The 48,932-nt window shown below is 70.2% G+C and carries 41 protein-coding genes; 29 read left to right on the plus strand and 12 right to left on the minus strand.

The window, feature by feature from the left end:
* The 9 genes from H0523_RS21335 to H0523_RS21375 all read left to right on the plus strand — a co-directional run.
* On the plus strand, nt 1-839 hold an 839-nt coding region (locus H0523_RS21335), incomplete at its 5' end, for an alpha/beta hydrolase (protein ID WP_180180138.1).
* Nucleotides 840-1,008: 169 nt separating this feature from the next.
* Nucleotides 1,009-2,529, plus strand: coding sequence for an amidohydrolase family protein (locus tag H0523_RS21340; protein WP_054430485.1), 1,521 nt, complete (start codon nt 1,009-1,011; stop codon nt 2,527-2,529).
* 84 nt (nt 2,530-2,613) lie between these two features.
* The gene (locus tag H0523_RS21345; protein WP_054430486.1) at nt 2,614-3,708 is read left to right on the plus strand and encodes an ABC transporter substrate-binding protein; all 1,095 of its coding nucleotides are present in this window, start codon (nt 2,614-2,616) and stop codon (nt 3,706-3,708) included.
* Between the two features lie 12 nt (nt 3,709-3,720).
* Nucleotides 3,721-4,557 (plus strand): ABC transporter permease, encoded by an 837-nt coding sequence (locus H0523_RS21350; protein WP_231689834.1) that lies wholly within the window; start codon nt 3,721-3,723, stop codon nt 4,555-4,557.
* The gene (locus H0523_RS21355) at nt 4,554-5,378 is read left to right on the plus strand and encodes an ABC transporter permease (protein ID WP_197286479.1); all 825 of its coding nucleotides are present in this window, start codon (nt 4,554-4,556) and stop codon (nt 5,376-5,378) included. The genes H0523_RS21350 and H0523_RS21355 overlap by 4 nt, the downstream gene beginning before the upstream one ends.
* A gap of 18 nt (nt 5,379-5,396) precedes the next feature.
* A complete protein-coding gene (locus tag H0523_RS21360; protein ID WP_054430487.1) occupies nt 5,397-6,263 on the plus strand; it encodes an ABC transporter ATP-binding protein in 867 nt (288 codons plus the stop codon).
* A gap of 67 nt (nt 6,264-6,330) precedes the next feature.
* Nucleotides 6,331-7,707, plus strand: a complete 1,377-nt coding sequence (locus tag H0523_RS21365; RefSeq protein ID WP_054430488.1) for an LLM class flavin-dependent oxidoreductase — start codon at nt 6,331-6,333, stop codon at nt 7,705-7,707.
* Between the two features lie 145 nt (nt 7,708-7,852).
* Entirely contained in the window at nt 7,853-8,566 is a 714-nt protein-coding gene (locus H0523_RS21370; protein WP_054430676.1) for a glutamine amidotransferase, read from the plus strand.
* On the plus strand, nt 8,560-10,020 hold the full coding sequence (locus H0523_RS21375) for a hypothetical protein (RefSeq protein WP_082404433.1): 1,461 nt from the start codon (nt 8,560-8,562) through the stop codon (nt 10,018-10,020). The genes H0523_RS21370 and H0523_RS21375 overlap by 7 nt, the downstream gene beginning before the upstream one ends.
* A 37-nt stretch (nt 10,021-10,057) precedes the next feature.
* Here the strand turns inward: H0523_RS21375 and copD are convergent, their stop codons facing one another.
* From copD to H0523_RS21390, 3 genes are all read right to left on the minus strand, one after another.
* Nucleotides 10,058-10,945 (minus strand): copper homeostasis membrane protein CopD, encoded by an 888-nt coding sequence (copD, locus tag H0523_RS21380; RefSeq protein WP_054430489.1) that lies wholly within the window; start codon nt 10,943-10,945, stop codon nt 10,058-10,060.
* A 1-nt stretch (nt 10,946) separates the two neighbouring features.
* The gene (gene copC, locus H0523_RS21385) at nt 10,947-11,303 is read right to left on the minus strand and encodes a copper homeostasis periplasmic binding protein CopC (protein ID WP_054430490.1); all 357 of its coding nucleotides are present in this window, start codon (nt 11,301-11,303) and stop codon (nt 10,947-10,949) included.
* 190 nt (nt 11,304-11,493) lie between these two features.
* On the minus strand, nt 11,494-11,949 hold the full coding sequence (locus tag H0523_RS21390) for a hypothetical protein (protein ID WP_156350031.1): 456 nt from the start codon (nt 11,947-11,949) through the stop codon (nt 11,494-11,496).
* 148 nt (nt 11,950-12,097) lie between these two features.
* Between H0523_RS21390 and H0523_RS21395 the strand changes: the two genes are divergently transcribed.
* Complete coding sequence (locus H0523_RS21395; RefSeq protein WP_054430492.1) at nt 12,098-12,760, plus strand: ProQ/FinO family protein; 663 nt, start codon at nt 12,098-12,100, stop codon at nt 12,758-12,760.
* Nucleotides 12,761-12,852: 92 nt separating this feature from the next.
* Here the strand turns inward: H0523_RS21395 and H0523_RS21400 are convergent, their stop codons facing one another.
* On the minus strand, nt 12,853-13,830 hold the full coding sequence (locus H0523_RS21400) for a Bug family tripartite tricarboxylate transporter substrate binding protein (protein ID WP_054430493.1): 978 nt from the start codon (nt 13,828-13,830) through the stop codon (nt 12,853-12,855).
* A gap of 128 nt (nt 13,831-13,958) precedes the next feature.
* Nucleotides 13,959-15,533 carry a galactarate dehydratase gene (gene garD, locus H0523_RS21405; RefSeq protein ID WP_054430494.1) on the minus strand — a complete coding sequence of 525 codons (1,575 nt, stop codon included), beginning with the start codon at nt 15,531-15,533 and terminating at the stop codon, nt 13,959-13,961.
* A gap of 247 nt (nt 15,534-15,780) precedes the next feature.
* Here garD and kdgD point away from each other — a divergent pair, with 247 nt between their 5' ends.
* From kdgD to H0523_RS21420, 3 genes are all read left to right on the plus strand, one after another.
* Nucleotides 15,781-16,695 (plus strand): 5-dehydro-4-deoxyglucarate dehydratase, encoded by a 915-nt coding sequence (gene kdgD, locus H0523_RS21410; RefSeq protein ID WP_054430495.1) that lies wholly within the window; start codon nt 15,781-15,783, stop codon nt 16,693-16,695.
* 61 nt (nt 16,696-16,756) lie between these two features.
* Entirely contained in the window at nt 16,757-18,337 is a 1,581-nt protein-coding gene (locus H0523_RS21415) for an aldehyde dehydrogenase (NADP(+)) (RefSeq protein WP_054430496.1), read from the plus strand.
* Nucleotides 18,338-18,518: 181 nt separating this feature from the next.
* Nucleotides 18,519-20,852: a TonB-dependent receptor gene (locus H0523_RS21420; RefSeq protein WP_054430497.1), complete on the plus strand. Its 2,334-nt coding sequence runs from the start codon at nt 18,519-18,521 to the stop codon at nt 20,850-20,852.
* On the opposite strand, the gene H0523_RS21425 is transcribed toward H0523_RS21420, so the two are convergent.
* Together H0523_RS21425 and H0523_RS21430 are read right to left on the minus strand one after the other, a co-directional pair.
* The gene (locus H0523_RS21425; protein ID WP_231691887.1) at nt 20,830-22,182 is read right to left on the minus strand and encodes a sensor histidine kinase; all 1,353 of its coding nucleotides are present in this window, start codon (nt 22,180-22,182) and stop codon (nt 20,830-20,832) included. The genes H0523_RS21420 and H0523_RS21425 overlap by 23 nt on opposite strands.
* Nucleotides 22,142-22,825: a response regulator transcription factor gene (locus tag H0523_RS21430; protein WP_054430499.1), complete on the minus strand. Its 684-nt coding sequence runs from the start codon at nt 22,823-22,825 to the stop codon at nt 22,142-22,144. Before H0523_RS21430 ends, H0523_RS21425 begins: the two co-directional genes overlap by 41 nt.
* 214 nt (nt 22,826-23,039) lie before the next feature.
* On the opposite strand from H0523_RS21430, the gene H0523_RS21435 reads away from it, so the two are divergent.
* The 4 genes from H0523_RS21435 to H0523_RS21450 are packed head-to-tail and all read left to right on the plus strand — an operon-like array spanning nt 23,040 to nt 26,574.
* Nucleotides 23,040-24,161: an ABC transporter substrate-binding protein gene (locus tag H0523_RS21435; protein WP_054430500.1), complete on the plus strand. Its 1,122-nt coding sequence runs from the start codon at nt 23,040-23,042 to the stop codon at nt 24,159-24,161.
* A gap of 20 nt (nt 24,162-24,181) precedes the next feature.
* Nucleotides 24,182-25,258: a FecCD family ABC transporter permease gene (locus H0523_RS21440; protein WP_054430501.1), complete on the plus strand. Its 1,077-nt coding sequence runs from the start codon at nt 24,182-24,184 to the stop codon at nt 25,256-25,258.
* A gap of 31 nt (nt 25,259-25,289) precedes the next feature.
* Nucleotides 25,290-25,745, plus strand: coding sequence for an azurin (gene azu, locus H0523_RS21445; RefSeq protein ID WP_054430502.1), 456 nt, complete (start codon nt 25,290-25,292; stop codon nt 25,743-25,745).
* A gap of 4 nt (nt 25,746-25,749) precedes the next feature.
* Nucleotides 25,750-26,574, plus strand: coding sequence for an ABC transporter ATP-binding protein (locus H0523_RS21450; RefSeq protein WP_054430503.1), 825 nt, complete (start codon nt 25,750-25,752; stop codon nt 26,572-26,574).
* Here H0523_RS21450 and ilvA read toward each other — a convergent pair.
* Both ilvA and H0523_RS21460 read right to left on the minus strand, forming a co-directional pair.
* On the minus strand, nt 26,571-28,157 hold the full coding sequence (gene ilvA, locus H0523_RS21455) for a threonine ammonia-lyase, biosynthetic (protein WP_082380311.1): 1,587 nt from the start codon (nt 28,155-28,157) through the stop codon (nt 26,571-26,573). The genes H0523_RS21450 and ilvA overlap by 4 nt on opposite strands.
* Nucleotides 28,158-28,435: 278 nt before the next feature.
* Nucleotides 28,436-29,962: a winged helix-turn-helix domain-containing protein gene (locus H0523_RS21460; RefSeq protein ID WP_054430504.1), complete on the minus strand. Its 1,527-nt coding sequence runs from the start codon at nt 29,960-29,962 to the stop codon at nt 28,436-28,438.
* A 442-nt stretch (nt 29,963-30,404) separates the two neighbouring features.
* Between H0523_RS21460 and H0523_RS21465 the strand changes: the two genes are divergently transcribed.
* Nucleotides 30,405-32,633, plus strand: coding sequence for an NADP-dependent isocitrate dehydrogenase (locus H0523_RS21465; protein WP_054430505.1), 2,229 nt, complete (start codon nt 30,405-30,407; stop codon nt 32,631-32,633).
* Nucleotides 32,634-32,734: 101 nt separating this feature from the next.
* On the opposite strand, the gene H0523_RS21470 is transcribed toward H0523_RS21465, so the two are convergent.
* The 3 genes from H0523_RS21470 to H0523_RS21480 all read right to left on the minus strand — a co-directional run bounded on the left by H0523_RS21470 (nt 32,735) and on the right by H0523_RS21480 (nt 34,922).
* Complete coding sequence (locus H0523_RS21470; protein ID WP_054430506.1) at nt 32,735-33,376, minus strand: VTT domain-containing protein; 642 nt, start codon at nt 33,374-33,376, stop codon at nt 32,735-32,737.
* A gap of 140 nt (nt 33,377-33,516) precedes the next feature.
* The gene (locus H0523_RS21475; RefSeq protein ID WP_054430507.1) at nt 33,517-34,317 is read right to left on the minus strand and encodes an ABC transporter permease; all 801 of its coding nucleotides are present in this window, start codon (nt 34,315-34,317) and stop codon (nt 33,517-33,519) included.
* Nucleotides 34,308-34,922, minus strand: coding sequence for an ABC transporter ATP-binding protein (locus H0523_RS21480; protein ID WP_231689832.1), 615 nt, complete (start codon nt 34,920-34,922; stop codon nt 34,308-34,310). The genes H0523_RS21475 and H0523_RS21480 overlap by 10 nt, the downstream gene beginning before the upstream one ends.
* Before the next feature lie 365 nt (nt 34,923-35,287).
* On the opposite strand from H0523_RS21480, the gene H0523_RS21485 reads away from it, so the two are divergent.
* From H0523_RS21485 to H0523_RS21535, 11 genes are all read left to right on the plus strand, one after another.
* On the plus strand, nt 35,288-36,688 hold the full coding sequence (locus tag H0523_RS21485; protein WP_054430508.1) for a lysine N(6)-hydroxylase/L-ornithine N(5)-oxygenase family protein: 1,401 nt from the start codon (nt 35,288-35,290) through the stop codon (nt 36,686-36,688).
* A gap of 24 nt (nt 36,689-36,712) precedes the next feature.
* Nucleotides 36,713-37,318, plus strand: a complete 606-nt coding sequence (locus H0523_RS21490; protein WP_054430509.1) for a GNAT family N-acetyltransferase — start codon at nt 36,713-36,715, stop codon at nt 37,316-37,318.
* Nucleotides 37,315-39,168 (plus strand): IucA/IucC family protein, encoded by a 1,854-nt coding sequence (locus H0523_RS21495; RefSeq protein WP_054430510.1) that lies wholly within the window; start codon nt 37,315-37,317, stop codon nt 39,166-39,168. Before H0523_RS21490 ends, H0523_RS21495 begins: the two co-directional genes overlap by 4 nt.
* Nucleotides 39,123-39,914 (plus strand): siderophore ferric iron reductase, encoded by a 792-nt coding sequence (locus tag H0523_RS21500; RefSeq protein ID WP_054430511.1) that lies wholly within the window; start codon nt 39,123-39,125, stop codon nt 39,912-39,914. The genes H0523_RS21495 and H0523_RS21500 overlap by 46 nt, the downstream gene beginning before the upstream one ends.
* A gap of 41 nt (nt 39,915-39,955) precedes the next feature.
* Nucleotides 39,956-41,122 (plus strand): aromatic ring-hydroxylating oxygenase subunit alpha, encoded by a 1,167-nt coding sequence (locus H0523_RS21505; protein ID WP_054430512.1) that lies wholly within the window; start codon nt 39,956-39,958, stop codon nt 41,120-41,122.
* 154 nt (nt 41,123-41,276) lie between these two features.
* Nucleotides 41,277-42,245 (plus strand): helix-turn-helix transcriptional regulator, encoded by a 969-nt coding sequence (locus H0523_RS21510; RefSeq protein ID WP_369815789.1) that lies wholly within the window; start codon nt 41,277-41,279, stop codon nt 42,243-42,245.
* A gap of 130 nt (nt 42,246-42,375) precedes the next feature.
* Nucleotides 42,376-43,605 carry a multidrug effflux MFS transporter gene (locus H0523_RS21515; protein WP_054430514.1) on the plus strand — a complete coding sequence of 410 codons (1,230 nt, stop codon included), beginning with the start codon at nt 42,376-42,378 and terminating at the stop codon, nt 43,603-43,605.
* 104 nt (nt 43,606-43,709) lie between these two features.
* Nucleotides 43,710-45,929, plus strand: a complete 2,220-nt coding sequence (fauA, locus tag H0523_RS21520; protein WP_054430515.1) for a TonB-dependent alcaligin siderophore receptor FauA — start codon at nt 43,710-43,712, stop codon at nt 45,927-45,929.
* 43 nt (nt 45,930-45,972) lie between these two features.
* Complete coding sequence (locus tag H0523_RS21525) at nt 45,973-47,067, plus strand: iron-siderophore ABC transporter substrate-binding protein (protein ID WP_054430516.1); 1,095 nt, start codon at nt 45,973-45,975, stop codon at nt 47,065-47,067.
* Nucleotides 47,067-48,098 carry a FecCD family ABC transporter permease gene (locus H0523_RS21530; protein WP_054460599.1) on the plus strand — a complete coding sequence of 344 codons (1,032 nt, stop codon included), beginning with the start codon at nt 47,067-47,069 and terminating at the stop codon, nt 48,096-48,098. The genes H0523_RS21525 and H0523_RS21530 overlap by 1 nt, the downstream gene beginning before the upstream one ends.
* Nucleotides 48,095-48,932, plus strand: an 838-nt coding sequence (locus H0523_RS21535) for an iron chelate uptake ABC transporter family permease subunit (RefSeq protein ID WP_180180139.1), incomplete at its 3' end; no start/stop codon positions are given. The genes H0523_RS21530 and H0523_RS21535, both read left to right, overlap by 4 nt.

The following is a 48,932-nucleotide window of genomic DNA, read 5'->3' on the forward strand; positions in this document are numbered from 1 at the left end:
CGCGGCAGCCCGAGGCTCCCGCCGCCCAGGCCGCCCGCGCCACCCTGCCCGGCACCGCGCAGTTCGACCTGCAGGCGCCCGGCCGGCCCGACCAGCCCTACCGCATCCAGGTGGCCGAACCGCGCGGCAAGCCTCCCGCCAACGGCCTGCATCCCGTCATCTACCTGCTGGACGGCAATGCGGTATTCGGCGCCTACTACGACGCGACCCGCCTGCAGCAGGACCTGGCCGGCAGCGCCATCGTGGTGGCGGTGGGCTACCCGACCGACCTGCCGTTCGACTTCCTGCGGCGCTCGTACGATTTCTCGCCGCCAGAGCCGCCAGGCAAGCCGCTGCCGCGCGTCAACGGCTATCCGCCGCCCCTGGGCGGCGAGCAGGCGCTGCTGGCGTTCCTGGAGCACACCCTGCTGCCCGAGATCGCCCGCCGCTATCCGGTGGATCCGCGCCGCCGGATACTGGTCGGTCATTCGTTCGGCGGCATGTACGCGTTGAACGTGCTGTACACGCGGCCCGACCTGTTCACCCAGATCGTGTCGATCAGTCCGTCGCTGTGGTGGCAGGACCACTACCTGCTGGAGCGCGAAAGCGCCTTCATGCGCCAGACGCAGGCCGGCAAGCACGACCTGCGCCGCAGCCGGCTGCTGCTGATGGCCGGCGGCGCCGAGAGTCCGCAAACGGTGCACGAGGCCCGCTCGCTGGCGCGGCGGCTGGACCAATCGCTGGCGCCCCAGGGCCTGGCCACTGTCTATGTGGAGCTGCCCGAGGAAACGCACATGTCGGTGCCGGTGGCGGCCGCCACCCACGTGCTGCGCCACGTGCTGACGGCGCGCCAGCAATGAGCGCGCGGACGCGGCGCGCGACGCCCGCCGCGTCCGCCGGTTATTTGGTCATGACGCACAACTAAACAACCAATCCTTCGTTGGGCGCCGCGCGGCGCTCCCGTAATGTTTGCCAGGCAAGCAGGGACTTCCCCTGCGCCTCGCGATACGACCCACGGAGAGCGCCAGCATGAACCAGCCTTTGCACCCGAGCCACGCGTCACGGTCCGCCGCCGTCAAGGCGACCCTGGACTACCCGGTGATCGACACCGACGTGCACGTCAACGATTACGCGCCGGTCCTGGAGGACTACGTCCAGCACTACGGCGGCGGCAAGCTGGTGGATGCGCTGCGCAAGGCGCTGGGCTCGCGCTTCGCCACCAAGAGCGGCGGCAAGGACTGGTACCAGCAGACGCCGGCCGAGCGCCAGGACAACCGCACCCTGCGCTCGCCCTGGTGGGCGCGGGTCACGCGCAACACGCTGGACCTGGCCACCTATACCCTGCCCGAGCTGCTCAACGAGCGCCTGGCCGAGCAAGGCGCGGACTACTCCGTGCTGTTCCCCAACGACGTGCTGGCGCCGCTGGCCGCGGGCGACGAGTTCCGCCAGCCGCTGCACCGCGCCATCAACCACTTCCATGCCGACCAGTACCGCAAATACAGCGACCGCCTGACGCCGGTGGCCGGCATCCCGCTGAACACCCCGCAGGAAGGCATCGAGGAGCTTGAGTTCGCGGTCAAGACCCTGGGGCTGAAGGTCATCAACATCGCCGGCGGCGTGAAGCGGCCGATCAAGGCGATCGCGCGCAAGTATCCCGCCGCCGACTATCCCGAGATCGCCAAGCACGCCAGTTATATCGATTTCTATGGCATCGACAGCGAGTACGACTACGACCCGTTCTGGGCCAAGGTGGTCGAGCTGGGCGTGCCGGTCACCACGCACTACGGCAGCCAGGGCTGGACCGGCCGCCATTCCATCAGCAACTACATGTTCAACCACATCGGCCACTTCGCCGATGGCTCGCAGGCCTTCGCCAAGGCGCTGTTCTTCGGCGGCGTCACGCGGCGCTTCCCGAACCTGCGCGTGGCGCTGCTGGAAGGCGGCGCCGACTGGGGCTCGCACGTCTACACCCACCTGGTGGACCGCTGGGAAAAGCGCAACCGCGCGGCGGTGCAGAACTACAACCCGGCCAACGCCGACGTGGCGCTGCTGCACGAGCTGTTCCAGCGCTACGGCGCCGATTTCATCCGCGGCCGCGACATCGACCCGCGACAGCTGCTGCGCGACAGCCTCGGCATCTCGGCCCTGCCGCACAGCCGCGACCCGCATCCGGACGAACTGGACGACTTCGCCGCCGCCGGCATCGAGTCGGTCGAGGACATCCGCAAGCGCTGGGTCGACAGCTTCTACTTCGGCTCGGAATCCGACGACCGCACCGTGGCGGCAGCGTTCAACGACAAGGTCAATCCGCTCGGCGTGAAGATCAACGCCATCTGGTCCTCGGACATCGGCCACTGGGACGTGCCCGACCTGACCGCGCCGCTGGCCGAAAGCTGGGACCTGGTCGAACAGGGCGTGATCAGCGCGCAGGACTTCAAGGCGCTGGTGTTCGGCAACCCCTACCGCTTCTACACCGAGGCCAATCCGGCCTTTTTCCAGGGCACCGCCATCGAGCGCAAGCTCGCCGCGCCGGCCCGCGCGGCCGCCTGATCCTGCCCGTGCGTGGTTTGCCTGCCAGCGGGCCGGCGTGATGCCGGCCCGCTGCCCGATTCCTTCCTGAACGAGCCTTTTTCCATGAAGTCATTGATGATCCTGAGTAAACGCGTTGCCGCGCTGGGCCTGGTGGCCCTGGCGGCGTGGGGCGGCAGCGCCCGGGCCGCCGACGTCATCCGCGTCGGCGTGGCCACCGCCGGCGGCGGCGACCCGATCACCTGGGGCGGCTCGCCGGGCGGCGTGGTGCGCGTCAACCAGTGGCTGGAGCAGGCCTTCGCCGCCGACGGCGTCAAGGTCGAGTGGCTGTTCTTCAAGGGCGCCGGGCCGGCCGTCAACGAGGCGCTGTCGAACAAGCAGATCGACTTCGCCTACCAGGGCGACCTGCCGCAGGTGGTGGGCCGCGCCAACGGCCTGAAGACCAAGCTGCTGCTGGTCAGCGGCGCGCGCAACAACCTGTACCTGGTGGCGCCGCCGAATTCCCCGCTCAAGTCCATCGAGGACCTGAAGGACCGCAAGGTGTCGATCTTCCGCGGCACCAACGGCCACCTGGTGGCGATCAACGTGCTGGCCGCGCATGGCCTGGCCGAGCGCGACATCAAGGGCGTCAACCTGGATGCCGGCAGCGCCCAGGCGGCGCTGGTGTCCAACGGCGTGGACGCGGCCTTCGGCGGCTACGAATGGTTCAAGGTTCGCGACCAGGGCCTGGCCAAGGTCATCTACAGCACCCAGGGCCAGGACCCCGCCTACACCCGCCAGGCCTCGCTGCTGGTGCGCGAGGACTTCGAGCGCGAAAACCCCGCCCAGGTGCAGAAGGTGGTGGACGTGTTCGTGCGCGCCGCGCAGTGGTCGTCCGACGAGAAGAACCGCGACGCCCTCTTCAAGATCTGGGAAAAGAGCGGCGTGCCCTACGCCTCGTGGGCGGCCGAGTTCGACAAGCAGGACCTGGCCGCGCGCAACTCGCCGCTGATCGACGACTTCATCATCGCCCGCTACAAGGCGGTGGTGGCCGACGCCGCCAAGCTCAAGCTGATCCGCCGCGAGGTCTCGCTGGACGGCTGGTTCGATCCGCGCTACCTGCAGAATGCGCTCAAGGCCCAGGGGCTGGAGCGCTACTGGACCGCGTTCGACGCCGCCGGCAAGCCGGTGGCCGGCCCGGCCCAGGCCGCCGCGCGCTGACGGGACCGCGCCATGGCCTCTCTTTCCCATCACGCCCTGCCGCGCCTGGCCCCGGCGCCGGCCTGGGCGCGCCAGGCGGCCTGGACCGCCGCGCCCTGGCTGCTGCCGCTGGCCTTGCTGACGCTGTGGCAGACCGGCGCCAGTCAGGGCTGGATCTCGCCGCAGGTGCTGCCGCCGCCCGCCTTCGTCTGGGACACCCTGCGCGACCTGGCCACCAGCGGCGACCTGTGGCTGAACACCCGCGCCAGCCTGCAGCGGGTGCTGGTCGGCTTCGCGCTGGGCAGCCTGCTGGGGCTGCTGCTGGGCACGGCGATGGGCCTGTCTCGCCGGCTCGAGGCCTACGTGCTGCCGACCTTCAACGCGCTGGTGCAGATCCCGGTGCTGGCCTGGCTGCCGTTCGTGCTGCTGATCGTCGGCATCGGCGAACCGCTCAAGTACATCCTGATCGCCAAGGCGGCGCTGGTGCCGGTCACACTCAACACCTTGCAGGGCTTTCGCCAGGCCAGCCCGGCGCTGCGCGAAGTGGCGCGGGTCTATGGCTACAGCCGGCGCCAGGAGGTGCTGGAGGTGGTGGTGCCGCTGGCCCTGCCGACGCTCTTCACCGGCCTGCGGCTGGGCTTCACCAAGGCCTGGCTGTCGCTGGTGGTGGTCGAACTGGTGGCCTCCAGCGAGGGCCTGGGCTACCTGATCGTCTACGGCCGCCAGTTGTTCCAGCTGGACCTGGTGATGGCCGCGGTGATCGTGGTGGGCGCCATCGGCTACGCCATCGACCGGCTGCTGGACTGGGCCGAGACCCGCCTGATCCACGGCCGCCGCGGCGCCGCCACGGCCCCGCAGGTGCAACCATGAGCGCGCCGACGCCTGTCTCGCGCGACGCGGCCGAGCTGGCGCTGTCGCAACCGCTGGCCGTGCGCGGCGGCGGCCGCTGGCGCGGCCTGGTGCTGCCGGTGGCGGCGATCGCGCTGTGGTGGCTGCTGGCCCGCGCCGATCTGGTGAACTCGGCCCTGCTGGTGTCGCCCGGCAAGGTGCTGGCCACCGCCGCCGACCAGATCGTCGGCGGCAAGCTGTGGCGCGCGCTGGGCGCCAGCCTGGGCCGCGAGCTGACCGGGTTCGCCATCGGCACGCTGTCCGGCCTGCTGCTGGGGGTGCTGCTGGGCCTGTCGCCGGTGTTCAACCGGCTGGTGGGGCCCAGCTTCAACACCTTCAAGCAGATCTCGCTGTTCGCCTGGATCCCGCTGATCTCGGTGTGGTTCGGGCTGGGCGACACCGCCAAGGTGGTGTTCCTGTCGCTGGCGGCGCTGGTGCCGGTGGTGGTCAACACCTGCGACGGCGTGCGCAACGCGCCGCCCAAGCTGCTGGAGGTGGCGCGGGTCTACGGCTACAGCCGTTGGCAGACCTTCGCCCAGGTGGTGCTGCCGGCCGCCGCGCCCGCCATCTTCACCGGCGTCTACCTGGCGCTGATCTATTCCTGGCTGGCCACCATCGGCGCCGAATACCTGCTGGTGGCGGGCGTCGGCATCGGCAACCTGCTGATCGAGGGCAGCGAACATTTCCAGATGGACCTGGTGATCTTCGGCATGTTCGTGGTCGGGGTGATCGGCTGGCTCATGAATGCCCTGGCCCGCGTGGCCGAACGGCGGCTCGCGCGCTTGCGCGGCCAGGACCAATAACCGCAGGAAAACTCAGGCATGACTCAACCTACTTCGTTGGACCTGTCACTGCAGGCGGTCGGCAAGCGCTATCCCAGCGCCCAGGCCGAGGGCGGCGTGCTGCAGGTGCTCACGGGCGTGGACCTGGACATCCCCGCCGGCCAGTTCGTTTCCATCGTCGGCGCCAGCGGCTGCGGCAAATCCACCCTGCTGCGCCTGATCCTGGGGCTGGACGACGCTTACGAGGGCGCTATCACGCTGGGCGGCGAGCCAGTGCGCGGCACCGGGCCGGAACGCGGCATCGTGTTCCAGGACCACCGCCTGTTCCCGTGGCTGACGGTGGCGCAGAACATCGCCGTGGGGCTGCGCAACGCCGCCATCTCCAGCGCCGATAAGCGCGACCGGGTGGCCGAACACATCGCCCTGGTGGGGCTGGAGGGCTTCGAGCAGTCGTATCCGCACCAGATCTCGGGCGGCATGGCGCAGCGCGTGGCGATCGCGCGCGGCCTGGTCAACCGGCCGCGCGTGCTGCTGCTGGACGAGCCCTTCGGCGCGCTCGACGCGCTGACCCGGGCGCGGCTGCAGACCGAGCTGCAGCGCATCTGGCAGAAGGAGCGCATCACCATGATCCTGGTGACGCACGACGTCGAGGAAGCGGTCTACCTGGGAGACCGGGTGGTCATCATGCAGCCGCGCCCGGGGCGCATCCGCCGCATCGTCGACGTGCCGTTGCCGCACGCCCGCAACCGCAGCGACCCGCGCTTCATCAGGCTGCGCGACGACGTGCTGTCCGACTTCCTGGAGCCGGACGGCGCGCCCGCCGACGACAGCCCGCCGCTGGGCGCCGACGCCCGCGGCGGCGTGCCGGCGCTGCCGTCGCTGGCCTCGCTGCGGATGGCCTGGTGACCGTCATGTTCCGCTTCCCGGCGGCGCGCGCCGCGTTGCCGCCCCACCTATTGCTGGAGTCATTGCCATGACCCGTTCCACGCGCCAGATCAAGCTCGGCGCCTTCCTGATGCAGACCGGCCACCACATCGCCGCCTGGCGTCATCCCGAGGCCCAGGCCGACGCGCCGGTCAACTTCCGCCACTACGCCGAATTGGCGCGGCGCGCCGAGGCCGCCAAGTTCGATGCCATCTTCCTGGCCGACTCGGTCGGCGTGCGCAACACCGACCTGGCGTCGCTGTCGCGCACCGCCCGCAGCGACCACTTCGAGCCGCTGACGCTGCTGTCGGCGCTGGCCGCCGTGACCGAGAAGATCGGCCTGATCGCCACCGTCTCCACCACCTACAACGAGCCCTACCACGTGGCGCGCAAGTTCGCCTCGCTCGACCACATCAGCGGCGGCCGCTCGGGCTGGAACCTGGTGACCTCCAGCGGCCAGGGCGAGGCGCAGAACTTCAACCTGGACGAGCATGTCGAACACGCCCGCCGCTACGCACGCGCCGCCGAGTTCCACGACGTGGTGCTGGGGCTGTGGGACAGCTGGGAAGACGACGCCTTCCTGCGCGACAAGCCCAGCGGCCAGTACTTCGACCCCGCCAAGCTGCATCCGCTACACCATCGCGGCGAACATTTCTCGGTGCGCGGGCCGTTGAACGTGTCGCGCTCGCCGCAGGGCCGGCCGGTGGTGGTGCAGGCCGGCGCCTCGCCCGCCGGCCGCGACCTGGCGGCGCGCACCGCCGAAGTCATCTTCGTGGCCCACCAGACCTTCGACGAAGCCCAGGCGTTCTACCGCGACATCAAGGGCCGCGCCGTGGCGTACGGCCGCGATCCCGACGACATCAAGATCATGCCCGGCATCTTTCCCGTGATCGGCCGCACCCAGGCCGAGGCCGAGGACAAGTTCGCGCGCCTGCAGGACCTGATCCATCCGGTGGTCGGCGTGCAGTTGCTGTCCAACATGATCGGCGGCTTCGACCTGTCGGGGTATCCGGTCGACGGGCCCTTGCCCGACCTGCCCGAGACCAACGGCGGCAAGAGCCGCCAGCAGCTGCTGATCGATCTGGCGCGGCGCGACAACCTGACGATCCGCCAGCTGTACCTGCGCATCGCCGGCGCCCGCGGCCACCAGCAGGTGGTCGGCACGCCGCAGAGCGTGGCCGATCAGTTGCAGCAATGGTTCGAGCAAGACGGCGCCGACGGCTTCAACATCATGTCGCCGTGGCTGCCCGGCGGGCTGGACGACTTCATCGAACTGGCGCTGCCGGAGCTGCGCCGCCGCGGCCTGTTCCGCAGCGAGTACGAGGGCGCCACGCTGCGCCAGCATCTCGGCCTGGCGCGTCCGCCGCATCGGGCCGTGGCGGCGGCGCAAGCCGCTGTCGCCGAGGCGGAAGCCGCCTCCGCCTGAGGCCGGGCGTGGCGGGACGCCAGGCGGCCCGGCGATATCATCCTGGCTCATAGCAGATAGGCGGTTTTTCATATTGATGAATGACCGCGCTGGCCTCATCATGGCGCGGGGTCCGTCCGGACCCCGCGCCGATTCCGCCACCGACATGCCGCACAAACCGCTCGCCATCCTGCAAATGGGCCGTCCGCCCGAAGACCTGCGCGCCACCCACGGCGAACAGGCCGACTGGGTCGCCGCCGCCCTGGACGGCATCGACGTCCCCCTGACGGTCCTGCATCCCGCCGCCAGAGACGCGCTGCCCGACCCCGCCTCGCTGCGCGGCGCGGTGCTGACCGGCTCCTGGTCCATGGTCACCGATCGCGAGCCATGGAGCGAACGCACCGCGCAATGGCTGCGCGACGCCATGGCCGCGCAGTTGCCGCTGCTGGGCATCTGCTATGGCCATCAGCTGATGGCGCACGCGTTCGGCGGCGTGGTCGACTATCACCCGCGCGGCCGCGAAATCGGCCTGCATACGGTTCAGCGCCTGCCCGCCGCGGCCGCCGATCCGCTGCTGGCGAGCCTGCCCGACCGTTTCCTGGCCCACCTGACGCACGAGCAGAGCGTGCTGCAGCCGCCCGCCACCGCGACGGTGCTGGCCGGCACGGCGCACGATCCGCATCAGGTGCTGCGCTACGGCCCGCGCGCGCTGTCGGTGCAGTTCCACCCCGAATTCACCGCCGGCCTGATGGACGCCTGCCTGGCGCGGCGCCAGGGCCTGCTCGCGGCGGACGGCCATGACGTCGCCGCGCTGCGCGCCGCCCTGGCGCCCACCCCGCACGCCCAATCGATCCTGCGCGGCTTCGCGGCGGCATGCTGACCTACCTGCTGTGGTCGCTGCCGGCGCTGATCGTCATCGCCGCCATCGCCAGCGGCCGCCTGAACACCACCCTGGCCGCCGTGCTGGGCCTGCTCGCGGCCGCGCCGGTGGCCCTGTTCAGCGCGCCCGGCGTCTTCGGCGCGGGCCAGCTGGGCCATGCCCTGGCGCGCGGACTGTGGATCGGCGCCATCATCACCCCCTACATCCTGGGCGGCCTGCTGTTCTGGCAGATGGCCGCGCGCGGCGATCCCGGCCAGCGTGACGCGCTGGCGCCGGCCGACCCGCTGGCGCGGCGCCGCCTGCTGTTCTTCGCCTGTTTCCTGATCGGCCCTTTCGCGGAGTCGGCCACCGGCTTCGGCGTCGGCATGCTGGGCACGGTGCTGCTGATCCGGCCGCTCGGCTTCAAGCCGCGCGAGCTGATGGTGTTCGCGTTGTTGAGCCAGACCCTGATCCCCTGGGGCGCCATGGGCAGCGGCACGCTGCTGGCCTCGGCCTATGCGCGCGTGCCGGCATCCCAGCTGGCGCTGGTCGGCATGGTGCCGGTGGCCCTGCTGATGATCGTCTGGATGACATTGTTCTGGCGCACCGCGAACCGCGCCGGACTGCCGGCCGCCGCCAACGAGCGCGCCCGCGAGGCCGGCTGGATGCTGGCCTGCCTGGCGCTGCTGACGGCGGCCACGGCGCTGCTGGGGCCCGAAACCGCCCTGCTGGCGGCCTATGGCCCGCTGATCGTGCTGCGTTTCGTGCTCGACCGCCGGCCCGGCCGCGCCGAGCTGCGCATGGCGGCGCGCGGCGCCCTGCCCTACATCGTGCTGATCGCCTGCCTGGTGGTGACGCGCCTGGCGCCGGGCCTGAACCCGGCCCTGGCCCGGCTGGCCAGGATCGCGCCCTATCCCGACCTGCCCGCCTGGGCGCCGTTCCTGCACGCCGGCAGCTGGCTGATCGGCGGCGCGCTGCTGATGGCGCTGCTGCGCCGCCAGCCCGGCCTGCTGGCCGGCAATGCGCGCCACGCCTGGAACACCGGCAAGCACGCGGTGCTGTCGGTGTTCCTGTTCGCGATGATGGCCGAGGTGCTGGCCGGCGCCGGCATTTCGCAGGCCTTCGCGGATGGGTTGTTCCGTAGCCTGCAGGACTGGACGCTGCTGTTGACGCCGCTGCTGGCCGGCGCCTTCGGCATCCTGGCCAATAGCGGCAACGCGCCCAACAGCCTGTTCATGCCGTCGCAGCTGTCGCTGGCGCTGCACGCCGGCCTGAGCCTGCCGGCGGCGGCCGCGCTGCTGCACGTGTCGGGCACGTCGATGGGATTTTTCTCGCCGATCCGCATGTCGATCGCCGCCGGCCTGGCCCACGGCCGCGGCCAGGAGCGCGCGGTCTACGCGCAACTGCTGCCGTTCGCGGTGGGCGCCTTCGCCATCCTGCTGGGCCTGGCGCTGCTGCTGGTGCTGGCGGGCTGAACCGCCCGCCGCGCCCGGCCAACGTGGCGGGCGCAGGCTAGTGCGGCGACATCAGCCCCAGCAGGCCCGCCACCGCCAGCACCAATGCGCCCAGCGCCAGCTCCCATAGCGTGTTGCGCCGGATCGCGCGCAACGCCACCACGGGTTGTGTCCGGATGCGCGCGATCCAGCGATAGCGGTTGCGCAGCGCCAGGCCCGTCATCGCCAGCGCCAACAGCGCCTTGACCAGCAACACCTGCACGTAGCCGGAGGCCGGGTCGGGCAACCCGGGGCCGAGAATCAGCGCCGCGTTGGCGACCCCGCTCAACAGCAGCACGGCCACGGCCACATGCCCCCAGGCCGAAAAGCGCAGCAGCGCCCGCGTGGCGTCCCGCCGCCACGCCGGCCGCCGCCAAGCCGCCAGCCACAGCAGGAACACCGGCAGCGATCCCAGCCAGAACGCCGCCGCCAGCACGTGCAGGAAGTCATTCAGCGCGTGCGCCAGCCCCAGCCAGCCCTCGTGCATCGCCGCATGGCCGCTCAAGGCCAGCGGCGCCAGCGCCAGCGCGGCGACCCCGGCGATCAGGCTGGGGCTGCCGGGCCGCAAGCCGAGCACCACGCCCAGCAGCGCCGCCGCGGCCACCGCCCGCACGATCCAGACCTGCCCGTAGCGGGTCTGCAGGATGACCGTGTCGAGCATGTCTTCATCGAACATCGCGTGCCAGTCGCCGGCGATGCTGGCGGCCTGCAACGGCAACAGGCACAGCGTGGCGGCGAGCCCGACGATCCCCGCCAGGCGGAAAACGCGCCGCAGCGCGGCTTCCGTCTCCAGCTCGAGGCGGGGCGAACCGCCCAGGGCCAGCATCGCGCCAGCGCCGAACAACACCGCCACCGCGCCGGCGGCGAGGGCCCGGCACAGCGCGAACGCCAGCAACAACGGGGTCATCTCAAGGCTTGACCGTGAAGGTCCAGGCGCCGTCGGTCTTGTGGCCGTCCTTGGACAGCGCCTGCCATTTGACCGTGTAGGCGCCGGCCGGCAGGGGCTTGGCCACCGGCAGCACCAGCGTCTTGTCGTCACCGGGTGCAGGCACCGCCTTGGCCGTGACGGCGGGCTTGCCGGCGGCGTCCAGCACGGTCAGCGTGGAAAACGCGGGCTCCAGCCCTTCGGAAAAGCTGGCGCTCACCGAGGACGGCGTGGCCACTTCGGCCTTGTCGGCCGGCGTGGCGCGCTGCAGGTGGGCGTGGGCCCAGGCCCATTGCGGGGCCAGGATCAGCGTGGCGGCGATCAGAACGGGTTTAAACATGATGAATCTCCTGGAAAATGGGCGGCGCCGGGCCGCGTGGCGAATAAGAGACGCGCGGCAGGCGCGCGGGAAAATCGCGGAAGGAATGGCGCACGAGACGGGGCGCGGCAGGCGCCTGGGCCGGGGTCCCGTGTGTGTCACACGACGAGCGAGCCGGGCGAAACCGTGCAGGCGCGGCGCGAAAACGGCATCAGGCCGCGCGCGGCGGGGCCCGTGACTGCTGTGGCAGCCACAGCGGCTCGCCGCGGGGATGCGGCGCGACGTCAATGGCGAAAGGCAACGCCGGCAGCTCGGCCGGCAGGCGCCAGGCGATGCCGGCTGGCGCGGGCGGGCCAGCCCCGCCCAGCATGGCGCAGGTCGATGCGCAGCAGTGCGGCAACGGGCCGCCCAGGGCCCCGGCGTCATGGCCGGCCGCGGACGGGCTGACCGGTGCATCCGCCGCCAACACCACCACGCGCGGACCGCTGGCGGTGCAGAGGATGACGCTGGCGCCATTTCCGGACACCCCCGCGGACGCCGCCGGCGCGGGCGCGCCGAACGCCGCGGAGGCCACCAGCGACTGGAAAACCAGCAACGCCGCCGCCAGCCACGCCACCGCGCGGCGGGCGGCGGCGGACGGGCTTGTAAACGTAACCGGCGTGTGCATCCCCATGGTGGCCACGAGCTTACGACGGCCGCCGGAGGGCCGCAACTTCAATCTGACCCGCTACAACTGTTATGCTCCACGCTTTCAACATTTGAAGTCGCAGCACACCATGGGTCTAGAACAGCTCGCCGCAATCCGAGAACTGCTCGTGAAGCAGGCTCCCGAAGAGGCGGCTTCCAAAAAGAAACCCGCCCGTCCGGCCACCAACGAAGCGGGGTCGCGCAAGCCCTCCGCGCGTCCGTCCGACGATGCGGCTGCCGCCCGGAAGAAACCTGCGCGTTCGCCGGCTGGCGAACGACGCGAGGCGCCGGCGGTCGACCCGGTGCTGATCGCCATTTCGCGGTTGCAACGGCAATTCCCCAAGGCCTTCCCCAAGAAGCCGGCGCCCAAGGTGCCGCTCAAGCTGGGCGTGCTCGAGGATCTGGTGCAACACGCCAAGGCCCTGCAGCTCAGCGCCGACGAAATCAAGCAGGCCGTCAAGACCTGGTGTGACGGCCGCCGCTACTGGGACTGCATGGTCGAGGCCGCCGCGCGCGTGGACCTGAACGGCGAACCCGCCGGCGCCGTCACCGCCAATGAGGCGCAGCACGCCAAGCGCATGGCCTCGCGCCGCCACGCCAAGGCGGGCGGCCGCGGCGGCAAGGGCAATGCGAACAAGGGCAAGCCGGCCGCGGAAGGCGCCAAGCAACCGGCGCAGGCCGAGGCCGCCGCGCCCGCCGATACGTCCGTGGACGCGCCGGTCGATACCTCTGTCGATACTTCGGTGGCAACGCCGGCCCAGGCGCCGTCGGATACGCAGACGGCCGACTGATCGCGGCATTCCAAAAAAAGCGGACCGTGTGGCGCCAGGCGCTCCACGGTCCGCGGTCTTTTGGAGGGGACAGGGCGTGCCGGTCGCCCGCCTCAATCCAGCCGGATATCGGCGCTCTGCACCACCTTGGCCCAGCGCGCCCGCTCGCTGTTGAAGAACTGCGTCAGCTGCGCCGGGTCGCGCACCACGATCTCGGCGCCCTGCTCGTTCAGCTGCGATTTCACGTCGGGCTGGTTGACGATCTGGCCCATCAGCGTGGCCAGCAGGCTGGCGGTCTTGTCGGTGGTGGTGACGGGCGCCATCACGCCCTGCCAGGTGCCGGACTCGAAGCCCGCCACGCCCTGCTCCGAAATCGTCGGGATGTCGGCCACCAGCTGCATGCGTTCCTTCTTCGAGATCGCGATCGCGCGCAGCTTGCCGCCCTTGATGTGCGGCAGCGTCGCCAGCAGGCCGTTCATGATGACCTGGGTCTGGCCGCCGATGGTGTCCGTCACCGCCTGCGAACCGCCCTTGTAGGGCACGTATTCCCATTGCGCGCCGGTGGCCTGCTGCACCGCCACGGCCGCCAGGTGCGGCGCGCTGCCGATGGCGGTGACGGCGAAGTTCAGACGCTGCTTCTTCGACAGCGCCACCAGCTCCGGCACGGTCCTGGCGGGCACATCCGGATGCACCGCCAGCACGTGCGGCGAATAAGCCAGCATGCCGACCGCGCGCAGGTCCCTGGACGGATCGAAGCTGAGCTTGGTGTAGACCGACGGGCTGATCGCCAGCGCGCCGACGTCGCACAGCAGCACCGTATGGCCCTCCTGCGCCGACTGCACCACGATGCCGGCGCCCAGGTTGCCGTTGGCGCCGGGCTTGTTCTCGACCACCACCGTCTGCTTGAGCGCCTCGGCCAGGCGCGGCGCGATCATGCGCGCGATGATGTCCGACGAACCGCCGGGCGGGTACGGCACCACGATGCGCACCGGCCGCGTCGGCCATGCATCCGCCTGGGCCCAGGCCGGCGTCAGGCGCGCCAGTCCCAGCGCGGCGGCGCCGGCCAGCAGGTGCCTTCTGTTTGAATCCATGTTGTCTCCGTTGTCGTTGTAAGTAGAGTGTCCGGGCCGGCCGCGGCAGGCCCGGTCCAGCCCCCGGCGTCGCGCGCCGGGGTGCCGCTTGCGTCGGGTCCGCCGCCGGCGGACCCGAGGGAAAGGCGTCAGGTCACCGGACCCGGGTTGAACAGCGCCAGGGCGTTGTGCAGCTTGAGCGCCTCGGCACAGGTCTGGCGCCGGCCGCTGGCCACGTCCAGCATCAGGCGGAACAGCTCCCAGCCCACGTCCTCGATGCTGGCCTGGCCGGTGGCGATGCGGCCGGCGTCCACATCCATCAGGTCGTGCCAGCGCCGCGCCAGGTCGCTGCGGGTGGCGACCTTGATCACCGGCACCTGCGCCAGCCCGTAGGGCGTGCCGCGGCCGGTCGTGAAGATGTGCAGGTTCATGCCCGCCGCCAGCTGCAGCGTGCCGCAGATGAAATCGCTGGCCGGCGTGGCCGCGAAGATCAGGCCCTTGCGCGTCAGCCGTTCGCCCGGCGACAGCACGCCGTCGATGTCGGACGTGCCGGACTTGATGATCGACCCCATCGCCTTCTCGACGATGTTGGACAGGCCGCCCTTCTTGTTGCCCGGGCTGGTGTTGGCGCTGCGGTCGGCGCTGCCGCGTTGCAGGTATTCGTCGTACCAGGCCATTTCGCGCACCAGCGCCTGCGCCACTTCCGGCGTGGCGGCGCGCGCGGTCAACTGGTCGATGCCGTCGCGCACCTCGGTGTTTTCCGAGAACATCACGGTGCCGCCGGCGCGCACCACCAGGTCGGCCGCGAAGCCGACCGCCGGATTGGCCGTCACGCCCGAGAACGCGTCGCTGCCGCCGCACTGCACGCCCACCACCAGTTCGGACACCGGACAGGTTTCGCGGCGGCGCTGGTCCAGGATCCGCAGATGGCGCTCGGCGGTGCGCATGATGTTGGCGATCATGGACTCGAAGCCCACGTGTTCGTCGTCCTGCAGCACGATGGTATCGACGCCGCCGTCCGCCGCCATGCCCTCGCCAGCGCGGATCGGGATCGCGCCGGGCGCCAGCAGGCGCTCGGGCTGCAGTTTCTCGCATCCCAGGCTCACCACCATCGCGGTGCCGCCGAAGTTGGGATTGCGGGCGATGTTGTGCAGCGTGCGCACCGGAATCGCCGCGCCCGGCGCGTCGATGGCGACGCCGCAGCCATAGGTGTGCTCGATGCCCACCACCCCGTCGACATTGGGATAGCGCGGCAACAGCTCGCGGCGGATGCGCTCGACCGCGTGTTCGACCACGCCCTGCACGCATTGCACCGTGGTGCTGATCGCCAGGATATTGCGCGTGCCGACGGTGCCGTCGGCATTGCGGTAGCCCTCGAACGTATGGCCCTCCAGCGGCGGCAGCGGCGCGCGCTTGCGCGTGCCGACCGGCAGGTCCTGCAGCGTGCGCGCGGCGGGCATGGTGTTGACGCGCTCATTGACCCAGCTGCCGCGCGGCAGGTCGCGCGCGGCGTAGCCCACGATGACGTTGTAGCGGCGCACCGGCTCGCCCTGCGCCAGGTCGCGCAGCGCCACCTTGTGGCCTTGCGGCACGGCCTCGACCAGCGTCAGGCCGTCCGGCAGCGCGGCGCCGGCCGCCAGGCCGCCGTCATTGGCCACGATGGCGACGTTGTCCTCGGGATGAATCTTGATCAGCACGGGCGCTGGGCCAGCCGCGGGCAGCATGGTGGAATCCTCAGGGAAAGGGGCGTCGCGGTAGGCGGCGCGCGATACGTTATCGTACAACTTCAGCGATTATGCGTTGGACCCGGATTGCCCCGCATTGCGGATTTCCCCAATGTTCTCCTGTAATGCTCTGGGGGAACGGGTTGAATGGCGGAAAATCATGTTGTACGATGACGTACCTATTCAACCGAATTCGCATGGCAGGCACGCCTGCCTGCGATGACCCGCCACTTACGGAAACCCGCCCATGACCACGCCGCAGGAGCTCAAGGCCATCGTCTCGGAAGGACTGCTCTCCTTCCCCGTGACCGATTTCGACGCGCAAGGCAACTTCAACGCCAAGACCTACGCCCAGCGCCTGGAATGGCTGGCCCCCTATGGCGCCACCGCCCTGTTCGCCGCCGGCGGCACCGGCGAGTTCTTCTCGCTGGCCCCCGATGAGTACTCGGATGTCATCCGCACCGCCGTCACCACCTGCGCCGGCAAGGTGCCGATCCTGGCCGGCGCCGGCGGCCCGACCCGCCTGGCCATCGCCTACGCCCAGGAAGCCGAACGCCTGGGCGCCAAGGGCGTGCTGCTGCTGCCGCACTACCTGACCGAAGCCTCCCAGCAGGGCATCGCCGACCACGTCGAACAGGTCTGCAAGTCCGTCAAGATCGGCGTCATCGTCTACAACCGCGCCCAGTCGCGCCTGTCGGCCGACCACCTGGCCCGGCTGGCCGAGCGCTGCCCCAACCTGATCGGCTTCAAGGACGGCGTCGGCGACATCGAAGCCATGGTCCGCATCCGCCGCAAGCTGGGCGACCGCTTCTCCTACCTGGGCGGCCTGCCCACCGCCGAGGTCTATGCCGCCGCTTACCGCGCGCTCGGCGTGCCGGTGTATTCGTCGGCCGTCTTCAACTTCGTGCCCAAGACCGCGATGCAGTTCTACCGCGCCATCGCCGCCAACGACCACGACACCACCAACCGCCTGCTCGACGAGTTCTTCCTGCCCTACCTCGAGATCCGCAACCGCTGCGCCGGCTACGCCGTCAGCATCGTCAAGGCCGGCGCCAAGCTGGTCGGCCACGATGCCGGCCCGGTGCGCGCGCCGCTGACCGACCTGCGTCCCGAGGAACTGGACATGCTCGACGCCCTGATCCGCAAGCTCGGCCCCCAATAGGCCCGCGACGCGCCACACCTGTTCGCCCCCGTTCCGGGGGCGTTTTCATTCGGAGAGATTCATGACCTTGACCGGCAATATGTTGATCGGCGCCCAGGCCGTAAAGGGGGCCGGCGCCCCGCTGCACGCCATCGACCCGGCCCGCGGCGAACCGTTGCAACCCGGTTTCTGCGCCGGCACCGCCGAGGACGTGGCGCGCGCCGCGGAACTGGCCGCCGCTGCGTTCGACCCCTACCGCGCCGCGCCGCTCGAGACCCGCGCGCAATTCCTCGAAAGCATTGCCGAAGGCATCCTGGCGCTGGGCGACGCGCTGATCGAACGCACCCACCTGGAAACCGGCCTGCCGCTGGCCCGCCTGCAGGGCGAGCGCGGCCGCACGGTCGGCCAGCTGCGCCTGTTCGCGCGCGTGGTGCGCGACGGCTACTTCCTGGACGCCACCGTCGACCCCGCCCAACCCGACCGCCAGCCGCTGCCGCGCGCCGACCTGCGCCTGGCCAACGTGCCGCTGGGCCCGGTGGCCGTATTCGGCGCCAGCAACTTCCCGCTGGCGTTCTCGGTGGCGGGCGGCGATACCGCGTCGGCGCTGGCCGCCGGCTGCCCGGTGATCGTCAAGGCCCACAACGCCCATCCCGGCACCTCCGAAATGGTGGGCCGCGTGATCCAGCAAGCGGTGGCCAAGCACGGCCTGCCCGAAGGCGTGTTTTCGCTGCTGTTCGGCGCCGGCAACGAGATCGGCACCGCGCTGGCGACGCACCCGGCCATCACCGCGGTCGGCTTCACCGGCTCGCGCCGCGGCGGCCTGGCCCTGGTGGCGGCCGCCAACGCGCGCCCGGTGCCGATCCCGGTGTATGCCGAGATGTCCAGCATCAACCCCGTCTTCCTGCTGCCCGCCGCCCTGGAAGCGCGCGCCGAGACCATCGCCAAGGGCTTCGTCGAATCGCTGGTCATGGGCGTGGGCCAGTTCTGCACCAACCCCGGCCTGGTGATCGGCATCGAAGGCCCGGCGCTGGAGCGCTTCCGCCAGGCCGCCGGCCAGGCGGTGCAGGCCAAGGGCGCCGCCACCATGCTGACCCCCGGTATCTTCTCGGCCTACGCGCAAGGCGAACAGGCCCTGGCCGGCCACGCCAGCGTCGCCACGCTGGGACGCGGCGAAGCCTCGCGGCCCGCCGCCAACGCCGCCGGCCCCGCCGTATTCGGCACCGACGCCACCCGCTTCCTGGCCTCGCCCGAGCTGGAGGCCGAAGTGTTCGGCCCCGCCTCGCTGGTGGTGGCATGCCGCGACGCCGCGCAGATGCGCGCGGTGGCCGAGCACCTGGAAGGCCAGCTGACCGCGACCCTGTTCGTGGACGACGCCGACGCCGACGTCGCGCGCGGCCTGCTGCCGGTGCTCGAACGCAAGGCCGGCCGGATCCTGGCCAACGGCTATCCCACGGGCGTCGAAGTCAGCCATGCGATGGTGCACGGCGGCCCGTTCCCGGCCACCTCCAATCCCGCCTCGACCTCGGTCGGCGCCACCGCCATCCGCCGTTTCCTGCGTCCGGTCTGCTACCAGGACCTGCCCGACGCGCTGCTGCCCGACGGCCTCAAGCGCGCCAATCCGCTCGGCCTGCCGCGCATGACCGACGGCGTGCTGTCGGCCTGACGGCACGCCCACGGGACGGCGGCACCGGCGCCGCCGTTCATTCACCCCTGCCTCGGTCCGATTTACCGACCCCGCGCCTCTCCGGGTGGGGGGCCGGCGCCACACGCCTTAACGAGATCTTGAGACGCGCCTTCCTAGAATCGCTAACGATTCTCATTGGCACTTTTCCTGGAACCCGATCATGGCGCAGTACAAACCCTCTCATCCCGGCGCGATGGCGCTCAAGACCCTGGGCGTGGCGCTTGGCGCCGCCGCCAGCGCGCAGGCGCAACCCGCCAACGACAACGCCACGGTGCTGGCGCCGGTGACGGTGCAGGCCGACAGCCCCGCGCCCTACAAGGCGGAACGGGTGCAATCCGGCAAGTTCACCGAGCCGCTCCTGAACACCCCGCAGAGCATCACCGTGGTGCCCCGCGAGGTGCTGGAGGAACAACAGGCCCAGAGCCTGCAGGACGTGCTGCGCAACGTTCCCGGCATCACCTTCAGCTCCGGCGAGGGCAACCTGGGCTGGGGCGACATGTTCACCATCCGCGGCTTCTCGGCGGAACAGAGCATCACCGTCGACGGCATCCGCGACGCCGGCATGTCCAGCCGCACCGACATCTTCAACCTGGAGCGCGCCGAGGTCTTCAAGGGCACCGGCTCGATCGAGTCCGGCGTCTCCGCGGTCGGCGGCAGCGTCAACCTGGTCAGCAAGGAAGCCCGGCTGGGCTCGTTCTACAAGGCGTCCGGCGGCCTGGGCACCGACCACTACCGCCGCATCACGGCCGACCTGAACCAGGAACTGACCGACAGCTCGGCGCTGCGCATCAATCTGATGCGCCACCACAACGGCGTGGCCGAGCGCGACGTGACCGAGTTCGACCGCTCCGGCATGGCGGCCTCGCTGGCGATGGGGCTGGGCACGCCCACCCGCGTCACCCTGAACTACCTGCACCAGGAAGACAACAACATTCCCGACGGCGGCGTGCCGATCCAGCGCGGCACCGGCGGCCAGCGCATGCCGAACGTGTCGCGCAACGCCTGGTACGGCGATCCGTCGCTGTACACCGAACAGACCCGCACCGACCAGGCCACCCTGAAGGCGGAACACGATTTCAACGACCGCGTGCGCCTGTCCAACATCAGCCGCTGGGAACAGACCGACCGCATCGGCGTGCTGTCGCCGGCGCGCCTGAACAGCACCTCGCGCACCTCCTACGGCTACGCCGGCGCCGGACCGCTGGTCAACAGCGCTGACGGCATCCCCTCGTACAGCGGCTATGTGCCGCTGGACAACCCCAGCCCCTACGGCCAGCTGCGCGGCAACGACTTCGGCACCTCCAAGCGCTACACCATCCTGGCCAACCAGACCAACCTGAGCCTGGATTTCCAGACCGGCGCCATCAAGCACCAGCTGGTGACCGGCGTGGAGTTCTACAAGGAGACCTACGGCGACCACGAACGCACCATCAAGGCGCCGTCGACCAACCCGACCTTCGACCTGCGCAACAACGGCGGCGTCGACATGGGCGGGGTCGACACGGTCAAGGGCGCCGACGGCAACCGCGCCGAGGTCTTCAACACCGGCCTGTACGTGGGCGACACGCTGACGCTGACGCCGCAATGGCTGCTGCAGGGCGCGCTGCGCTATGACCGGTTCCGCGTCACGCAGGTCACCGGCTCCGCCGGCAAGCACAGCACCAACCGGGTCGAGGACGGCGCCTGGAGCGGCCGCCTGGGCGTGACCTACAAGCCGGCGCCCGAAGCCAGCCTCTACGCCGCCTACAGCCAGGCCGCGCAGCCATCCGCGCTGGGCGCCTCGACCAACAACAACATCTACGGCGCCACCGGCGGCGACAGCTACAAGCCGGCGGTGTCCAAGACCTACGAGCTGGGCGGCAAGTGGGACCTGGCCCAGGGCGACCTGTCGCTGACCGGCGCGGTGTTCCGCACCGAGCTGTCCGACTCCTGGGAGTATGGCGACGACGCCACCGACGTGGTGCGCGCGCTGCCCGCCAAGCGGGTCGACGGCATCGAACTGGGGCTGGCCGGCAACCTCACCCCGCGCTGGTCGGCCTTCGCCGGCGTCAGCGCCATGAAGAGCCGCATCACCAAGGGCGCCAACAGCGGCGAGGAAGCCAAGAACGTGCCCGACCTGACGTTCAACCTGTGGACCACCTATGCCGCCACCGACAAGCTGTCGCTGAGCTACGGCGCGCAATACGTGGGCAAGCGGCGCTACACCGACAACAAGTACGTGGGCGGCAAGAACAACAACAGTTCCACCGTGTCGGGCCCGTCCGGCACCCATCCCATCTGGGTGCGCGACGACGAGAAGGCGCCGTCCTACTGGCTGCACTCGGTCGCCGCGCGCTACCGCGTCGACAAGTCGCTGACCCTGGGCATGAACGTGGAGAACCTGTTCAACAAGTTCTACTACAGCCGCGTCGGCGCCTCGCTCGACGGCTTCCAGCTCTATGGCGTGCCGGGCGCGGGCCGCACCGTGACCTTCACGGCCGACCTGGCGTTCTGAGGTCCACCCGGAACACGCTGCCCTGCCCTGGCGCCGACCGCAGCGAGACGCGCCAGCCCTGGTGCTCGCAGATGCGCCGCACCAGGGACAGGCCCAGCCCCAGGTTGCCGGCATCGGGCTGCGCGCCGCGCACGAACGGGCTGAAGACGGCTTCCTGCCGTTCCAGCGGGATGCCCGGGCCGTCGTCGGCCACCTGCAGGTAGTCGGGGCCGGCGCTGATTGTGACCCGCGCGCCCGGGCCGGCATATTGCAGCGAGTTGCGGATCAGGTTGGACAGCAGCGCGCGCAGCAAGGGCGCGGGAAAACGCGGCGCGTCGGCCTCTCCGGCCGCCGCCGGCGCATCGCCTGGACCCGCCATGCTCGCCTGCGCCGGCGCTTCGAGCACCAGCGACATGCCACGCCGTTGCGCCATCGCGCTCCAGGCCGCCAACTGTTCGCGCGCCGCGCCGCCGGCGCTGTCGCGCGCGAACTGGTCGCCGGCATCGCGGCCGCGCGCCAGCATCAGGTAGGTGTCGAGCCGTTCCCCCATGTCGGCCGCGGCCGCGGCGATGCGCCGCACGCGGGCGCTGCCGTCGGCGTCCAGGCCGGGCTCGTCCAGCAGCAGCTCGCAGGAGCTGGAAATCACCATCAGCGGCGTGCGCAGTTCATGGCCGACGTCGGCCGTGAACAGCTGTTCGCGCCGCAACGCCTGTTCGAGCTGGTTGTAGGTGGCGTCGAAGGCGTCCGCCAGCCGGCCGATCTCGTCCGGCGGATAGTCCGCCGCCAGGCGGGTCTGGGGCGGCTGGGCGCCGCGCGCCGTGACCTGCGCCGCCAGCCGCGCCAGCGGCCGCAGCATGCGCCGGGTCGCCAGCGTGCCCAGCACGAACGCCAGCACCAGGCCGCCGGCCAGGCCGCTGACCACGGTCCAGTGCGAAGTGGACTGGTTGCGTTCGTACTCGGTGTAGTCGCGCAGCAGCATGTAGCGCTGGCCGTCCTTGTCGTCCACCATCACGTGCCAGACGCGGCCGTCGCGCTCGATCTTGTGAAAGCCCGGCGCCAGCCCGCGCAGCCATTGCGGAAACGCCGCGCCGCCCGGTTCGCCGTGGAAGAACCGGTGCGGCCGGCCCGGGTCGATGCCGGCCAGGAAGTCGCTGCGGACGCGCTCGACCGCCATGCCCATGTCGATGCGCTGCAGGTGGACTTCGAGCGTGTTCACGCTCCAGATCGAGACCCAGGTCAGCACGCCGCCGACCAGCAGCGCCAGCAGCAGGTAGGTGCGCACCAGATAGCGCGCCAGCCCGCGCCGCGCGCTACGCATCGTCAACGGCCCGCAACTGGTAGCCGATGCCATGCACGGTGTGCAGCAGCGGCGTGGCGAACGGCTTGTCCACCACCTGGCGGATCTGGTGGATATGGGTGCGCAGGCTGTCGCTGTCCGGCGGCGAATCGCGCCACAGCGCCTCTTCGAGCCGGCCGCGGTGCACCACCGCGGGACTGGCGCGCATCAGCAGCATCAGCAGTTGCAGCGGCGACGGCGGCAGCCGCAGCGCCTGCCCGCCGCGCGCCAGCGCCAGCGTGCCGGTATCCAGCGTCAGGTCGCCGACCCGCAGCACCCGCGCCGCGCCGGCGCCGCTGGCGCGGTGCAGCAGCGCCTTGGCGCGCGCGGCCAGCTCAGCCAGGGCGAACGGTTTGACCAGGTAGTCGTCGGCGCCGGCGTCGAACCCCGTCAACCGGTTGTCCAGGGTATCGCGCGCGGTCACCATGATGACCGGGGTATCGCAGCCGGCCTCGGTGCGCAGCCGCCGGCACAGGTCATAGCCGTCCAGCCGCGGCAGCATCAGGTCCAGCACGATCAGGTCGAAGCCGCCCTCGGCCGCCATGGCGTAGCCGCGCAGCCCGTCCTCGGCGCAGTCGACGATGTAGCCGCGGCGCGTCAGGTGGTGCGTGATGTTGGCGAGGATATCGGGGTCGTCTTCGATGACAAGAACGCGCATGGGGCGGAGCCGGGAATGGAAATCAATCTCAGATTGTAAGCGCGACCGCGATCCGGCCACGCACGCGAACCGTTTCGCGGCGGGGCCGCCACCGCCTGGCGAGCGTCTTAACGAATTCTTGAACCCCGATGGCGGAGACTGCCTGCCGATAGGAATGGTTCGCGTTACCCGCAAGCCCGCGGGGCGTGTCGTGGCCACTGGATCGGGATCTCCCATGCGTTTGAAAATCATGTTCCGCGCGGCGCTGGCCGCCACCGCCCTGCTCTGCGCCCTGCCCGGCGCCCAGGCCCGCCAGGTGACCGACCTGGCCGGCCGCGTCGTCACCGTGCCCGATCATCCGCAGCGGGTGCTGCTGGGCGAAGGCCGCTTCGTCTTCGCCATGGCGCTGCTGGATCGCGCCGACCCGGTGGCGCGCGTGGTCGGCTGGCAGGGCGAACTCAAGCAGCAGGATCCCTATTCCTGGCAGCAACTGATCAAGCGCTTCCCCAAGGCGGCCGACGTGCCGCTGATCGGCACCACCTCGGAAGCCAGCGTCAGCCCGGAGAAGATCGTCTCGCTCAAGCCGGACGTGGCCATCTTCAGCCTGAGCGGCCATGGCCCGGGCCGCAACAACCCGATGATCGCGTCGCTGCAGCAGGCCGGCATCCCGGTCGTGTTCATCGACTTCCGCCAGCATCCGGTCAAGAACACCGTGCCCAGCCTGCGCATCCTGGGCCAGGCGCTCGACCGCCCGGAACAGGCCGAGCGCTACATCGCCTTCTATGAGTCGCACCTGGCCAAGGTTCGCGAGCTGGTGCAGCCGGTGCCGCAGGCCGAGCGTCCGCGCGCATTCGTCGAGATGCTGGCCGGCGTCTGGCCCGCCTGCTGCCACACCACCGGCAACGGCAGTTTCGGCGACCTGCTGGAAGCCGCCGGCGGCGTCAACGTCGCCGCCCCGGTGCTGCCGGGCGCGATCGGCGACGTCAGCATGGAGTTCCTGCTCAAGGCCCAGCCGCAGGTCTACATCGCCACCGGCAGCCGCTCCGACCCCGGCCGCCCAGGCCTGCTGGTGGGCCCCGGCGCCGCGGCCGAGGTCTCCGCCGCCAGCCTGTCCACCGTGCTGCAACGCGACGGCATCCGCGACCTGGACGCGGTCAAGCGCGGCCGCGCCTTCGGCATCTGGCACGCGTTCTACAACTCGCCCTACAACGTCGCGGCGATCGAAGCGATGGCCAAGTGGCTGTACCCCGTACGCGCCGCCGCGCTGGACCCGGACGCCACGCTGGCCACGCTGTACCGCGACTTCCTCGACGTGGACGGCGCCGGCACCTACTGGACCGCACCCTCCGCCCGTTGATGGCAAGCAGGCACGCCATCATGCAGACTTCCGCTACCGTCCTCGCCGCCGACGGCGTCCTGGACGATCCCGTCGCCCGCTACCATCGCACCCGCCGGCGGCGGCTGGCGCTGGCCCTGGCGCTGGCCGTGGCCATCGCCATCAGCCTGTTGGCCGACATCGCCACCGGCCCGGCCGGCCTGGCGCCGCTCGACCTGCTGCGCACCCTGCTGCACCCCGACGCCGCCGACGCCGGCACCCGCGTCATCGTCTGGCAGTTCCGCCTGCCCTACGCCCTGATGGCGCTACTGGTGGGCCTGGCCCTGGGCCTGGGCGGCGCCGAGATGCAGACCATGCTGGACAACCCGTTGGCCAGCCCCTATACGCTGGGCGTGTCGGCCGCGGCCGCGTTCGGCGCCTCGCTGGCCATCACGCTGGACTGGCACGTGCCGGCGCTGCCGCCCGGCATGGTGGTGTCGCTGTCGGCCTTCGCCAGCACCCTGGTGTCGGTGCTGATCCTGGAGCGCGTGGCGCGCTGGCGCGGCGGTTCGACGCTGGGCGTGGTGCTGTTCGGCATCGCCCTGGTGTATTCGTTCCAGGCGCTGGTCATGCTGCTGCAGTTCATCGCCAGCGAGGAAGCGCTGCAAGGCATCGTGTTCTGGACCATGGGCAGCCTGGCGCGCGCCACCTGGACCACCGTCGGCGTGATGGCGGCCGCGCTGGCGCTGGCGCTGCCGTTCTCGTTGCGCGACGCCTGGAAACTCACCGCCGTGCGCCTGGGCGAGGAACGCGCCGCCAGCTTCGGCATCGACGTCAAGCGCCTGCGCCTGGTGAGCCTGCTGCGGGTCAGCGCGCTGGCGGCGCTGGCGGTGTCGTTCGTCGGCACCATCGGCTTCGTCGGCCTGGTGGCGCCGCACATCGCCCGCCTGCTGCTGGGCGAGGACCATCGCTACTACCTGCCCGGCAGCGCGCTGGCCGGCGCCCTGATCCTGTCGCTGGCCTCGGTCGCCTCCAAGACCGTGCTGCCCGGCGCCCTGATCCCGGTCGGCATCGTGACCTCGCTGGTCGGCATTCCCTTCTTTCTCACCATCGTCATCCGCGCCCTCAAGCGCGGCTGACGCCTTTCCCTGTCCCCGGAGACGCCTCCCCATGCAATACCGTTACCCGCTCGCCCTCGTCGCCCTGCTGGCCACCGGCGCCGCCCACGCCGCCGATCCCGCCTGCAGCATCGACGTCGAAGGCCAGCCCGGCAAGAAGTTCGCGCCCAACCACATCGTGGTGCCCGCGACCTGCAAGGACTTCACGGTGCGCCTCATCCACACCGGCAAGAACAGCAAGGAAAAGGCCGGCCACAACTGGGTGCTGACCAAGACCGAGGACATCGACGCGGTCATGGTCGACGGCATCAAGGCCGGCGCGGCGCACGACTTCCTGGCGCCCGGCGACGGCCGCATCCTGGCCAAGACGCCGATGCTCGGCGGCGGCGAAACCGCCACCGTCACGTTCCCGGTCAGCCGCCTGGCCGCCGGCCAGTCGTACACCTTCTATTGCTCGTTCCCGGCCCACGCCCAGCACATGCGCGGCACGCTGGCGCTGCAGCCCTGACGCCATGGCCTCGCTGGAGATCCGCTCGCTGACCGCCGGCTACGGCAACCGCCCGGTGCTGCGCGGCCTGCGGGCGGCGCCGCTGCCCGAAGGCACGCTGACGGCCCTGCTGGGACCGAACGGCAGCGGCAAATCGACGCTGCTCAAGACGCTGGCGGGGCTCAATCCCATGCTGGGCGGCGACCTGCGGCTGGACGGCGCGGATTTCGCCGGCCTCTCTCCGGCCCGCCGCGCCGAGCACGCCATGTACATGCCCCAGGCCCTGCCCAAGGGCGTGCACATGACCGTGCTGGAGTCGGTGCTGGTGGCGGCCCGCTCGGGCCGCGCGCGCCAGGGCGGCGACGCCTTGATGCGCGAGGCCATGCAGGTGCTGGCCGAACTGGGCATCGGCCATCTCGCCAGCCGCTACCTCGACGAGCTGTCCGGCGGCCAGAAGCAGCTGGCCTCGCTGGCGCAGGCGCTGGTGCGGCGGCCGCGCCTGCTGCTGCTGGACGAGCCGCTGTCGGCGCTGGACCTGAACTACCAGTTCCACGTCATGGACGTGCTGCGGCGCCAGACCGTCCGCCACCGGCTCATCACGCTGGTGGTGCTGCACGACCTGAACATCGCGCTGCGCCACGCCGACCATGCGCTGCTGCTGCACGGCGGCGTCCTGCTGGCCGAAGGCCCGCCGCGGCACGTGGTCACGCCCGATACGCTGCGCCGCGCCTATGGCGTGCTGGCGCGCGTGGAGCGCTGCCCGCAAGGCCAGCCCCAGGTGCATGTGGACGGGTTGGCCCATCATGGGTTGGCCCATCATGGGCTGGCCCATCATGGGTTGGCCGCCTAGATCAGAAACTGCCGGTACGCCTCGTTCGCCGTCTCTTCCCAATGCGCGTAGCCCAGCTGCGCCAGGAAGCGGTCCAGCGCCGCGTCGTCCGCCAGCGGCGCCTGGATGCCCACCAGCACCGAGCTGAAGTCCGCGCCCTGGTTGCGGTAGTGGAACAGGCTGATGTTCCAGTTCGGCGCCATCGCCGACAGGAACTTCATCAGCGCGCCCGGACGCTCCGGGAACTCGAAGCGGAACAGCCGTTCGCCGCCCGCCAGCGGCGAGCGTCCGCCCACCATGTAGCGGATGTGCTGCTTGGAGACTTCGTTGTGGCTCAGGTCGCTGACCGCGAAGCCTTCCTGCTCCAGGCCGCGCATGATGTCCGCGCCCTCGCCGCGGCGCGCGATCTGCACGCTGACGAAAATGCGGGCGGTGTTGGCGTCGGCGATGCGGTAGTTGAACTCGGTCACGCTGCGCGCGCCCATCACGGCGCAGAAGCGGCGGAAGCTGCCGCGTTCCTCGGGCAGCGTCACGGCGAACACGGCTTCGCGCGCCTCGCCCACCTCGGCCCGGTCCGCCACGAAGCGCATGCGGTCGAAATTCATGTTGGCGCCCGAGGTGATCGCCACCAGCGACTGGCCCTGCGCGCCTTCGCGCTCGACGTACTGCTTGAGCCCGGCCAGCGCCAGCGCGCCCGCCGGTTCCAGCACGCTGCGGGTGTCCAGGAACACGTCCTTGATCGCCGCGCAGACCGCGTCGGTATCCACCAGGATGACCTCGTCCAGATACTGGCGGCACAGGCGGAAGGTCTCCTCGCCCACCAGCTTGACCGCCGTGCCGTCCGAGAACAGCCCGACCTCGGCCAGGCTGACCCGCTCGCCCACCTGGATCGACTGCGCCATGGCGCTGGAATCGACCGTCTGCACCCCGATCACCTTGACCGACGGATCCACCGCCTTCATGTACACCGACACCCCCGCCGCCAAGCTGCCGCCGCCGATCGGCACGAACACCGCGTCCAGCCGCCCCGGGTGCTGGCGCAGGATCTCCATGCCCACCGTGCCCTGGCCGGCGATGACGTAGGGATCGTCGAACGCCGGGATGAAGGTCAGGTCCTGGTCGCGGGCCAGCGTCTGCGCGTAGGCATAGGCATCGCTGTAGGAATCGCCCGCCAGCACCACCTGCACCGTCGGGCCGCCGAAGGCGCGCACCGCGTCCACCTTCACCTGCGGCGCGGTCTGCGGCACCACGATGGTGGCCCGCACGCCGAGCCGGGCGGCGGAGATCGCCACGCCCTGGGCGTGGTTGCCGGCCGAGGCCGTGATGACGCCGCGTTCCAGCGCCGCCTGCGGCGTGTTGCGCATCTTGTTGTAGGCGCCGCGCACCTTGAACGAGAACACCGGCTGGTTGTCCTCGCGCTTGAGGTGCACGCGGTTGCCCAGGCGGCGCGACAGGCCCTGGGCCAGGTCCAGTTCGGTCTCGCGGGCGATGTCATAGACCCGCGCCGTCAGGATCTGGCGCAGGTATTCCATGGGCGCGGCATGGCCCGGAGTGAAGGGGTCGGTCTCGGACGTCTTGGCGGTGGCGGCTTGCGGTTGTTGCATGAAAACTCTCTGCGGCGTGGGGGCTGGGCCCGGCAGAGGCGGCAACAAAAAACCCGCCTCGTGGGGCGGGTTTGTTTGACTGACTGCGGTCGCGCGTTAACCCACCATTCCAGGAATGATGGTAATAATCAGCGAAATGCGGACGGCGCGGGAAGTCATGGGCCGTAGCTTCCCGCATGCGCGGCCGTTTGTCAAATCGGCCTTTCCGGCGCGCTTGCGGCCGGCCTGCACGGATGCGGGCTTGGGAGGTGCCCGCACAGGGCGCCTGCACCGGGGGCCTACAGATAGGCGCCCGCCTGCGGCGGCAAGTCATCGATCGGCCGGTGCTTCGCCAGCTGCGCCAGCACGCCGCGGAACATGTTCTTCCTGCCGGCCGCGTCCGGCACCCGCCGCACGAACAGGTATTCGAAGTGCGCCAGCAGCCGGCGCAGCAGGCCCGCGTCCAGCGTCAGCAGGATCTGGCGCAGGTCGTCCGGCAGCACCTCGTCGGGCGAGGACAGGAACAGCCCCATCTGCGCCCGCGTCAGGGGCTTGGTCCGGTACAGCGTCTCGCAGGCCGTCAGGCAGGCCTGGCGGTCGTCCAGCGCCAGCAGCGTGGTGCACTTGAGCACCATCAGGAACACCTGGAACTCCGAGCCGGCCTCGGCCAGCTCGATGCCCTGGTCGAAGTAATCGATGGCCTCCCGCAGGCGCCCGCGGTTCAGCCGCAGCTGGCCCAGCACCGCGAAGGCCGACGCGAACGCGGTGCTGCGGGCGAAGGCCTCCTCGGCCAGCGCCTCGGCCAGTTCCAGATGCCCGTGGCTGACGAAGCACAGCAGCTTGGCGGCCGCCAGCGCCAGCATCGGGTTGTCGCGCACGTGCGGCAGCGCCTGGAACACCAGCGCCTCGATCTGCGGCTCCAGCGCGGCCGGATCGGCCGACAGGTCCAGCACCAGCCGGGAATACAGGTGCGAAGCCCACATCAGCGCCGTCTGCGGATCCTCGGGCTGCTCGGCGCGCAGCTTGCTGAGCTCGGCCTCCGATTCGAGCCAGCTCTGCGGAGTGCGCGACAGGAGCACGGCGGCGCGATGCAGGCGCAGCTCGATCGGTTCGTCGGTGGGGCCGGCCACGCCGCCCCGGGCGCGCGCCAGGTTGCGCCAGATCTCGCTCTTGATGGCGGCGGCGAACGTCGCGGCGGCGGTGCGGCCGACCTCGGCCTCGTCGGTCGGCGCGATGGTCCAGCGCTCGGCGCGCAGCGCGGCGCCGCTGGCGGCTTCGCGCAGCACCACGGCGCAATGCACCCCGGCGTCGTCCTGGCGCAGCCCGACCTCGACACGGAACGGCGCGCCGGCTTCGTTGGCGGCCGCCAGCGACAACAGGCTGACGCCGCGCTCGCTCGGCAGCCGCGCCCGCAGGGCGCCGGCCAGATCGGTCAGGAAGGCCCGCACGCGCGGCTCGGCGCGCAGGGCCTCGGGGCCGGCCGCCGGGCCGATGGCGACGTAGACGTCGCCGCCCGGCCCCGCCTCGCGCGCGGCGACCCAGCTGTAGCCCTCGCCATAGCTGGTGGCGATGAAGCGCGGCGCGCGGGCCGAATCGCCAAGCTTGCCGCGCAGGCGGTTGATGAGCAGGTCCACGCTGCGCTCGAGCGCTTCGGCGTCACCGCGCTGGGTCGCGTCCAGCAGGCGCTGGCGCGGCAGGATCTGGCCAACGTGTCCGGTGAGCAGCGACAGGGCCGCGCTCTCGACCGGCGTGAAATGGATCGTCTTGCCATCGGTACGGCTGGCGTAGCGAAACTTCGGATCGAACAACAGATTGCCAAACCGCATGCATCCCTCCACGCCGGGGCTGTACAACGCCCATCGTCATCCGGCGCCCCGCGCTTTCCCGCCCGCCAGGCGGCGCGGGAAGTTGCCGAATATTAGCCAATACTTGCAGGCCGATACCAGCAGGTTGCGCCGATTTGGCGCCATTCCTGGGGGAAAAATCCGGTTTTTCGGCCCCAAACGCACGGCCCGCGGACGATTGGCGCCCATTTCCGCGCCCGCCGGGCGGGCCACAGTATTACAATGTTTGGTTCGTGGCACTCGCACTTTCCAGGCGGTCGGGCAATTGGACCAGCAATAAAGGACGGGCGGCGCCATGTTGAGCCGATCGGGGCCTGGCCCGGGTCTGCCCATACGAACCCACTCTCGACAACATCTACCGGCTGACGCCGCATAGCATGTTCGGGTTTGCGCCTAGCGCCACCGCCGAACAGATTCAAGGATCATGTCTCTTACTCCGAAGATTATCTATACCCTCACCGACGAAGCTCCGGCGCTTGCAACCCGTTCCCTGCTGCCGATCGTCCAGACCTTCGCGAAGTCCGCTGGCATCACGGTCGAGACCCGCGACATCTCCCTGGCGGGCCGCATCATCGCCCTGTTCCCCGACTACCTGGATGACAGCCAGAAGCTGGGCGACGCCCTGGCCGAGCTGGGCGCCCTGGCGGTGCAACCCGAAGCCAACATCATCAAGCTGCCGAACATCAGCGCCTCGATGCCGCAGCTGAAGGCCGCCATCAAGGAACTGCAGGAACAAGGCTACAAGCTGCCCGACTACCCGGACGCCCCGGCCAACGACACCGAGCGCGACGTCAAGGCGCGCTACGACAAGGTCAAGGGCAGCGCCGTCAACCCCGTGCTGCGCGAAGGCAACTCCGACCGCCGCGCCCCGCTGTCGGTCAAGAACTACGCCCGCAAGCACCCGCACAAGATGGGCGCCTGGACGGCTGACTCCAAGTCGCACGTGGCGCACATGGACAGCGGCGACTTCTACGGCACCGAAAAGTCGGCCCTGATCGCCGACGCCGGCGACGTCAAGATCGAACTGACCGCCGCCGATGGCGCCAAGACCGTCCTGAAGGAAAAGACCCCGGTCAAGGCCGGCGAGATCATCGACGCCGCCGTGCTGTCGACCGCCAAGCTCAAGACCTTCCTGCAGGCCCAGATCGACGACGCGCGCGCCCAGGGCGTGCTGTTCTCGGTGCACCTGAAGGCCACCATGATGAAGGTCTCCGACCCCGTCATCTTCGGCCACGTGGTGTCCGTGTTCTACAAGGACGTGCTGGCCAAGCACGCCGCCGTCCTCAAGCAGGCCGGCTTCGATCCCAACAACGGCATCGGCGACCTGTACGCCAAGATCCAGTCGCTGCCCGCCGACCAGCAGGCCGCGATCACCGCCGACATCGACGCCGCCTACAAGACGCTGCCGCAGCTGGCCATGGTGAACTCCGACAAGGGCATCACCAACCTGCACGTGCCGAGCGACGTCATCGTCGACGCCTCCATGCCCGCCATGATCCGCGACTCGGGCAAGATGTGGAACGCCGAAGGCAAGCTGCAGGACGCCAAGGCCGTCATCCCCGATCGTTGCTACGCCGGCGTCTACCAGGCCGTCATCGACGACTGCAAGCAGCACGGCGCCTTCAATCCGGTCACGATGGGCAGCGTGCCCAACGTCGGCCTGATGGCCCAGGCCGCCGAGGAATACGGCTCGCACAACAAGACCTTCGTCATCCCCGCCGCCGGCACCGTGCGCGTCACCGACGCCTCGGGCAAGGTGCTGCTGGAGCAGGCCGTCGAGGCCGGCGACCTCTGGCGCATGTGCCAGACCAAGGACGCCGCGATCCAGGACTGGGTCAAGCTGGCCGTCACCCGCGCCCGCGTCAGCCAGACGCCGGCCGTGTTCTGGCTCGACGAAAAGCGCGCCCACGACGCCCAGGTCATCGCCAAGGTCAAGCAGTACCTGAACGACCACGACACCAACGGCCTGGATCTGCGCATCCTGCCCCCGGTCGAGGCCACCAAGTTCTCGCTCAAGCGCATCCGCGAAGGCCTGGACACCATCTCGGTGACCGGCAACGTGCTGCGTGACTACCTGACCGACCTGTTCCCCATCATGGAACTGGGCACCAGCGCCAAGATGCTGTCGATCGTGCCGCTGGTCGCCGGTGGCGGCCTGTTCGAAACCGGCGCCGGCGGTTCGGCGCCCAAGCACGTGCAGCAGTTCCTGGAAGAAGGCTTCCTGCGCTGGGACTCGCTGGGCGAGTTCATGGCCCTGGCCGCTTCGCTGGATCACCTGGGCCGCGCCTACGACAACGCCCGCGCCCTGGTGCTGGGCAAGACGCTGGACCTGGCCACCGCCAAGTTCCTGGACGAAAACAAGTCGCCCGACCGCAAGGTCGGCGGCCTGGACAACCGCGGCAGCCACTTCTACCTGGCGACGTACTGGGCCCAGGCCCTGGCCGAGCAGACCGACGACCGCGCGCTCGCCGCGCTGTTCGCCCCGGCCGCGGCCGCCTTCGTCCAAGGCGAAGCCAAGATCCTGGAAGAGCTCAAGGCCGCCCAGGGCAAGCCGGTCGACATCGGCGGCTACTACCAGCCGAACGAAGACAAGGCCAGCCGCGCCATGCGCCCCAGCGCCACGCTGAACCAGGTGCTGGCCAACATCGGCTAAGCCCCCCGCCCCGGGCCGCCTGGCCCGGTGGCGCAAAAAAGCCGGCGGTTCCGCAAGGAACCGCCGGCTTTTTCTTTGGCCCGCGTTTTATGCCGGGCCGCTCAGGCCTGCGACACCCTGCGCGCCCGGCGGATCTGCAGCCACTGCAGCGCCACCGGAATCAGCGACAGGCCGATGATGATGACCGACACCCAGTGCAGATTGGCGCGCACCCAGGCGATCGAGCCGAGCCAGTAGCCCGCCAGCAGCATCGAGCCGCACCAGAGGATGGCGCCGACCACGTTGTAGATGAAGAAGGTGCGGCGCGGCATCTGCGACAGCCCGGCCACGAACGGCGCCAGCGTGCGCACGATCGGCACGAAGCGCGCCACCGTGATGGTCATGGCGCCATAGCGGGCGAAATAGTCGCGCGCGCGCTCCAGGTGGTCCGGCTTGACCCAGCGGCTGTGCGCCAGTTTTTGCCCCCAGCGCGACGAAGCGATGGCGTAATTGAGCGCGTCGCCAGCGATGGCGGCAAAGGTGATCGCCGCCAATGAAATCATGGGATCGATGCCGGCCAGGCCCAGGAAGGCGCCGGCGGCGAACAGCAGCGAGTCGCCCGGCAGGAACGGCATCACCACCAGTCCGGTCTCGATGAACACGATGGCGGCGATGATGCAGGTGCCCAGCACCCAGTTCTGCGCCAGCAGCGCCATCAGGCCCTGCTCGCTGGTCAGCCACGAGAACAGCTCGGTAATACTCATGCGGATCCGGTCCTTGTTGCGGCGGCCGGCGCGGCCGGCCTGCGTATGAAAACGCCGAGTATGCCGCGGGCCCCGTCGATATTTCATCAAATTTTGCCGCTTCGGCCGCGCTGGCGCCGGCCCGCGGACGCGCGCGCCGGCTAGCGCTCGGACAGCAGCCGGTCCAGCCGCAGGCGGCCGCGCTCGTCGGTGAGCCGCCGCATGGCGCCGTAGGCCGCGCCCATGGCGGCCATGCCGCTGGCGCCGCACAGCAGGAACATCAGCAGGATCTGGTACTTGGCCGCGTCGATCGGATCCATGCCGGCGATGATCTGGCCGGTCATGATGCCGGGCAGCGTGATGATGCCGGCCGCCGACATCTGGTTGATGCTGGGCACGATGCCGCGCCGCACCGATTCGCGCAGCAGCGAGGCGAAGGCCTGGTGCGCGGTGGCGCCCAGCGACAGGCGCGCCTCGATCGCGAGCCGGTCGCGCCGCACCCCCGACAGCACGCCGTCCAGCGCCAGGCTGGCCGCGTTCAGCACGCTGCCCAGCACGATGCCGACCAACGCGATGGTATAGCGCGGGTCGTACCAGGGCTCGGGCCGCAACGCCGTGCTGAGGATGAACAGCGCGGTCACCACCGTGGTGGCCACCACCGCCATCGCGCCCACCTGGCCGTTGCCACGGCGCGCCAGCCGGGCCTTGGGCCGGGCCGCGACCTCGCGCGCCGCCAGTGCCATCATCACGGCGACCACCAGCGCGGTCAGCCACGGCGCCGCGTGCGCGAACACGATGCGCAGGATGTGGCCGACCAGCAGCAGCTGCACCACGGTGCGCAATGCCGCCCACAGCACCTGGCGCTGCAGGTTCAGCCGCAGCGCGAATGAGATGCCGGCCGACAGCAGCACCAGCAGCGAGGCGATGACCAGGTCCAGCGCCTGCAGTTTGATCACGTCCATTGCGGCTCCAGCCTGCCCTGCTCCATGCGCCAGCCGCGCCGCGCCATGCGCCGCGCCTGCTCGGGATTGTGCGTCACCATCAGGATGGCGGCGCCGCCGTCGAGGTAGCGACGCAGCTCGGTCTCGACCCGCGCGGTGGCCTCGGGATCGAGCGCCGCGGTGGGTTCGTCCAGCAGCAGGGCCCGCGGCGCCAGCGCCAGGGCGCGCGCCAAGGCGGCGCGCTGGCGCTCGCCGGTGGAGAGCTCCTGCACCAGCGCGTCCATTTTCCCGGGCGCCAGGCCCAGCCGCTGGAACAGCTCGGCCGCGCGGGCCGCATCGGTGTAATGCGGCGCGACGTGGTCATCCCACCAGCCGGCCTCGGCCTGACAGTAGATCACCTGGCGGCGCCAGGCATGGCCGCGCATGCCCGAGCGCGGCGCGCCGTCCAGTTCGACTTCGCCATGGCCGGGATCCAGGTCGGCTACCTGGCGCAACAGCAGGGATTTGCCCGAGCCCGAGGGGCCGGTGATGGCGGCGCACTCGCCCGCCGCGAGATCGAGGCTGACGGGCGACAGGCGTTCGCTGTAGACGCCGCGCAGCCTGAGCACAGGAGGTTTATCTGACATGGCGGCAAGCATAACCCGCCGGCATGGCGCGGGCAGGCGCGCCGCATGAGCTTATGCGCGGCGGCCATGTCCCTATGCGCTTCGCCACCCTGCATATGGTCGCCGCCTGCTTGGCTTTGGCAACGCATCACGCCAAAAAACCATTTGCTAGAGTGTCTATATTGCAAATGAAAATCATACCTACTCAGATGTTTGATTCGTGCAATACCGGCGCTGGAAATCCTTTGTTGATGCGGTGGACGGATGGGCAGGCCCGCTCGTCGTGTCCCGTGCCGCCTGATTAGGCGCCACGGCCGGCCCTGTCCCGCGGCGCCCCGACCGGGCGCCGCCTGTGAAACGCAGACTCAGCAAAAGGCGTCAGCATCATGAACCGTGAAATCTATGACTTCGTCGCGATCGGCCTAGGCCCCTTCAACCTCAGCCTTGCCTGCCTGTCGGCCCCGCTGCCTGGCGTGCGCGCCCTGTTCCTGGACAAGAAGCCCGGCTTCGACTGGCATCCCGGCATGCTGATCGAGGCGTCCACGCTGCAGAATCCGTTCCTCGCGGACCTGGTCAGCCTGGCCGATCCGCGCAGCGAATACAGCTACCTGAACTACTGCAAACAGACCGGCCGCATCTACTCGTACTACATGCGCGAGAACCACTACCTGACGCGCGCCGAATACAACCGCTATTGCAAGTGGGTCGCCGCGCGCCTGCCCAACCTGCGCTTCAACAGCGACGTGCAGAGCGTGCTGCACGATCCCGAGACCGACACCTACCTGGTCACCGGCCAGCACAGCATCAATGGCGAGCGCTTCATGGTCCGCTGCCGCAAGCTGGTGCTGGGCCTGGGCTCGCAACCGTTGCTGCCGGCCTGCTGCGACCGGCGCGAGGCGCCCTATGTGCACAGCGCCGAGTACCTGCGCCACAAGGAGGCGTTGCAGCGCCGGCAGTCGGTCACCATCGTCGGCAGCGGCCAGAGCGCGGCCGAGGTCTTCCACGACCTGCTGCGCGACAGCGACGAGCACGACTACAGCCTCACCTGGATCACGCGCTCGCCGCGCTTTTTCCAGATGGAGAACACCAAGCTCACGCTGGAACTGATTTCGCCGGACTACACCAACTACTTCTACGACCTGCCCGAAGCGCGCCGCCGCCAGATCCTGGCCGAACAGAGCAGCCTGTACAAGGGCATCAACGCCTCGCTCATCAACCAGATCTACGACCTGCTGGACGAGAAGATCCACAACGGCGACCGCCGCTACACGCTGCTCACCAACGCCGAACTGCGCGCCAGCCGCTACGACCGCCACGCTGCACGCTACCACCTGGAGTTCCGCCACGTCGACACCGGCCAGGCGTTCTCGCACGCCGCCGACGGCCTGGTGCTGGCCACCGGCTACACCCGCAGCATCCCCGCGTGCGTCAACCCGATCAACGACCGCATCGCCTGGGCCGAGGACGGCGGCTACCGCATCGCGCGCAACTACACCATCGACCACGGCGGCAACGAGATCTTCGTGCAGAACAGCGGCCTGCTCAGCCATGGCGTGACCAATCCCGACCTGGGTTTCTGCTGCTACCGCAACTCGCAGATCCTGCGCGAGCTGACCGGCCATGAACACTATGCGATCGAGCCGCGCACCGCGCTGCAGGATTTCCGTCCGCCCGCCAGCGGCGTGCTCGGCCATCGCGCGCCGCAGCCGGCGGTGGCGGCGTGCCGCGGCGGCGTGGCGCCGGAACTGATGCCCATGCTGGACGGCCATCGAGCCGCCACGGTCTGACCCGCGACCGCACGAGGAGCCGCCATGATCACCATGACCGCCGCCTTCCTGGGCGAGATCGACCGCCACGCGCGCAACCACTATGACGAGGGCCACGGCCTGGCGCTGCGCCCGCTCGATCCGGCCACCGACGCCGCGCTGCTGCGCCAGTGGTTCGCGATGGACTACGCCCATTTCTGGTCGATGCAGACCTTCACCGACGCGCAGGTGCGCGAGTTCTATGAAGCGCTGGCCGACAGCGGCCACGCCGGCGCCTGGCTCGGCAGCCACGACGGCCGCCCGGCGTTCCTGGTGGAATGCTACGACCCTGCCTACGACCAGGTCGGCGATCACTATCAGGTGCGGCCCGGCGACCTGGGCATGCACATCTTCATCGGCCCGCCGCGGGTGCGCATCCCGAATTTCAGCCGCAACGTGCTCGCCTTCGTGATGCGCTTCATGTTCGAGCGCCTCCAGGCCCGCCGCGTAGTGGTGGAACCCGACAGCAACAACCGCAAGATCCATGCGCTCAACCTGGCCATGGGTTTTGTCTACGCCGGCCAGGCGCGTTTTCGCGAGAAGACCGCCAGCATCGCCTTCTGCACCCGGCAGCAGTTTGAACAGGCCCAACTCCAGGAGTCGTCCCTATGAGCACCCAGCCCCACCCCGCCCAGATCGCCAGCCACCTCGCCCCCGAGGTCTGGGAGAAAGTGAACCGCCTGCTGGTGAAGAAGGCAATCTCGGAATACGCCCATGAATGGTTGCTGGAACCCGAGCGCCTGGGCCCGGCCGAGGCGCCCGGCTTCGACCGCTACCGCCTGGTGCTGGCCGACGGCCACGCCGAATACCGGTTCGACGCGCAGCTGATGGCCATGCGCCACTGGCGCATCCCGCCCGAGTCCATCAGCAAGACCATGGCCGGGACGCCCGCGCCGCTGGACGCGCTGCAGTTCGTCATCGAGATCCGCGACAAGCTCGGCATGCCCGAGGACCGCCTGCCGATCTACCTGGACGAGATCACCAGCACGCTGCACGGCAGCGCCTACAAGCACACCCGCGCCGCGCCCCCGGCCGCCGAGCTGGCGCGGGCCGACTACCAGACCATCGAGACGTCGATGATCGAAGGCCACCCCAGCTTCGTCGCCAACAACGGCCGCCTGGGCTTCGACGCCGAGGACTACCACGCCTACGCGCCGGAATGCGCCAGCCCGATCCGCGTCATGTGGCTGGCGGTGCACAAGGACAACGCCCACTTCGCGTGCCTGTCCACCATGGACTACGACAGCCTGCTGCGCGACGAGCTGGGCGCCGATACCGTCGCCCGCCACACCCAGACGCTGCGCGACCAGGGCCTGGATCCGGCCGACTACTTCCTCATGCCCTCGCATCCGTGGCAATGGTTCAACAAGCTGTCGCTGGCCTTCGCCCCCTATGTGGCCACGCGCAAGATCGTGTGCCTGGGTTATGGCGATGACGACTACCTGGCGCAGCAGTCGATCCGCACCTTCTACAACATCAGCCAGCCCGGCAAGCACTACGTCAAGACCTCGCTGTCGATCCTGAACATGGGCTTCATGCGCGGGCTGTCGCCCTACTACATGTCCGGCACCCCGGCCATCAACGAATACCTGCACGGGCTGATCTCGGCCGATCCGTGGCTGCGCCGGAACGGCTTCACCATCCTGCGCGAAGCGGCCTCGCTGGGATTCCGCAACTACTACTACGAGGCCGCCATCTCGGTCGACACGCCGTACAAGAAGATGTTCTCGGCGCTGTGGCGCGAAAACCCCACCGCGCTGATCGGCGCCAACCAGCGCCTGATGACCATGGCCGCGCTGCTGCACGTCGACCCCCAAGGCGGCGCGCTGCTGCCGGAACTGATCCGCGCCTCGGGCCTGGACGCCGCCGGGTGGCTGGAGCGCTACGTCGACGCCTATCTCACGCCGCTGGTGCATTGCTTCTACGCCCACGACCTGGTGTTCATGCCGCACGGCGAGAACGTCATCCTGGTGATCGAGGACCATGTGCCGGTGCGCGCCTTCATGAAGGACATCGCCGAGGAATCGTCGATCCTCAATCCGCACGCCGCGCTGCCCGAGAACGCCCGCCGCCTGGCCGCCGACGTGCCCGAGGAATACAAGCTGCTGACCATCTTCGTCGACGTGTTCGAAGGCTACTTCCGCCATCTGGCGCAGGTGCTGGCCGACAGCGGCGTGATGGCCGAGGACGCCTTCTGGAAACTGGTGGCCGGCCGCATCACCGCCTACCAGGAGGCGCATCCGGAACGGCTGGAGAAGTACCGCCAGTACGACCTGTTCGCCCCCGAGATGATCCATTCGTGCCTGAACCGCCTGCAATTGGCCAACAATCTGCAGATGGTCAACCTGGCCGACCCCATCGGCAGCTTCCAGATGGCGCCCAACCTGGCCAACCCGATCGCCCCCTACCGGCCGCAATGGCTGGGCCAGGGCCAGGCCGACACCGCGCGGGCGCTTGCGTGAACCGCGACCTGGACGATCTGCTGGACCTGACCGGCCGCCTGGTGCCCGGGCTGTCGGGCCAGGTCGCGCCGGCGGCCGGCCCGGGCATCCGCCCGGGCGCCGACAACGCCCAGGCCATCGCGCAATTGCGCGATGTCTGGGGGCAGCGCTATCCGGAAGCGGGGCCGCACTATCTGGCCCTGCGCTGCTGGGGGCTGCTCATCTGGCAGCCCGTCTACCTGAGCGTGATCGCCGCGCATCGCAGCGCGATCGTGCCCGACCTCTCGAGCATGACCCAGCCGGTGCCGGACGACGGCTTCATCATCGGCTACACGCTGGACCGCCACGAACCCCTGCGCGCCTGCCTGCGCCAACGCATGCAGGCCGCCGCCGCGCAGCTGCGCAACATCTGCGCCACCTTCTACCGCGAGCTGACCCAGGTGCTGCGGGTCAGCCCGCGCGCCGCCGAGAGCATGCAGGCCGACTGCGTGCTGTATGCCCTGCTGGCCGCGCGCCACGACGATGGCGCCGAGGCCAATGACTGGGCGCGGCGCCAGGCCATCGAATGGATGGACCTGCTGGGCCTGCAGGGCCGCAGCGGCTACCTGACCTGGCAGCGCGCGGCGCAGCCGGTCATCGCCGTTGACCGGCAGGTCTGCTGTCACTACTTCCGCAGGCGCGATGGCGACTATTGCAGCACCTGCCCCAAACTGGATCTTGCCGAACGCATTGCCCGGATCGACGCCGAGAGCGCCATGCCCGCCTGACAGCGGCCCGGGGCCTTGCGGGACGGCACAAGGAGTCGGATATGACGGACATTGGCCGCCTCGAGCATGTGCAGCAGGCCCTGAGCCCGCTGCACGTTCGGGCCTATTTCGACGAAGCCCTGTTCGCGCGCGAACAGGAACGGATATTCAAGCAATCGGCCCTGTACGTGGGCCACGAGAAAGGCGTGCCCGAGCCGGGCGACTGGCGCCGCCTGCCGCACGAGGAAGGCGGCCGCGTGCTGGTGCGCAATGCGCGCGGGGTGGAACTGGTGTCGAACGTCTGCCGCCACCGGCAGGCGTTGATCCTGGGCGGCGAGACCGGCGCGGTGACCGGCCCGGGCAATCCCGCCGGCAACCTGTCGGCCAGCGGCGGCAACATCGTCTGCCCGCTGCATCGCTGGACCTACGACAACCAGGGCCAGATACTGGGCGCGCCGCAGTTTCCCAGCACGCCGTGCCTGAACCTGCCGCGCTTCCCGCTCAAGAACTGCCACGGCCTGCTGTTCGAGGGCCCGCGCGACCCGCGGGACGACCTGGGCCACCTGTTCGCCCGCCCCGAGTTCGATTTCTCCGACTATGTGCTGGACCACGTCGAGGTGCACCAGTGCAACTACAACTGGAAGACCTTCATCGAGGTCTACCTGGAGGACTATCACGTCGGGCCGTTCCACCCGGGCCTGGGCCGGTTCGTCACCTGCGACGACCTGAGCTGGGAGTTCGGCCGGCAGCACAGCCTGCAGCGGGTGGGCGTGCACGACTCGCTGGAGAAGCCCGGCTCCGACGTCTACCGCGACTGGCACGATACGCTGATGCGCTACCGCGGCGGCTCGGCGCCCGATTATGGCGCGATCTGGGTGACCTATTTCCCGACCCACATGATCGAGCTCTATCCGCACGTGCTGGTGCTGTCGACCCTCTACCCCAAGAGCCCGCAGGAGACCATCAACATCGCCGAGTTCTACTACCCCGAGGAAATCGCGCTGTTCGAGCGTGAATTCGTCGAGGCCCAGCGCGCGGCCTACATGGAAACCGCCATCGAGGACGACGAGATCGGCGAGCGCATGGATGCCGGCCGGCTGGCGCTGCTGCGCCGCGGCACCTCGGAAAGCGGCCCCTACCAGTCGCCGATGGAGGACGGGATGCAGCATTTCCACGAGTGGTACCGCGACGTCATGGGCGACGAACTGGGAGATTGCGCGGCGCCCTGAGGCGTCGCTGGGGGGAGGCAAAGGCCCGAGGAGATAGCGGTGCCGGAACACTACGGCAAAAAACCGCAACAATGAGAACATATGCTATTCTCATTCTCACATTTGGCGAGGCTTTTCGCCCCGCCAAAGGGCTCATCCCGTAACGCGAGTGACGATCTTGAACCCATCTGCCTCCCCCGCCCAATTCACCGTCGCCGACTTCAACCGCATGGGCAGCCAGAGCGGTTTCCGCTACCGCCTGCCGCAGCTCTCGGGCGCGGTCCGCGCGGACCCGGAAACCCTGTGCATCGCCGAAGGCCGGGTCGACACCTATGCCATCCGGCCCGGCCTGACGCTGGTGCTGTCCGACGTGCGCGTGCACCAGCACTACGAAGCCACCTCGATGATGTCGCCGCGCTTTTCGGCCATCGTCATGCTGCAGGGCCACGCCCAGACCCGCATCGATCGCCATGACGACGTCCGCCTGGCGGCGCACAGCGGCGTCAGCGCGCTGTACGGCGACACCGTCGCCATGACCGGCACCCATGCCGCCGGACAGCGCCTGCGCAGCGTCAACCTGTCGCTGTCCGATCCCGACGGCGCCGGCGACGACCAGACCAGCGAGATGATCTGGAAGGCGCTGCGCTCGCCGTCACTGCGGCTGCGCCGCTGGCAGGTGCAGGGCCATCTGTTGCAGGCCATCGAGCATCTGCTGGACTGCGGCTGGGACGGACCGCTGCAGAACATGCTGCGCGAAGGCGTCGGCACCCAACTGCTGGCCCATGCGCTGGCCACGCTGGAGCAGCGCGCGCCGGCCGAGAACGCCGTGTCGGAACGCGACCGCCAGCTGCTGGAACGGGTGCGCGAGCGGCTGCACAGCGCGCCCGGCGAAGAGCACACGCTGGACGACCTGGCGCGGCTGGCCTGCATGAGCCCCAGCACGCTGCGCGCCAAGTTCCAGGCCACCTACCAGCGCTCGGTCTTCAGCTGGCTGCGCGAACGCCGGCTCGAAGTGGCCCGCGAGCAGCTGGCCCAGGGCTGCAGCGTGCAGCAGGCGGCGCACTTCGTCGGCTACCGCCACGCCACCAACTTCGCCACCGCGTTCCGCGAACGCTACGGCATCGCCCCCAGCGAACTGAACTGAGCGCCGGCCGTGGACGGCTTCCGGCGGCGCCCATTGGTCTTACGGCATTGCCCATTCCTGCAATCCGCGGTGACGGGCGACCATGCGGCAGAGCTTCCCCTCCCGGGAAGCGCCCGCCCTGGATGCTCCCGTGTCACGCCCCCAACCCCTGCCCTCGTTTCCCGTCATGGTGCTGATGCTGGGACTGCTGTCCTGTGTCGCGCCCGCCACCATCGACGCCTACCTGCCCGCCTTCGGGGCGCTGGGCCGGGAATTCGATGTGCCGCAGGAAACCGTGCAGCTGACGCTGGGCGTCTACATGGCCTGCTATGCGTCGATGCTGCTGCTGCACGGCACGCTGTCGGACTCGCTCGGCCGGCGGCGCATCGTGCTGGCGGCGCTGGCGGTGTACGTCTGCGGTTCGCTGATGGCGGCGCTGGCGCCCGGCTTCGGCTGGCTGCTGGCCGGGCGCGCCGTGCAGGGCCTGTCGGCGGGCGCCGGCATCGTGGTCGGCCAGGCCATCATCCGCGACTGCTACGACGGCGCGGTGGCGCGCCGCGCCATGTCCTACCTGATCCTGGTGTTCAACCTGTCGCCGGCGCTGGCGCCCATCCTCGGCGGCTACCTGGCGGCGCACCAGGGCTGGCGCGCCGTCTTCCTGCTGCTGACCGCGCTGGCCGGCGCGGCCTGGCTGCTGTGCGCGCGGCGCCTGCCCGAGACCCTGCCGCCCGAACGCCGCCAGCCGCTGGCCTGGCGCACACTGGCCGCCAACTACGCCCGCGTGCTCGGCAACCGGCGCTACACCGCGCTGGGCCTGGCGTTCAGCCTGCTGTTCGCCGCCCAGGGCTTCCTGATCGGCGCCGCGCCCGACTTCATCAGCAATGTGCTGGGCCTGCCGGAGACCGACTTCGCCTATCTGTTCGTGCCGCTGGTGGTCGGCGCCATGGCGGGCGCCCTGGTGGCGGCCCGCAAGGCCGGCCGCTGGTCGGATGGCCGCATCACGCTGCTGGCTTTCGTGCTGATGGGCGGCAGCTGCCTGGCCTACGTGCTGTACATGGCCGCGGCCGAGCCGCCGCGCCTGCCCTGGGCGGTGCTGCTGCCCGGGCTGTTCACCTGCGGACTGGCCATGGGGGTGCCGGCCATGACCCTGCGCATCCTGGGGCATGTGCCGGACCTGTCGGGCACCGCCGCCTCGGTGCTGGGCTTCATGCAGATGCTGACGTTTTCCGTGGCCAGCGGCTGGGGCGTGCCGCTGGTCTATGGCCAGCCGTTGCGGCTGGCGGCGGCCATGCTGGTTTTCGTGGCGGCCAGCGCGGCCGGCTGGGCCTGGCTGCACCGCTGCGCCGCGCCGCTGGCGGAGGCGCCGGCCAAGGCAGGATAGCCCGGCGGCATTTGTCATACGCATCCCATCGCGGCGCATACATCAACCCAACGGTAAAAATCAATAATTCTCATTACCAAACCTTACCGCTGGAGCTTGTCCTCATGCTGTCCGTTCCGCCTTCGCCCGCCGCGCAGCCGCGCCGGGTGCGTCCCCTTGTCCACGCGATCCAGACAGCCCTGCTCTGCTCCGCACTCGCCCATCAGCAAGCCGGCGCCCAGACCGCGGCTTCCGCCGGTTCGTCCGGCGACGTGGCGCAACTGCCCGCCGTCACCGTCAGCGGCGCCGGCATCCCGGGCACCACCGAAGGCACCCATTCCTACACCACCGATGCCATGAACACGGCCACCGGCCTGACGCTCTCGCCACGCGAGACGCCGCAGTCGGTCAGCGTGGTCACGCGCCAGCAGATCGAGGACCAGGGCCTGCGCGACACCGGTTCGATCCTGGCCAGCGCGCCGGGCATCTCGGTGACCCGCAGCGACAGCAACCGGCTGTCGTTCTCGTCGCGCGGCTTCTCCATCGACAACTTCCAGTTCGACGGCCTGAATTCGCCCATCCTGAGCCAATGGAACTACGGCGCCACCGACATCGACGCGGCCATCTACGACCGGGTCGAGATCGTGCGCGGCGCCACCGGCCTGATGACCGGCTCGGGCAACCCCTCGGCGGCGGTCAACTTCATCCGCAAGAAGCCGCTGCGCGAATTCGCCCTGTCCGGCAGCGCCAGCGCCGGCAGCTGGGACTACGTCGGCGGCGACCTGGACCTGTCGGTGCCGATCACGCCGGACGGCCGCATCCGTTCGCGTTTCGTCGCGGCCTATAACCAGGGGGACGACTACGTGACCTTCCTGGACTCGCGCAAGCGCACCTTCTACGGCGTGGTCAGCGCCGACCTGACGCCGGATACCGTGCTGACCGCCAGCGTCGAATACTTCCGCAACCAGAGCAACGGCTTCGGCAGCGGCTTCCCGCTGTTCTACAGCGATGGCTCGCGCACTGACTTCAACCGCTCGGTGGCCAACAACACCCGCTGGGCCCGCATCGACACCGAGTCCACCACCACTTTCGTCGACCTGACGCACCGCTTCGCCAACGACTGGAAGGTGCGCGCCGCCTACAGCCACACCGACGGCGACTACCGCATGAAGCAGCTGTACCGCGGCGGCTACCCCAACAAGGTGACCGGCGCCGGCATGACCAGCTCGTTCAACAACTACGACGGCGACCGCTCGCGCGACGACATCCACCTGACGGTGTCGGGTCCGTTCCAGCTGCTGGGCCGCAAGCACGAGCTGGCGCTGGGCTGGATGAGCGTGAACGACCACAGCAACATCGGCCAGTACCTGATGACGGGCGCCAAGCCGGCAATCGGCAGCTTCCTCGACTGGCGCCAGGACCATATCGCCGAGCCCACCTGGTCCGGCACCAAGACGCCCGCCGACGACCTGCGCGTCAAGCAGACCGGCGCCTACGCGGTCGGCCGCTTCTCGCTGGCCGACCCCCTGCACCTGATCGTCGGCGGCCGCTGGAGCAACTGGGAAACCAACCAGACCTACTTCGGCAGCAAGCGCGCCTACAAGATCAACGACCAGTTCACGCCCTACGCCGGCCTGCTGTACGACATCAACAGCACCTACACGGCCTACGCCAGCTATACCGAGATCTTCCAGCCGCAGAACGCCCGCACGCCCAACGGCTCGATCCTGCCGCCGATCGACGGCAAGAGCTACGAGGTCGGCCTGAAGGCGGCCTACCTGGAAGGCCTGCTGAACGCGTCCGCCTCGCTCTACCAGACCCGCCAGAACAACCTGGCGCAGGCCATTCCCGGCGAGTCGGTCAGCGGCATGCCGGGCACCCAGGCCTACCGCGCCGCCACCGGCGCCAAGGTCGAAGGCTTCGAGCTGGAGACCAGCGGCCAGCTGAGCCCGGGCTGGAACATCGGCGCCAGCTATACCCATTTCACCGCCAAGGACGCCGACGGCAAGCCGATCAACACCAGCCATCCGCGCAGCCTGTTCAAGGTCTACACCACCTACCGCCTGCCGGGCGACCTGCACCGCCTGACCGTGGGCGGCGGCGTCGACTGGCAGAGCCGCATGTACCAGTCCGCGCCCAGCCCGCGCGGCAACGTGGATGTCGAGCAGAGCAGCTACGCGCTGGTCAACCTGATGGCCCGCTTCGATTTCAGCAAGCAGGTCTCGGCCACCCTCAACCTGAACAACGTCTTCGACCGCAAGTACTACGACCAGATCGGCTTCTTCAGCCAGGGCTGGTACGGTGCGCCGCGCAACGTCATGCTGACGGTGCGCGCGCAATATTGACCGGACGAACAGGCGGCAAGATGCCCGGGAGTACCGCAACACAATGCGTTTGAATCTGGCTATCGCGGCACGCCTGCGCCGCCACGTCCTGACTGGCGCGGCGGCGCTGGCCCTGGTCATGCCCCTTGCCGCCTGCGAGCGCGCGCCAGCGCCGGTCGCGGCCGAACCCGCTTCCAACGCCGCCCCGGCAGGCCAGCCGGGGCCGACGGCCACGGCGCCGGGATTTCCCGTCACGCTGCGCAGCGCCCTGGGCGAGGCGGTGATCGCCGCGCCGCCCCGGCGCGTCGTCACCCTCGGCCTGGGCGCCGACGACCTGGCGCTGGCGCTGGGCGTGGTGCCGGTGGGCGTGGGCCGGGCCGACTGGGGCGGCGATCCCGACCACTACTGGCCCTGGGTGCGCGCCGCCATCGAAGCCCGCGGCCAGCCGCTGCCCGAGCGCATCACCGTCTACCCCGAACTGGACATCGAAAAGATCATCGCCCTGCGTCCGGACGTGGTGCTGGCGCCCTTCTCCGGCGTCAGTCCCGAGGCCTACGCCCAGCTGTCGCGGCTGGTGCCGGTGGTGGCGTATCCCGAACAGCCGTTCCTGACCCCGGTGCAGACCCAGGTAGACCTGATGGCCGCGGCCCTGGGCAAGCGCGACGCGGCCGCCGCGCTCAAGGCCGGCATCCACGACGCGCTGGCGCAGGCGGCGCGCCGCCACCCGGAACTCTCCGGCAAGACCTTCGCCTACGTGCGCGCCGACCTGGGCTCGGGCAATTTCGCCGCCTACGTGGCCGGCGACCCGCGCGTCGACACGCTCACGGCCATGGGCCTGACGCTGGCGCCCTCGGTGCGCGGCCTGCATGCCAGCGCCGGACATTTCGCCCACTACCTGGGCTTCGAACATGCCGACGCGCTGGGCGACGCCGATATCCTGGTGTCCTGGTTCTATACGCCCGAGGAGCGCGACCGCACCGCGGCCCTGCCCCTGTATGCGTCCATCCCCGCCGTGCGCCGGGGCAGCTACGTGGCGCTGAGCGATCCGGCGCTGGTCATGGCGTCGTCATCGGGCACGCCGCTCGCGGTGGCCTGGATGCTCGACCGGCTGGTGCCGCAACTGGCCGAGGCGGCGCGGCGCGCCCAGGCGGGCCGCTGATGCCGCCGCGCCAAGCCCCGGCCGACACCCGGCCCGACGACGCGATGCCGCGCCTGCGGGCGCCGCTGTTGCTGGGCGCCTGTATGCTGCTGGCGGCCGCCGCGCTGGCCAGCCTGTGGCTCGGCTCGCGCGGCCTGTCGGCCGCCACGGTCTGGCGCGTCCTGCTCCAGCCCGACGACAGCCACGCCGCGCTGGTGGTCGCCTCGCGCATCCCCCGGACCCTGCTGGCCCTGCTGACCGGCGCCGCCCTGGCGGTCGCCGGCGCCTTGATCCAGGCGCTGACCCGCAACCCGCTGGCCGAACCCGGGCTGCTGGGCGTGAACGCCGGGGCGGCCGCTTCCATCGTGACCGCGGCGCTGCTGCTGGGCGGCCTTCCCGCGCATCCCTTCTGGGCGGCGCTGCCCGGGGCGCTGGGCGCCGCCGCCGCGGTATATCTGATCGGCGCCGGCGGCCGCGGACTGCAGCCGGTGCGGCTGATCCTGGCCGGCGCCGCGGTCAATGCCGTCCTCTTCGCCTATGTGCAGGCGGTGGCGCTGCTGCGCGACGACATCTTCGACGCCTACCGTTTCTGGGCCGTCGGTTCGCTGGCCGGCCAGTCGCTTGACGCCGCATTGCGCGCGGCGCCCTACATCGGCGCCGGCCTGCTGCTGGCCGCCGCGCTGGCGCGGCCGCTCAATCTGCTGGCGCTGGGCCACGCGCTGGCGCAGGCGCTCGGGCTGCGGGCCGGCCTGTGCCGCCTGCTGGGCCTGCTGTGCGTGGCGATACTGGCCGCGGCCGCCACCGCCGCCGCCGGCCCGATCGCCTTCGTGGGCCTGGCGGTGCCGCAAATGGCCCGCCGCGTGGCCGGACCGGACCTGCGCTGGCTGCTGGCCTACTGCGTGGTGCTCGGGCCGCTGCTGATGCTGATCGCGGACATCCTGGCGCGGCTGCTGCGCGCGCCCGCCGAACTGCTGACGGGCGTGGTCGTGGCGTTCATCGGCGCGCCCTTCCTGTTGGCGGCGCTGCGCAGCCGGCCGCGGAGCCTGGCATGACCCGCGGAACGCCGCGCCTGATCGCGCAACCGCCGCGCCTGCTGCGCGCCGGCAACTGGCTCGCCTGGCCCGTCGCGCCGCGCGCGCTGGCCTATGCGGCGCTGCTGCTGGCGCTGGCCGGCGCCGTGCTCGCCACGACGCTGCGGGCCGGCGATCCCGGGTTGTCCTGGAGCGCGTTGTGGCTGGCGCTGCAAGGCGCCGGCGGCGCCGTGGAGCAATGGCTGGTGCATACCGTGCGCCTGCCGCGCGCCCTCTCGGCGCTGGGCGCCGGCGCCGCGCTGGGCCTGTCCGGCGCGCTGTTCCAGAGCCTCACCCGCAACCCCCTGGGCAGTCCCGACGTCATCGGCCTGACGGCCGGCGCGTCCGCGGGCGCGGTGGCCGTGGCCATGGTCTGGCCCGGGCTGATGCCGGTGGCATGGGGCGCGGCGGCGGGCGCGCTGCTGGCCACGGCCGGCGTCTGGTTCGGCTCCGGCGCCGGCTTCGCCGCGCCCCAGCGCATGGTCATCGCCGGCATCGCCGTGGGCGCGATCGCCTTCGCCTTCGTGCAATACGGCCTGTCCAATCTGCGGCGCGAACAGGCCTACCTGGCCGCGGCCTGGCTCAATGGCAGCCTGGCCGGCAAGACCTGGACCGACGTCGCCCTGATCGGGGCGGCCGGCGCCCTGTTGCTGCCGCTCGGGCTGGCGCTGTGCGCTCGCCTGCGGCTGCTGGAGATGGGCGACGATCTGGCCCAGGCCCTCGGCGCCACGCCGTCGCGCAGCCGGCTGGCCGCCACGCTGGTGGCGGTGCTGGCGGCCGCGGCGGCGGTCACGGTGGCCGGCCCGGTGGCCTTCG

This window comes from Achromobacter insuavis, from assembly GCF_902859645.1.
GTDB lineage: Bacteria > Pseudomonadota > Gammaproteobacteria > Burkholderiales > Burkholderiaceae_B > Achromobacter > Achromobacter insuavis.

Excerpts from the sequence above, each read along its gene's own strand:
- H0523_RS21375 (WP_082404433.1), top strand. The coding sequence starts at position 8,560 with ATGCTGACCTACCTGCTGTGGTCGCTGCCGGCGCTGATCGTCATCGCC.
- H0523_RS21475 (WP_054430507.1), bottom strand. The coding sequence starts at position 34,317 with ATGGACGTGATCAAACTGCAGGCGCTGGACCTGGTCATCGCCTCGCTG.
- H0523_RS21350 (WP_231689834.1), top strand. The coding sequence starts at position 3,721 with ATGGCCTCTCTTTCCCATCACGCCCTGCCGCGCCTGGCCCCGGCGCCG.
- kdgD (WP_054430495.1), top strand. The coding sequence starts at position 15,781 with ATGACCACGCCGCAGGAGCTCAAGGCCATCGTCTCGGAAGGACTGCTC.
- H0523_RS21370 (WP_054430676.1), top strand. The coding sequence starts at position 7,853 with ATGCCGCACAAACCGCTCGCCATCCTGCAAATGGGCCGTCCGCCCGAA.
- copD (WP_054430489.1), bottom strand. The coding sequence starts at position 10,945 with ATGACCCCGTTGTTGCTGGCGTTCGCGCTGTGCCGGGCCCTCGCCGCC.
- H0523_RS21530 (WP_054460599.1), top strand. The coding sequence starts at position 47,067 with ATGCCGCCGCGCCAAGCCCCGGCCGACACCCGGCCCGACGACGCGATG.
- H0523_RS21390 (WP_156350031.1), bottom strand. The coding sequence starts at position 11,949 with ATGCACACGCCGGTTACGTTTACAAGCCCGTCCGCCGCCGCCCGCCGC.
- copC (WP_054430490.1), bottom strand. The coding sequence starts at position 11,303 with ATGTTTAAACCCGTTCTGATCGCCGCCACGCTGATCCTGGCCCCGCAA.
- H0523_RS21465 (WP_054430505.1), top strand. The coding sequence starts at position 30,405 with ATGTCTCTTACTCCGAAGATTATCTATACCCTCACCGACGAAGCTCCG.
- H0523_RS21490 (WP_054430509.1), top strand. The coding sequence starts at position 36,713 with ATGATCACCATGACCGCCGCCTTCCTGGGCGAGATCGACCGCCACGCG.
- H0523_RS21470 (WP_054430506.1), bottom strand. The coding sequence starts at position 33,376 with ATGAGTATTACCGAGCTGTTCTCGTGGCTGACCAGCGAGCAGGGCCTG.
- ilvA (WP_082380311.1), bottom strand. The coding sequence starts at position 28,157 with ATGCAACAACCGCAAGCCGCCACCGCCAAGACGTCCGAGACCGACCCC.
- H0523_RS21365 (WP_054430488.1), top strand. The coding sequence starts at position 6,331 with ATGACCCGTTCCACGCGCCAGATCAAGCTCGGCGCCTTCCTGATGCAG.
- H0523_RS21415 (WP_054430496.1), top strand. The coding sequence starts at position 16,757 with ATGACCTTGACCGGCAATATGTTGATCGGCGCCCAGGCCGTAAAGGGG.
- azu (WP_054430502.1), top strand. The coding sequence starts at position 25,290 with ATGCAATACCGTTACCCGCTCGCCCTCGTCGCCCTGCTGGCCACCGGC.
- H0523_RS21440 (WP_054430501.1), top strand. The coding sequence starts at position 24,182 with ATGCAGACTTCCGCTACCGTCCTCGCCGCCGACGGCGTCCTGGACGAT.
- fauA (WP_054430515.1), top strand. The coding sequence starts at position 43,710 with ATGCTGTCCGTTCCGCCTTCGCCCGCCGCGCAGCCGCGCCGGGTGCGT.
- H0523_RS21495 (WP_054430510.1), top strand. The coding sequence starts at position 37,315 with ATGAGCACCCAGCCCCACCCCGCCCAGATCGCCAGCCACCTCGCCCCC.
- H0523_RS21480 (WP_231689832.1), bottom strand. The coding sequence starts at position 34,922 with ATGTCAGATAAACCTCCTGTGCTCAGGCTGCGCGGCGTCTACAGCGAA.
- H0523_RS21460 (WP_054430504.1), bottom strand. The coding sequence starts at position 29,962 with ATGCGGTTTGGCAATCTGTTGTTCGATCCGAAGTTTCGCTACGCCAGC.
- H0523_RS21360 (WP_054430487.1), top strand. The coding sequence starts at position 5,397 with ATGACTCAACCTACTTCGTTGGACCTGTCACTGCAGGCGGTCGGCAAG.
- H0523_RS21425 (WP_231691887.1), bottom strand. The coding sequence starts at position 22,182 with ATGGCATCGGCTACCAGTTGCGGGCCGTTGACGATGCGTAGCGCGCGG.
- H0523_RS21430 (WP_054430499.1), bottom strand. The coding sequence starts at position 22,825 with ATGCGCGTTCTTGTCATCGAAGACGACCCCGATATCCTCGCCAACATC.
- H0523_RS21420 (WP_054430497.1), top strand. The coding sequence starts at position 18,519 with ATGGCGCAGTACAAACCCTCTCATCCCGGCGCGATGGCGCTCAAGACC.
- H0523_RS21355 (WP_197286479.1), top strand. The coding sequence starts at position 4,554 with ATGAGCGCGCCGACGCCTGTCTCGCGCGACGCGGCCGAGCTGGCGCTG.
- H0523_RS21450 (WP_054430503.1), top strand. The coding sequence starts at position 25,750 with ATGGCCTCGCTGGAGATCCGCTCGCTGACCGCCGGCTACGGCAACCGC.
- H0523_RS21500 (WP_054430511.1), top strand. The coding sequence starts at position 39,123 with ATGGCTGGGCCAGGGCCAGGCCGACACCGCGCGGGCGCTTGCGTGAAC.
- H0523_RS21400 (WP_054430493.1), bottom strand. The coding sequence starts at position 13,830 with ATGGATTCAAACAGAAGGCACCTGCTGGCCGGCGCCGCCGCGCTGGGA.
- garD (WP_054430494.1), bottom strand. The coding sequence starts at position 15,533 with ATGCTGCCCGCGGCTGGCCCAGCGCCCGTGCTGATCAAGATTCATCCC.
- H0523_RS21525 (WP_054430516.1), top strand. The coding sequence starts at position 45,973 with ATGCGTTTGAATCTGGCTATCGCGGCACGCCTGCGCCGCCACGTCCTG.
- H0523_RS21505 (WP_054430512.1), top strand. The coding sequence starts at position 39,956 with ATGACGGACATTGGCCGCCTCGAGCATGTGCAGCAGGCCCTGAGCCCG.
- H0523_RS21340 (WP_054430485.1), top strand. The coding sequence starts at position 1,009 with ATGAACCAGCCTTTGCACCCGAGCCACGCGTCACGGTCCGCCGCCGTC.
- H0523_RS21345 (WP_054430486.1), top strand. The coding sequence starts at position 2,614 with ATGAAGTCATTGATGATCCTGAGTAAACGCGTTGCCGCGCTGGGCCTG.
- H0523_RS21485 (WP_054430508.1), top strand. The coding sequence starts at position 35,288 with ATGAACCGTGAAATCTATGACTTCGTCGCGATCGGCCTAGGCCCCTTC.
- H0523_RS21435 (WP_054430500.1), top strand. The coding sequence starts at position 23,040 with ATGCGTTTGAAAATCATGTTCCGCGCGGCGCTGGCCGCCACCGCCCTG.